The organism is Micromonospora sp. NPDC048842 (assembly GCF_040649935.1).
Classification (GTDB): Bacteria; Actinomycetota; Actinomycetes; order Mycobacteriales; family Micromonosporaceae; genus Micromonospora; species Micromonospora hortensis.
In genome coordinates this window covers 56,743-101,585 of record NZ_JBEZGK010000024.1, presented here as the reverse complement: position 1 = coordinate 101,585, position 44,843 = coordinate 56,743, and the positions used below count along the sequence as shown (strand labels likewise).

At 71.6% G+C, this 44,843-nt stretch carries 41 protein-coding genes; 38 read left to right on the top strand and 3 right to left on the bottom strand.

Translation table 11 applies throughout. The annotated features are described in order from the left end of the window. Positions 1-1,499 precede the first annotated feature (1,499 nt). The 6 genes from AB0C19_RS27065 to mltG all read left to right on the top strand — a co-directional run bounded on the left by AB0C19_RS27065 (position 1,500) and on the right by mltG (position 7,550). A complete protein-coding gene (locus AB0C19_RS27065) occupies positions 1,500-2,195 on the top strand; it encodes a hypothetical protein (protein ID WP_357189808.1) in 696 nt (231 codons plus the stop codon). A gap of 149 nt (positions 2,196-2,344) precedes the next feature. Further along, the gene (locus tag AB0C19_RS27060) at positions 2,345-2,809 is read left to right on the top strand and encodes a DUF948 domain-containing protein (RefSeq protein WP_091401858.1); all 465 of its coding nucleotides are present in this window, start codon (positions 2,345-2,347) and stop codon (positions 2,807-2,809) included. Positions 2,810-2,839: 30 nt separating this feature from the next. Then, a complete protein-coding gene (locus AB0C19_RS27055) occupies positions 2,840-3,145 on the top strand; it encodes a hypothetical protein (RefSeq protein WP_091401860.1) in 306 nt (101 codons plus the stop codon). Then, positions 3,142-5,820 carry an alanine--tRNA ligase gene (alaS, locus tag AB0C19_RS27050; protein ID WP_357189793.1) on the top strand — a complete coding sequence of 893 codons (2,679 nt, stop codon included), beginning with the start codon at positions 3,142-3,144 and terminating at the stop codon, positions 5,818-5,820. The genes AB0C19_RS27055 and alaS overlap by 4 nt, the downstream gene beginning before the upstream one ends. A 72-nt stretch (positions 5,821-5,892) precedes the next feature. Next, the gene (gene ruvX / locus AB0C19_RS27045; protein WP_112677948.1) at positions 5,893-6,351 is read left to right on the top strand and encodes a Holliday junction resolvase RuvX; all 459 of its coding nucleotides are present in this window, start codon (positions 5,893-5,895) and stop codon (positions 6,349-6,351) included. Continuing rightward, a complete protein-coding gene (gene mltG / locus AB0C19_RS27040) occupies positions 6,351-7,550 on the top strand; it encodes an endolytic transglycosylase MltG (protein WP_357189790.1) in 1,200 nt (399 codons plus the stop codon). Before ruvX ends, mltG begins: the two co-directional genes overlap by 1 nt. Before the next feature lie 112 nt (positions 7,551-7,662). On the opposite strand, the gene AB0C19_RS27035 is transcribed toward mltG, so the two are convergent. Beyond that, complete coding sequence (locus AB0C19_RS27035) at positions 7,663-8,094, bottom strand: hypothetical protein (RefSeq protein ID WP_357189788.1); 432 nt, start codon at positions 8,092-8,094, stop codon at positions 7,663-7,665. Positions 8,095-8,365: 271 nt separating this feature from the next. Here AB0C19_RS27035 and AB0C19_RS27030 point away from each other — a divergent pair, with 271 nt between their 5' ends. The 14 genes from AB0C19_RS27030 (at position 8,366) to AB0C19_RS26965 (ending at position 24,774) form a co-directional block, all read left to right on the top strand. Beyond that, positions 8,366-9,193, top strand: coding sequence for a shikimate dehydrogenase (locus AB0C19_RS27030; RefSeq protein ID WP_357189806.1), 828 nt, complete (start codon positions 8,366-8,368; stop codon positions 9,191-9,193). 248 nt (positions 9,194-9,441) lie between these two features. After that, entirely contained in the window at positions 9,442-11,148 is a 1,707-nt protein-coding gene (locus AB0C19_RS27025; protein WP_357189786.1) for a glycosyl hydrolase, read from the top strand. Positions 11,149-11,370: 222 nt separating this feature from the next. Continuing rightward, complete coding sequence (locus AB0C19_RS27020; protein WP_357189784.1) at positions 11,371-13,308, top strand: hypothetical protein; 1,938 nt, start codon at positions 11,371-11,373, stop codon at positions 13,306-13,308. A gap of 128 nt (positions 13,309-13,436) precedes the next feature. Continuing rightward, on the top strand, positions 13,437-13,955 hold the full coding sequence (locus AB0C19_RS27015; RefSeq protein ID WP_181518689.1) for a DapH/DapD/GlmU-related protein: 519 nt from the start codon (positions 13,437-13,439) through the stop codon (positions 13,953-13,955). Then, positions 13,948-15,546: a lipopolysaccharide biosynthesis protein gene (locus tag AB0C19_RS27010; protein WP_357189782.1), complete on the top strand. Its 1,599-nt coding sequence runs from the start codon at positions 13,948-13,950 to the stop codon at positions 15,544-15,546. The genes AB0C19_RS27015 and AB0C19_RS27010 overlap by 8 nt, the downstream gene beginning before the upstream one ends. A 68-nt stretch (positions 15,547-15,614) precedes the next feature. Further along, entirely contained in the window at positions 15,615-16,910 is a 1,296-nt protein-coding gene (locus tag AB0C19_RS27005; protein ID WP_357189804.1) for an O-antigen ligase family protein, read from the top strand. Continuing rightward, positions 16,907-18,544 (top strand): lipopolysaccharide biosynthesis protein, encoded by a 1,638-nt coding sequence (locus AB0C19_RS27000; RefSeq protein ID WP_357189780.1) that lies wholly within the window; start codon positions 16,907-16,909, stop codon positions 18,542-18,544. Before AB0C19_RS27005 ends, AB0C19_RS27000 begins: the two co-directional genes overlap by 4 nt. An 8-nt stretch (positions 18,545-18,552) precedes the next feature. Next, on the top strand, positions 18,553-19,455 hold the full coding sequence (locus AB0C19_RS26995; RefSeq protein WP_357189803.1) for a sulfotransferase domain-containing protein: 903 nt from the start codon (positions 18,553-18,555) through the stop codon (positions 19,453-19,455). Then, the gene (locus tag AB0C19_RS26990; RefSeq protein ID WP_357189778.1) at positions 19,452-20,714 is read left to right on the top strand and encodes a hypothetical protein; all 1,263 of its coding nucleotides are present in this window, start codon (positions 19,452-19,454) and stop codon (positions 20,712-20,714) included. Before AB0C19_RS26995 ends, AB0C19_RS26990 begins: the two co-directional genes overlap by 4 nt. Before the next feature lie 214 nt (positions 20,715-20,928). Beyond that, positions 20,929-21,408 (top strand): UDP-N-acetylglucosamine--LPS N-acetylglucosamine transferase, encoded by a 480-nt coding sequence (locus AB0C19_RS26985; protein WP_357189776.1) that lies wholly within the window; start codon positions 20,929-20,931, stop codon positions 21,406-21,408. Further along, positions 21,405-22,079, top strand: coding sequence for a glycosyltransferase (locus AB0C19_RS26980; RefSeq protein ID WP_357189774.1), 675 nt, complete (start codon positions 21,405-21,407; stop codon positions 22,077-22,079). Before AB0C19_RS26985 ends, AB0C19_RS26980 begins: the two co-directional genes overlap by 4 nt. Continuing rightward, positions 22,076-22,999 (top strand): glycosyltransferase family A protein, encoded by a 924-nt coding sequence (locus AB0C19_RS26975; protein WP_357189772.1) that lies wholly within the window; start codon positions 22,076-22,078, stop codon positions 22,997-22,999. The genes AB0C19_RS26980 and AB0C19_RS26975 overlap by 4 nt, the downstream gene beginning before the upstream one ends. Positions 23,000-23,092: 93 nt before the next feature. Then, complete coding sequence (gene aroC / locus AB0C19_RS26970; protein WP_091401884.1) at positions 23,093-24,271, top strand: chorismate synthase; 1,179 nt, start codon at positions 23,093-23,095, stop codon at positions 24,269-24,271. Next, complete coding sequence (locus AB0C19_RS26965) at positions 24,271-24,774, top strand: shikimate kinase (RefSeq protein WP_238686217.1); 504 nt, start codon at positions 24,271-24,273, stop codon at positions 24,772-24,774. Before aroC ends, AB0C19_RS26965 begins: the two co-directional genes overlap by 1 nt. A 105-nt stretch (positions 24,775-24,879) precedes the next feature. Here AB0C19_RS26965 and AB0C19_RS26960 read toward each other — a convergent pair whose 3' ends face one another. Further along, positions 24,880-25,608, bottom strand: coding sequence for an alpha/beta hydrolase (locus AB0C19_RS26960; protein ID WP_357189769.1), 729 nt, complete (start codon positions 25,606-25,608; stop codon positions 24,880-24,882). A 79-nt stretch (positions 25,609-25,687) separates the two neighbouring features. Here AB0C19_RS26960 and AB0C19_RS26955 point away from each other — a divergent pair, with 79 nt between their 5' ends. The 5 genes from AB0C19_RS26955 to nusB all read left to right on the top strand — a co-directional run bounded on the left by AB0C19_RS26955 (position 25,688) and on the right by nusB (position 29,288). Next, on the top strand, positions 25,688-26,686 hold the full coding sequence (locus AB0C19_RS26955) for a YafY family protein (protein ID WP_357189767.1): 999 nt from the start codon (positions 25,688-25,690) through the stop codon (positions 26,684-26,686). A 10-nt stretch (positions 26,687-26,696) separates the two neighbouring features. After that, entirely contained in the window at positions 26,697-27,776 is a 1,080-nt protein-coding gene (gene aroB / locus AB0C19_RS26950) for a 3-dehydroquinate synthase (protein ID WP_357189765.1), read from the top strand. Next, the gene (gene aroQ / locus AB0C19_RS26945; RefSeq protein ID WP_357189763.1) at positions 27,773-28,198 is read left to right on the top strand and encodes a type II 3-dehydroquinate dehydratase; all 426 of its coding nucleotides are present in this window, start codon (positions 27,773-27,775) and stop codon (positions 28,196-28,198) included. Before aroB ends, aroQ begins: the two co-directional genes overlap by 4 nt. Before the next feature lie 98 nt (positions 28,199-28,296). Next, entirely contained in the window at positions 28,297-28,854 is a 558-nt protein-coding gene (gene efp / locus AB0C19_RS26940) for an elongation factor P (protein WP_007458344.1), read from the top strand. A gap of 23 nt (positions 28,855-28,877) precedes the next feature. Next, positions 28,878-29,288, top strand: a complete 411-nt coding sequence (gene nusB / locus AB0C19_RS26935; protein ID WP_184188983.1) for a transcription antitermination factor NusB — start codon at positions 28,878-28,880, stop codon at positions 29,286-29,288. Between the two features lie 90 nt (positions 29,289-29,378). Here nusB and AB0C19_RS26930 read toward each other — a convergent pair whose 3' ends face one another. Further along, on the bottom strand, positions 29,379-29,867 hold the full coding sequence (locus tag AB0C19_RS26930; RefSeq protein WP_007458348.1) for a transcriptional regulator: 489 nt from the start codon (positions 29,865-29,867) through the stop codon (positions 29,379-29,381). 288 nt (positions 29,868-30,155) lie between these two features. On the opposite strand from AB0C19_RS26930, the gene pyrR reads away from it, so the two are divergent. The 13 genes from pyrR to metK all read left to right on the top strand — a co-directional run bounded on the left by pyrR (position 30,156) and on the right by metK (position 44,802). Continuing rightward, positions 30,156-30,740, top strand: coding sequence for a bifunctional pyr operon transcriptional regulator/uracil phosphoribosyltransferase PyrR (gene pyrR, locus AB0C19_RS26925; protein WP_357189761.1), 585 nt, complete (start codon positions 30,156-30,158; stop codon positions 30,738-30,740). Beyond that, on the top strand, positions 30,737-31,663 hold the full coding sequence (locus AB0C19_RS26920) for an aspartate carbamoyltransferase catalytic subunit (RefSeq protein ID WP_091401900.1): 927 nt from the start codon (positions 30,737-30,739) through the stop codon (positions 31,661-31,663). Before pyrR ends, AB0C19_RS26920 begins: the two co-directional genes overlap by 4 nt. Then, entirely contained in the window at positions 31,660-32,937 is a 1,278-nt protein-coding gene (locus AB0C19_RS26915) for a dihydroorotase (RefSeq protein ID WP_357189758.1), read from the top strand. The genes AB0C19_RS26920 and AB0C19_RS26915 overlap by 4 nt, the downstream gene beginning before the upstream one ends. Continuing rightward, on the top strand, positions 32,937-34,100 hold the full coding sequence (gene carA, locus AB0C19_RS26910; RefSeq protein WP_357189756.1) for a glutamine-hydrolyzing carbamoyl-phosphate synthase small subunit: 1,164 nt from the start codon (positions 32,937-32,939) through the stop codon (positions 34,098-34,100). The genes AB0C19_RS26915 and carA overlap by 1 nt, the downstream gene beginning before the upstream one ends. Next, positions 34,093-37,440, top strand: a complete 3,348-nt coding sequence (gene carB, locus AB0C19_RS26905) for a carbamoyl-phosphate synthase large subunit (protein WP_238686208.1) — start codon at positions 34,093-34,095, stop codon at positions 37,438-37,440. The genes carA and carB overlap by 8 nt, the downstream gene beginning before the upstream one ends. Then, positions 37,437-38,483, top strand: a complete 1,047-nt coding sequence (locus AB0C19_RS26900; protein WP_357189754.1) for a quinone-dependent dihydroorotate dehydrogenase — start codon at positions 37,437-37,439, stop codon at positions 38,481-38,483. The genes carB and AB0C19_RS26900 overlap by 4 nt, the downstream gene beginning before the upstream one ends. Positions 38,484-38,730: 247 nt before the next feature. Next, on the top strand, positions 38,731-40,005 hold the full coding sequence (locus AB0C19_RS26895) for an adenosylmethionine--8-amino-7-oxononanoate transaminase (protein ID WP_357189752.1): 1,275 nt from the start codon (positions 38,731-38,733) through the stop codon (positions 40,003-40,005). 73 nt (positions 40,006-40,078) lie between these two features. Further along, complete coding sequence (pyrF, locus tag AB0C19_RS26890) at positions 40,079-40,915, top strand: orotidine-5'-phosphate decarboxylase (protein ID WP_357189750.1); 837 nt, start codon at positions 40,079-40,081, stop codon at positions 40,913-40,915. A gap of 178 nt (positions 40,916-41,093) precedes the next feature. Beyond that, positions 41,094-41,411 carry an integration host factor, actinobacterial type gene (gene mihF / locus AB0C19_RS26885; RefSeq protein ID WP_030335662.1) on the top strand — a complete coding sequence of 106 codons (318 nt, stop codon included), beginning with the start codon at positions 41,094-41,096 and terminating at the stop codon, positions 41,409-41,411. A gap of 25 nt (positions 41,412-41,436) precedes the next feature. Next, the gene (locus tag AB0C19_RS26880; RefSeq protein ID WP_357189748.1) at positions 41,437-41,970 is read left to right on the top strand and encodes a guanylate kinase; all 534 of its coding nucleotides are present in this window, start codon (positions 41,437-41,439) and stop codon (positions 41,968-41,970) included. Positions 41,971-42,034: 64 nt separating this feature from the next. Continuing rightward, positions 42,035-42,298 carry a DNA-directed RNA polymerase subunit omega gene (gene rpoZ / locus AB0C19_RS26875; RefSeq protein WP_030335666.1) on the top strand — a complete coding sequence of 88 codons (264 nt, stop codon included), beginning with the start codon at positions 42,035-42,037 and terminating at the stop codon, positions 42,296-42,298. Positions 42,299-42,312: 14 nt separating this feature from the next. Further along, positions 42,313-43,521 (top strand): bifunctional phosphopantothenoylcysteine decarboxylase/phosphopantothenate--cysteine ligase CoaBC, encoded by a 1,209-nt coding sequence (coaBC, locus tag AB0C19_RS26870; RefSeq protein WP_112641759.1) that lies wholly within the window; start codon positions 42,313-42,315, stop codon positions 43,519-43,521. A gap of 87 nt (positions 43,522-43,608) precedes the next feature. After that, on the top strand, positions 43,609-44,802 hold the full coding sequence (gene metK, locus AB0C19_RS26865) for a methionine adenosyltransferase (RefSeq protein WP_091401916.1): 1,194 nt from the start codon (positions 43,609-43,611) through the stop codon (positions 44,800-44,802). Positions 44,803-44,843: the final 41 nt, after the last annotated feature.

Sequence of the window (44,843 nt, the reverse complement as noted above, 5' to 3'; positions counted from 1 at the left end):
GGTCAACCTCTCCGCCGCGCCGGTGCCGATGCCAGCTCAGGGGGAGTTGCTGCTGGCCAGCGGGCCGCTCGACGACGGGTTGCTGCCGTCCGACAACCGGCGGGCGTCGCCGCGCCGCGGAACCCGACGAGCCGGTGGTGCCCCGCTCGGGCAACGCGCCACCGGTGCCCCGCTCGGGCAACGCACCACCGGTGCCCCGCTCGGGCAACGCGCCACCAGTGCCCCGCTCGGGCAACGCGTCGTCGGTGCCCGAGGCGACCGGAGCGCACAGCGGCGCCCTGCCCACCACCGGCCCCGCCGACGGCACCGTTCGCCGCCGGGTCGTCTCCGACGAACAGGAACGCCGAACCCCGCCCGGCGGCGAACCCCGCCCGGAGCGGCCGGACCGCCCGGAGCGGCCCGCGGACTGGCTCCGCCAGGCCGGCCGCCTGCCACACACCGACCCCGGCCTGCCGGTGGTCAACCGCCGAGACGGCGGTCCGCCGGCCGGGGGTCGTCGTCCGGGCCCGCCCACCGGGTCGGGAGACCTCACCGACCAGGCGTCCGGTCGGCTCGCCGTGCCCGACCCGGTCGCGGAACGCACCGCCGCCCGCCGGCCCGCCGGCCCGCCGGTCGACCCGGGCGCGGACGCACCGACCGGTCGTCGTGGCGTCCGGCCCGACGCGTCGGGATCCACCGGAGAGCAGGCCCTGACCTACCCCCCGCCGCCCGGTGACCGGCCCGCCCGTGGGCGCGGCGCTGCGGCGGTGCCCACTCCGGACCCCACCGGCCAGCGCGGCCGTGCCGTGGCGGGGCACGGCCCGGACGCACCGCCCGCCACGGATCCGACCGCCCGGCGACGGCGCGGACCGGCCGAGCCCGGCCCCGGCGGTCCGGCTGCCCCCGGTCGACAGGGGCCCGCGAGCGACCACGGCGACGACCCCTATGCCGGTGGTCGACCCGGCGCCGGTCCCGCTGCTCGGGGCGCGGCCCGCTCCGTCCCACCCGGCCGGGCCCGCCCCATCCCGGGCGACGCGCCGGCACCCGGCACCGGGCGTCGTGGCGCTGACGGCCCACTGCGTCCCGGCCCGGGTGGCGAGGCGGCACCCCGGGACGCGACCCGTCCGGACGGCCCGGCCCGCGCGGCGGTGCCGCCTGGTGTGGATGGTCCGCCGCGTTCTGGCGTGGATGGTCCGCCGCGTTCGCGTCCGGACGGTCCGGCTCGTGCCGCCGTCCGCCCACCCGGCGGGCAGCCGCCAACCGACGACCGGACGACCGGTGAGCCAGGGCCGACCCGTGGTGCCGTACCGGCCGGGCGACCCGCGCCGGCCGACCGTGCCGCCGGACGTGCCCTGCCTCCGAATCGGGAGCCCGGTCGTGCCGAGCCGAGCGGTGTCGCGCCCGTGCCGCCGCCCGGACGCGCCGGCGAACCCGTCGGCGTGGCCCGCGCCGCCGCCGTGGTTCCCGCGGTGTCCGGCCCGGTGGACCGGCCGGAACCGGAGCCCTCCGACGGGCCGGCGCTGCGCTCGGCCGGCCAGGACGCGCCGGACGACGACGCCGCACCGGGTGCCCGTTCCGAGGAACGCCGGCAGACCCGTGAACGACGTCGCCTGCGCGCGGCGGTGTTGGTGCTGGTCAGCGTCGTGCTGCTCGGCGCGGTGCCGCTCTTCTTCGGGATCCGGACGCTGAGCCGTGACCCGGTCTTCGACAACCTGGACCAGCTCGGCGTGCCCGCCTGGGCGGCCGCGAAGACTGTCGACGACGTCAGCGGCAGTCGCTGGTGCCTGCTCGACTGCCGGCTGCGTGAGCGCACCGTGACCTCGGAGAAGGCGCCCAAGGAGACGGCGCAGGTCTACGAGGACGCGCTGCGCCGGGACGGGTGGCAGCCGTGGAAGGTGAGCCGCTGCCCGGAACAGCAGACGAAGGGCACCTACACCTGCTGGCGTCGCGACGAGTTGACCCTCGACCTGTGGGTACGCGAGCCGACCTGTGTGCCCCCGCCGGTGGACGGCGAGCCGGCTGTCGTGCCGTCCGGCGACCCGTCGGCCGCTGCGACCGACTGCACCGGCTCGTTGGTGTCGGTGAAGGTGCGCAATGCGATCGACGACGAGCGGACCAGGCCGCAGCCGACCACCGACCCGTCACTGACCGGTGAGGATCCGTTCCCAACTGTCAGTGCGGATCCGCTGGGTGAGCCGACACCCTCACCGTCCTGAGCCGGTCTCCATCACGGACGGTAGGGTCTGGGGCTGGCGGGCGCGCCCGCTGCCGGTGACCGCCGACGGCTCGGCGGCCGGTACGGGTGGCATGGTTGTGCGTTCCGGGGACGTCGGGTCCTGCGGAACTCTGCTTGAGGAGGACAGGCGTGGGCGACTTTGGAGCGATCGCGGCGCTGATCGCGGCATCCGCGTTCGCGGTGCTGGTGCTCATCCTGACGCTGCCCATCCTGCGGCTGCGGCACACGGTTGACGCCACCACCCGCATGATCAACGACCTGAACGATCGGACCGCGCCGCTGCTCGGTGACGTGAACACCACTGTGAAGAACGTCAACACCGCGCTGGAGCAGGTGCAGACCTCGCTCGACGGTGTGAACCTCCAGCTGGCGAAGGTCGACACCATGACCAGCCACGCGCAGAACGTCACCGCCAACGTCGCCAACCTGGCCACCGTCGTCTCCGCCGCGGCCGCGAACCCCCTGGTCAAGGTGGCCGCGTTCGGCTACGGCGTGCGTAAGGCCGCCGCCGGCCGCCGGCACGCCGAGACCGAGCGCGAGGTACGCGACACCATCAAGCAGCAGCGACGGGCCGCGCGACGCGGCAACAGCTGATCGACCCGGCGCACCAGGAGGTAGCGGGACATGAGGCGCTTGTTCTGGCTCGGCATCGGGGTGGCCGTCGGTGTGATCGTGGTCCGCAAGGCGACCCGGACCGCGCAGGCGTACACGCCGGCGGGGATCGCCAGCTCGCTGACGGAATCCGCTGGCGGGCTCGTCGAGTCGCTGCGTAGTTTCGTGGAGGACGTCCGGGTCGGGATGGCCGAACGCGAGCAGGAGATCCACCACGCGTTCGCCCAGGGCGAGGCGTTCGACGACAAGTTCGCCGACCTGCGGGAAGACCCGCGAATCGGCGATCGAGAAATCTTTCCGGAGGAACACCAGCGATGAAGACGGCGGAGATCAAGCGGCGGTACCTCGCGCACTTCGAGGCGAATGGCCACACCGTGGTGCCGTCCGCTCCGCTGCCCGCCATCAGCGACCCGAACCTGCTGTTCGTCAACGCCGGCATGGTGCAGTTCGTCCCGTACTTCCTGGGCCAGCAGACGCCCGCGTACCAGCGGGCGGTCAGCGTGCAGAAGTGCATCCGTACCCCGGACATCGACGAGGTCGGTAAGACCAGCCGGCACGGCACGTTCTTCCAGATGAACGGCAACTTCTCCTTCGGTGACTACTTCAAGGCCGGCGCGATTCCGCTGGCCTGGGAGTTGTCCACGAAGCCGATCGCCGAGGGTGGTTACGGGCTGGATCCGGAGCGGATCTGGCCGACTGTCTACCTCGACGACGACGAGGCGTACGAGATCTGGCGGTCGGTGGGGGTGCCGGCCGAGCGGATCGTGCGCCGGGGCAAGGCGGACAACTTCTGGTCGATGGGCATTCCCGGGCCGTGCGGTCCGTCGTCGGAGCTGTTCTACGACCGGGGCCCGGAGTACGGCCGTGAGGGCGGCCCGGCGGTCGACGAGGACCGGTACATGGAGTACTGGAACCTCGTCTTCATGCAGTTCGAGCGGGGTCCGGGCACTACCAAGGAGGACTACCCGATCCTGGGTGACCTGCCGGCGAAGAACATCGACACCGGCATGGGCCTGGAGCGGATGGCCTCGATCCTGCAGGGTGTCGACAACCTGTACGAGATCGACGAGGTCCGGCCGATCCTCGCCCGGGCGGCCGAGCTGACCGGTAAGCGGTACGGCGCCCACTCCGGGCATGTGGCCAGCGAGTCGCACCCGGACGACGTCCGGCTGCGGGTGATCGCGGATCACGTGCGGACCGCGCTGATGCTGATCGGCGACGGGGTGACCCCGTCCAACGAGGGTCGCGGGTACGTGCTGCGCCGGATCATGCGCCGGGCGATCCGGTCGATCCGGCTGCTGGGCTGGCAGGACCGGGCGCTGCCCGAGCTGCTGCCGGTGGCCCGGGACTGCATGGCGCCGTCGTACCCGGAGCTGGCGACCGACTTCGACCGGATCGCGGATTACGCGTACGCGGAGGAGGAGGCGTTCCTGTCCACCCTTCGGGCCGGCACCACGATCCTGGACACCGCGATCGCGGAGACCCGCACGGCGGGCGGCTCGGCGCTGTCCGGGGCGAAGGCGTTCCAGCTGCACGACACCTACGGCTTCCCGATCGATCTGACCCTGGAGATCGCCGCGGAGCAGGGCCTCACTGTCGACGACGAGGGGTTCCGGCGGCTGATGGCCGACCAGCGGACCCGGGCGAAGGCGGACGCGCAGGCCCGCAAGACGGGGCACGTCGACCTGTCGGCGTACCGGTCGGTGCTCGACGCGGGTGGTCCGGTGACGTTCACCGGGTACAGCGAGGTGTCCCGCGAGTCGACGGTGCGGGCGCTGCTCGGCGCCGACGGCCCGCGTCAGGCGGCGACCGAGGGCGACACCATCGAGCTGGTGCTGGACACCACCCCGTTCTACGCCGAGGGCGGTGGGCAGCAGCCCGACCAGGGCATGATCACGGTTGGTGGCGGGCAGGTCGAGGTCCTCGACGTGCAGCAGCCGGTGCCCGGTCTGATCGTGCACCGCGCCCGGGTGATCCGGGGTGAGGTACGCGCCGGTGAGGCCGGCTTCGCCGAGATCGACACGACGCGACGTCGGGCCATCTCCCGGTCGCACACCGCCACGCACCTGGTGCACCAGACCATGCGCAACTTCCTCGGTGAGTCGGCCACGCAGGCGGGGTCGCTGAACGCCCCCGGTCGGCTCCGGTTCGACTTCAACACCCCGACCGGGGTGTCGCCGAGCGTCCTGCGCGACGTGGAGCAGCAGGTGAACGAGGTGCTCCTGGCCGACCTGGAGGTGCACGCCTTCATCACCTCGTTGGAGGAGGCGCGGCGCATCGGCGCGATGGCGCTCTTCGGCGAGAAGTACGGCGAGGAGGTGCGGGTCGTCGAGGTGGGGGACTACGCCCGGGAGTTGTGCGGCGGCACGCACGTTGCCCGCTCGGCCCAGCTCGGCCTCGTGAAGATCCTCTCCGAGTCGTCGATCGGCTCCGGTGTCCGCCGGGTCGAGGCGCTGGTCGGCATGGACGCCTTCGGCTTCCTGGCCAAGGAGCACCTGTTGGTCTCCCGGCTGGCCGAGCTGTACCGGGTGCCAAACGATCAGGTCGCCGATCGGGTGGAGCAGACGGTCACCCAGCTTCGCGACGCCGAGAAGGAGCTGGAGAAGCTGCGGGCCCAGCTGGTGCTGGGTGGTGCGGCGGCGCTCGCGGCGCAGGCCAAGGACGTGCGCGGGGTGGCGTACGTGGGCACCGAGGCGCCGGAGGGCGCGGCCGGCAACGATGTGCGGACTCTGGCTCAGGAGATCCGCGGCAAGATCGACCCGGCGCGGCCGGCGGTCGTGGCGGTGGCGGCGCGGTCGAACGGCAAGGCGTCACTGGTGGTGGCGGTCAACGCTGCGGCGCGCAGCCGGGGCCTGGCCGCGTCGGATCTGGTGAAGGCGGCGTTCTCCGGGCGCGGGGGAGGCAGCCCCGACCTGGCCCAGGGCGGCGGACTGCCTGCGGCCGAGGCGCCGAACCTGCTGCTCACCGTCGAGAAGGCGATCACTGAGGCGTGATAGATCATCACTGTGAGTCAGGGCGGGCCGATTGGTCCGCCCTGGTTCGTACCCGGCCGGTGGTGACCGTCGGTGGCTGAGCTGACGCGCGGTGTGCGGATCGGCGTGGATGTCGGTCAGGTGCGGGTGGGCGTCTCCCGCTCGGATCCGGACGGGATCTTGGCAACGCCGCTGGTCACCCTGGCCCGCGATCTCACGGCGGCGCCGGACGCGGTGCCGAGCGACCTCGCCGAGCTGGCCGCGTTGGTGGCCGAGCACGAGGCCGTCGGGGTTGTCGTCGGTCTTCCGGTCAATCTCGCCGGCAAGCACGGTCCTGCGGCCGTCCATGTGAAGGCGTACGCTGACCGACTGGTCGATGTGATAGCGCCTGTCCCGGTAACGCTCACTGACGAGAGGATGTCGACGGTGGTCGCTTCTCGTAGGCTTGCCGAGCGTGGCGTCCGAGGTAAACGTCAACGTGCGGTTGTCGATCAGGCAGCCGCGGTGGAGATCCTGCAGAGCTGGCTGGACGCGCAGCGGAGGCGGACGTAATGATCGACGATCTGGATCTTGGGTTCGACGAGCCGGAGCGGGGGGAGAAGGGTCGGCACCGGCGCGGCTTCCGCAAGGGCAAGGGCAAGGGCGGGTCCGGCGGCGGCCGGGGCAAGACGTTCCTGGCTCTGCTGATGGCCCTGCTCCTGTTGGGCACCATCGGCGGCGGTGCGTTCTACGGCTTCGACCGTATCCAGAACTACTTCGTCACCCCCGACTACGACGGCAGCGGGACCGGTGAGATCACCGTCGAGATCAAGAACGGCGCGCTGCTCGCCGACATGGCCGACGCCCTGGTGGCGGCCGACGTGGTGAAGAGCCAGAAGGCGTTCATCGAGGCGGCCGACGCCAACTCGCGCAGCAAGAACATCCAGCCGGGCACGTACAAGCTGCGCAAGCAGATGAGCGGCGCGAACGCCGTGACAGCGATGCTCGACCTGAAGAACAAGATCGTCAACGGGCTGACCATCCCCGAGGGCCGCACGAGCTTCAACATCTACAAGCTGCTCTCCGAGAAGACCAAGATCCCGGTCAAGGACTTCCAGGCCGCCGCGAAGGACCCGGAGGGGCTCGGCGTCCCGGACTGGTGGTTCAAGCGCGGCGACGGCAAGAAGAGCGTCAAGTCCATCGAGGGCTTCCTCTTCCCGGACACCTACGAGATCCCGCCGAAGTCCACCGCCGAGAGCGTCCTCAAGCTGATGGTGAACCGCTTCCTCTCGGTGACGGGGGAGATGAAGTTCGCCGACCGGGTGCAGGAGGAACGCAAGGTCAGCCCGTACGAGGCGCTGATCGTCGCGTCGCTGGCCCAGGCCGAGGCGGGCAACAAGGACGACCTGGGCAAGGTCGCCAGGGTGGCCTACAACCGCGCGTACGGCGAGTTCGACTGCAACTGCCTGGAGATGGACGTCACTGTCAACTACTACCTGGAGTCGATCGGTAAGCCGACCAAGTCGTCCAAGCAGATGACGGCGGCCGAGCTGGACGACCAGAAGAACCCGTACAACCGCAAGCTGCGGGGCATGATCCCCACCCCGATCAACAACCCGGGTAAGCAGGCCCTGGAAGGGGCGATGGACACGCCGACCGGCAAGTGGCTCTACTTCGTGGCCATCGACGACAAGGGTCACTCCGCGTTCGCCGATACGTACGAGCAGCACCAGCGCAACGAGGCCAAGGCTCGGGAGGCCGGCATCATCTGACCGGCCGGGTCACGCCATAAAGGCTCCCTTCCCATTGCGACCGCATTTATGGTCGCTGTCGGGAAGGGAGCCTTTTACGGTTCAGCCGTGACGCGCAATTAATGCGCCATTGTCAGTGGCTCGTTCCGGTCCACGTGCCGGTGCGCGGGTTGAGGAACGTCCACACGCCGTTGCTGTTCTGCTTGCGCAGACCGAACGTGCGGTTGTAGCCGTAGTAGAAGTACCCGGTCTGGGTGCTCGTGTCGAACCCGGTGTTGCGGTTGACAGCGCCGTACGCCTCACCCCAGGTCTCCGGCCCGACCGAGCCGTCGATGCCGACGTTCATCACGTCCTGCCAGGTCCTGGTCTTGGCGGCGGTGTTGGAGCCGAACTCCCCGTCGATGAAGCTGGTGCCGACGTTGCCGCTCAGGTCGTCGGCCCAGACGATGGCCTGCCAGAGCCGCACGATGTTGCCGCTCCGGACGCAGGAGCTGGACTGGCACAGCTGGTGGTTGTCGGACCAGCTGCCCGCAGCGGCGTCCGCCCGCGCGGGTGCGGCGGTCATCAGCGAAAGGCTGAAAACCGCGGCAATCGCGATAAGGGCACGGAGAATGCTTTTGTTCAAGGTTTCCCCTTTTTCGATCGGCGCTTCCGTCCCCGGAATGCTTTCACCAACGTCGATGTGGGTCAAGCGATAACCCGGTCGCGCAGGGTGGCTGCGGAGCCGGTTCCCTGGTGCCCGGGACGGGGTGCTGGGTACTGTCGATTCCGACGTGTGCGGGAGAGCGGGGAAATGATGTCGACTGTGACCGGGCCACCGGCGGCGACCGGCGGTGATCGTGTCGACCCGTAGGGCCGCGGTGCTGGGCAAGCCGATCGCGCACTCCCTCTCGCCGGTGATCCACACCGCGGGTTATGTCGCAGCAGGGCTGACCGGGTGGTCGTACACCCGGATCGAGTGCGCGGCGGCGGAGCTGCCGGATCTGGTCGCCGGGCTGGGCCCGGAGTGGGCCGGGTTGTCGGTGACCATGCCGGGCAAGGAGGCGGCGCTCGCCGTGGCCGACGCCGCGTCGCCGGTCGCCGCCGCCGTCGGCGCGGCCAACACGTTGGTACGCCGCACGGACGGCTCCTGGTACGCGGACAACACCGACGTCGCCGGCATGGTGCGGGTGCTCACCGACGCCGGTGTGACCGCCGGTGCCGCAGTGACGGTGCTCGGCGCCGGCGGAACGGCCCGCGCCGCGCTCGCCGCCGCGGCGCAGCTCGCGTGCTCGTCGGTGACCGTGGTGGCCCGCCGACCCGAGGCGGTCGACGAGTTGCGCCCGGTGGCGGAGGCGCTGGGTGTCGCGCTGACGCCCGCGCCATGGGGCGACGCACCCCGGCGGATCGCCGGCGCCGACGTGGTCGTCTCCACGGTGCCGAAGGGGGTCGCCGACCCGCTGGCCGGCGCGGTGGCCTGGCGGCCGGGTGCGGTGTTCTTCGACGCGCTCTACGACCCGTGGCCGACCCCGTTGGCGACGGCCGCGAACGTGGCCGGTCGCCGGATCGTCTCCGGGCTGGATCTGCTGCTGGCCCAGGCCATCGGGCAGTTCGAGCAGTTCACCGGCGTGACCGCGCCGAGGGCGGCGATGGCCGCCGCGCTGACTGCCGCTCGCGCCGGCTGACGGACCGAACAGGCGGTCCGGCCGGGGTCGCCGATGGTCGCCACCCGTTCCGGAAGCGCTGGCGACGCGCCCGTTGACTCCGCGCGTGATCCCCGGGCAAGGTGTGTGGCGGGCTTCGGCGGCCAGAGCCCCGAGGCGGTTTCTTAGCTGACGGTTAAGACGCGCTTACGGGAAACTGTCCTACCTGCCACATGTCCTGGTCATCGATACGCTGCTCACCGTTACGGACGCAGACACAGGGAGTTTCCTTGACCAGGCACGGACTGCACCGCATCACCCGGTTCCGTTCTGGACCCCGGCGTAAGGCGATTGCCATCGGCGTGGTCGGCGGTTCGGTGGTGGCCGGCATCGTGGCGACCATGATGCCGCTGCTGGCCAGCGACGACCTGTCGATCCGGGCGGCGGCCGACACCACCGCCACCGCGGTGTCGCAGGACGGTGACAACGCGGCCAAGTCGACGCTGGCCACCTGCGCGACGCGCTGCGACGGCAACCCGCGCGGTGGCCGCGAGGCGGTCATCGAGTTCGCGGTGACCACGGTGCCGTCCACCGCTGTCAACATCCGGGCGACGCTGCGGGTGCACGCCTGGCAGCAGTTCGCCGCCACGGTGACGGCGCACGCCTCGCCGCTGAGTGCCCGCGAGTCGCGGCCGCCGCTGACGTCGGCCGGTGCCGCACTGGACAGCGTGACCAGCGTGTCCAAGGGCTTCAACGAGTGGGACGTCTCCAAGTTGGTCACCGGCAACGGCACCTGGACGGTCTCGTTGGCGCAGAGCGGCCTGGAGAGCCGGATCTACTGGGCGTCGGTCGAGAACCGCAACCCGGATCTGCGACCCAGCCTGCTGATCAGCTACGACCTCGGGTCCCGGCCGTCGCCGGGGACGCCCACCCGGCCGGCGCCGCCGCCGTCGCCGAGCGCGTCGCCGACCACCGCCGCGCCGAAGCCGTCGCCGACAATCGCCCCGACCCGGACGGCGACCCCGAGCGCCAGCGGCACCCTCCCGTCCGGCAAGTGTGGGTCCGTCTCGGACAAGCTCGTCCCGTCCTGTGGCGCCTGGTGGGGCATGTACTCGCCCGCCGGAGCGGCCGGCGGCTGGGATCACGGCAAGGCCGTCACCGACGTGGAGACGCAGGTCGGGCGCAAGTTCGACATCGTGCACCGATACCACGACTTCTCCAACGCCGGCAGCAACGGCGCCTTCCCCGACATGTACGAGTCGCAGCAGATGCGCGAAGGCCGGTTGATGTTCTTCGCCTGGGAGTCGCGTGACTTCTCCGCCGGCACCACCCTCAAGTGGTCGGATGTCTACGGCGGTAAGCAGGACGACACCATCGACGCGGTCGCGGGCCGGATCCGTGCCGCGGGTGTGCCGGTCTTCATCGGCTTCGACCACGAGCCGGAGGACGAGCCGAACAAGGGCAGCGACGCCGACTTCGTCCGGGCCTGGCGCTACGTCCACGAGCGGTTCGCCAACGCCGGTGCGACAAACGCGGTCTGGGTCTGGACGATGATGGGTTGGTCCGGGCACTACTCCCGGTACGCCGGCCTGTACCCCGGTGACCAGTACGTCGACTGGGTGGCCTACGACCCGTACAACTTCCACGTCTGCAACGGCAGCACCGTGTGGAAGAGCCCGAGCACGACTGTCGGTGGCTTCTACCGGTGGTTGGACGACAACGGAATCGGTGCGGGCAAGCCCCGGATGCTCGCCGAGTTCGGCACCAACTTCAACTCCGCCGACCTGGGTGCCAAGCAACGCTGGTTCCAGGAGTTCCCGGCGGCGCTGAAGGCGCACCCGAAGATCAAGGCGGCGATCTACTTCAACTCGGCCGGTATGACCAGCCGCACGTCGACCTGCGACATGACGATGAATCACGACGCCTCGGCGGTGGCCGGCTTCGCGCAGGCCGGACAGGACCCCTACCTGCGGCAACCCACCGGAGGTAAGCGCTGACGTTCGAAACGGGCTGACCGGACGGCGTTCGTCGGGGGGTCGGACATCCGATCCTCCGGCGTTCTGTCGGCTTGCGGATTCATGCACCGCCCAATCGGCGGATTTTGTTAACCAGGCTGGACGAGGCACGCTACCTCGGGTTCTCATCCAATCTGGAGGCGCAGCGTGCCCAAACTCTCGCACTTGTGGCGTTTTGCAGGACGACGTCGTACTCGGGCGGGGATGGTCGCGTTGGCGATCATCGCCGCAGCTCTGGGCGTGCCCACTACCGCGTCGGCCGCTGTGGTGCCGGTCCCGGCCACGGCGACCCTGGTGTCGGCGAACCCCGCCGACGCGACCCCGCACGCCCGAGACGGTGAGACCCGTGCCTTCGCGCAGGTGGGCAACACGGTCTTCGTCGGCGGCAGCTTCACCCAGCTCCGGCAGACCGCCAGTTCCGCGTGGGTCACGCAGCGCTATCTCTTCGCGTACGACCGGACCACCGGCACCATGTCGACCACCTTCCTGCCGGTGCTCGACGGCGCGGTCAACACGCTCCTCGCCGGCCCCGGCGGCACGCTGATCGTCGGCGGCACCTTCAAGAACGTCAACGGCGTCTCCCGGAAGAACCTGGTGGCGCTCAACCCGTCGACCGGCGCGATCATCGACAGCTGGGTCGGGCGTTCCGACGGCGGCACGGTCCGTGACCTGGCGCTGCACGGCAACTGGCTGTACGTGGCCGGCGCGTTCAACTGGCTCAACGGCACCGCGCACGCGGGTCTGGGCCGGCTCAACGCGACCACCGGCGCGATCGACCCGAGCTTCAGCATCGACGCCACAGTGGGACGGCACGGCACCACGTCGTACGTCTGGACCATCGACGTCGCGCCGGACGGCGACACCCTTGTCGTCGGCGGCAACTTCACGCTCGTCAACGACCTGCCGCGCAACCAGATGGCGTTGGTGGACGTCTCCGGGACTCCCACGCTGCTCGACTGGAGCACCGACAAGTTCGTTGCGCCGTGCGCCTCGCCGACGACCTTCGTGCACTACGTGCAGGACGTGAAGTTCGGTGGCGACGGCAGCTGGTTCGTGGTCGGCACCAACGGCGGCGCCGGCTGGCCGGCCGCGTACTGCGACGCCCTGGTCCGCTTCGAGACCGCCGCGCGGGGCACTGGCCTGCTCGCCACCTGGGTCGACTACACCGGTAACGACACCATCACCTCGGTCGAGGTGGCGGACAACGTCATCTACCTGGGCGGGCACTTCCGCTGGGTCAACAACCCGAACGCCAGCGACAACGCCGGTCCGGGTGCTGTCGACCGGCTCGGCATCGCCGCCGTCACTCCGGCGACCGGCATGCCGGTGAACTGGAACCCGCGCCGTAGCGGCAGCGCCTCGATGCCGTCGGGCACCAGCAACTGGGGTTCGTCGGTGCCGGTGCTCTGGCGCGGCTCGGACGGCCTCTACTTCGGGCACAACTCCGATGGCATGGGCGAGGAGTACCACGGCCGGCTCGGCATGTTCCCGCTCGCCGGCGGACGCACCTTCACCCCGAAGAACCCGCCGTCGGCCACCACCGGCAACCTCTACCTCGGCACCGCCTCGGGCACCGTGGCGAAGGTGCCGTTCAACGGCACCGCGCTGGGCACCGCGACCACTGTCAGCCAGCCCGCCTACACGGCGGCCGGCGCGACCTGGCGGGTGGACGACCGGATCTACTGGTCGCACGCGGTGGCCGGCACGCCCACCGGCAGTCGGATCGACATCTCGCTCTTCAACGGAGGCGCGATCGGCTCGCCGTGGGAGGCGTCCGGCTACAACGACTGGTACAACCCGGCGTTGCTGACCGGCGCCTTCTTCCTCGACGGCCGGCTCTACTACACCCGCACCGGGGCGAACAGCCTCTACTACCGCTACTTCGAGATCGACGGCAACTACCTGGGCGCCACCGAGTTCGCCCTGCCGACGACTGGCGTGACCTGGTCCGCGGTGCGGGGCATGGCCTGGGTGGGCGGTCGGATCGTCTACGGCTCCACCGACGGCGCGCTGCGGAGCGTGCCGTTCGACCCGACGGCCGCGCCGAGCGCCGCTGTCGACGGCACGACGGCGACAGTCGTCAGCAGCGCGACGCCCGAGTTGTCCTGGTCTACTCCATCGACATTCTTCTCCGTACAGTAAGGGTCAACCGTTCGTAACGGAGCATCGGTAGATTGTTCACGTTGGGCCGGTGGCGGTACCCACCGCCGCCGGCCCGCGACGGTGGGGGAGGGTCGTTGCTCGGCGCCGCTGGCATCCGAACGAGACGCGTGGTGCGTCTGGTCTTCGCGGTCAAACGCGGCTGGTATCAGCTCCGTTACCGACGGTTGACACTCGGTCGGGACGTGGAGATCCGTGGCCGGATCCGGTTGCGACGCGGTGTGCGGGTGACCATCGGCGACCGCACCCGCTTGAACAAACTCGTCCGCTTCGCCGGTCCCGGCGAGGTGCGCGTCGGCGCGGACTGTCTGCTCAACGCCACCTGGATCGGCACCTGGACGTCGGTCACCGTGGGGGACCGGTGCCTCCTGTCGGACTGCGAGTTGCTCGACAACGACTTCCACAACCTGCCCCCCGAGCAGCGGCACGCGCCGCCCGGCCCGCTCACCCGTGCCCCGATCGTTCTCGAGGACAACGTCTGGGTCGGTGCGCACGCCCTGGTCCTGAAGGGCGTGCGGGTCGGTCGGGACAGCGTCGTCGGCGCGGCGACGGTGGTCCGCACTGACGTACCACCCGGCGTCGTGGTCGTCGGTAATCCTCAACAGACGGTGAAGAAGTTCCATGACTGATGCAGCGCCCGCCCCCTGGCCCACGGACGGCCCGTCCTCCGGCACCTCGCGTGCCGTGACACTGACCGACCTGCTGCGGGTGCCGATGCACCGGTTGCGGTTGGTGGCGGCGGTCGCCATGGTCGGTCTGCTCGCCGCGCTCGGCTACGTGCTGCTGGTGCCGGCGGCGCTGTCGGCGAGCGCCGTGGTCGCGGTCCGGCCGGTGGTGACCGACGCCTTCACCCCCAGCGGCGCGGGCGCCGACCGCGCCGTCAACATGAACGTGGAGAGCGGCATCGCCACCGGCACCGAGGTGGTGCAGCGCCTCGCCGACTCGGCCGGCGGCGACCCGCGCGACATCCGCGACGCGCTCGAGGTCGAGGTGCCCACCGGTGGGCAGATCCTGCGCTTCACCTACCAGGCGCGCGAGGCGCACCGGGCCGTGCAGAGCGCCAACATGGCCGCCGAGGCCTACCTGAGCGTGCGCCGGGGCATGTACGAGCAGCAGCGCGCCGAGATGCTGCGCTCCTACGACGCCAGCATCACCAAGGTCGCCGCCCAGCAGACCGCGTTGCAGAAGCGGGCGAACACCGCCAAGGACACCGCCGCCGGTGACGCGCTGGTGGCCGAGCTGGCCGGGATCAACAACCAGCTCACCCAGCTCAACGCCGCCCGTACCGAGATCGCGGCTGTGGACGTCAACCCCGGCTGGGTCACCCAGACCGCCGAGAAGGCGCTGGTCACCTCCGCCGGGCACCGGCCGCTCTACCTGGTCGCCGGTCTGCTCGGTGGCGCGCTGATCGGCATCGTGCTGGCGTACCTCTGGGAGTCGACCGACCGGCGGGTCCGCTCGGTCGCCGACGGCCGGGAGGCCTCCGGCCTTCCACTGCTCGGCACCGTACGCCGGCCGGCGTTCCGGGGCAGCCCCAGGGCGGTCGACGCCGACGTCCGGTACGTGGCGATGGCTGTCGCCGAGCGGGTCCGGCAGCCGGCCCGGGTCGCGCTGGTCACCGCCCGGGAGGACGCCACAGTGCTCACCGCCGGGCTCGCCGTGGCGCTCGCCGTGGACGGCCGGGAGGTCTTCGTCGCCGACGACAGCGGACGGATCGAGCGGCTACGGACCATCGTTCTCGCCGACCGGGGGCGGCTGCCCATCGACCCGTCCCGGCCGCTGGTGCCCAAGCCCCGGCCGGCCGGCAGCACACCGGCCGCCGCTGCCGCCACGGAGAGCACGCCCGCCCGTCGGCCCTCCCCGCACCCGCCCGGTGCCCGGCCGTCGACCGACCCCGATGCCACCCTGACACTGCCGAGGGTGTCGTCCGCCCGCCCGGAGAACAGTCGCGTCGTCACCCCCGACGAGGTTGTCGTGGGTGTGGGCAGTGTCCGGTTCGGCACCTGGCGGCAGGGCGCCGACCACGGCCTGGTCCTGTTCAACGCCCCGCCGGCCGAATCCGACGAGCGTGGCGTGGCCGTGGCCCGGCAGGGCAGCGCTGTGGTGGTCGTGGAGCGCGACCGCACCCGGCAGAGTGATCTGCGACGCCTGGTGGAGCGGCTGCGCGCCGCCGGGGTCACCCCACTGGGCTTCGTGCTCACCCGAAACGGTCGGGCCTGAGCGTGTCGGTGACCCGCGCCCCGGCGACCGAACCACCACCCGGAGGCGCTCCGCAGGAGGCCGCGCCGGTGCTGCCGCCGTCCGCGCCGCCGCAACTGCCGCTCTGGCCGCTGTCGATGATGTTCGGCCTGGTGCCGCTCTGGTGGCTGTTCGGTGCGTTCTACCTCGGCTGGCCGCTGCTGGGTGCGCTGCTGTTCGCGTTGCTGCTCACCCGGGGGCGCGTGCCGCTGCCGCCGGCTGCCGGCATCTGGCTGCTCTTCCTCGCCATCGTGGTGGTCAGCGCCACCCAGTTGTCGTCGCCCGCCTCGCTGCTCACGTTCGCCCTGCGGCTGGCCTTCTACCTGACCGCGCTGGTGGTCGGTGTCTACGTCTACGCGGCCGCCCGGGAGCGCGCCAGCCTGGTGGCGGTGCTCACCCCGCTCTGCGCGTTCTGGTTCGGGCTGGTGGCGCTGGGTTGGCTCGGCGTGCTGGTGCCCCGGCTGGCCATGACGACGCCGATGGAGATGCTGCTGCCCGGCGGGGTGGCCGGCACCCCGTTCATCCAGGACATGGTGCACCTCACCACCGCTGAGTACAGCGCCCGTTCGCTCAACCCGATCTATCGACCGGCCGCGCCGTTCGCGTACACAAACAACTACGGCAGCGCGTACGCGATGACCCTGCCCTGCGTGGTGGCCTTCGCGATGCTGCGCCGGCAGGGGCTGCTGCGCTGGGCGCTTCTGGCGTCGCTGCCGCTGTCGCTGGCGCCGGCGTTCCTCACCCTCAACCGGGCGATGTTCCTCAGCCTCGGCGCCGGGCTGGCGGTGCTCGGGGTGCGGGCCAGCCTGCGCGGCAACGTCCGGGTGGCCGCGTCCATCGTCGGGGTGGTGGTGATCGGCGGGTTGGCCACGCTGTTCATCCCGATCACCGAGCTGATCAGCAGGCGGGTCGACTCCAGTGACACCAACACCGACCGGCTCTCGCTCTACACCGAGGTGATCCGCCGGGTGCAGGAGTCGCCCTGGTTGGGCTACGGCGCTCCGGTGAACGTCGACACGGTGTCGGCGGCCGCGCCGATCGGCACCCAGGGGCAGCTGTGGATGGTGCTGTTCAGCCATGGCGTACCCGCGCTCATCTGTTTTCTGGCGTGGTTCGTCGCCGCTGCGGTGATCTGCGCGCGGGCGACCTCGGCGGCCGGGCAGTGGCTGGCGGTGGTGCCGGTGGTCTGCCTCGTGCAGGTCCCGTTCTACGGCATGGCCAACCAGAATCTCGCTGTCGCGTTCTTCGCTGTCGCCTTCGCGATGGCGCTGACCGAACGTGAACGGTCGACCCGGTTGGCCGGGGCGTCGCCGACGCCCGCGCGGACCGCGCCGGTGCCCGCGTGACCGCCGCGACCCGACCGTCGGCCGGTGCCGACGAGGGCCGGCCGACGTCCACCCCCGCCGAGGATCAGGCCAGGCCGTCGCCCGCCGAGGACGGCGGCTCGGCCGAGACGCGCCGCAGCGCGCGCAGCGGCGTGGCCGGGCTGCTCGGCGCGGCCACCAGCGGCCTGTTCGGGTTCGTGCTGGCGGTCGTGATCACCCGGGGCTACGGCCCGGCCGGCGCCGGCGCGTTCTTCGCCGCGATCGGGGTCGTCACTGTGGCCACCGCGATCTGCACGCTCGGCGCGGAGACCGGTCTGATGTGGGCGCTGCCCCGCCGCAGCGCCGGCGTGCGCGGTGACGCCGCCCGGGTGCTCCCGGTGGCGCTGATCCCGCCGCTGTTGACCGGTCTGCTGGTCGCCGGCGTGGGCGTGTTGGCCGCCGACGCCCTTGCGCCCCGGCTGCTGCGCGGCTCCGGCGCGAGCGGCGACGCTCTGCTCACCGTCACGTTCGCCGCGGTGCCGGTGGTGGTCGCGATGACCCTGCTGCTGGCCACGCTGCGCTGCGTACGGCCCATCCGGGCGTACGTCGGGGTGCAGTTCCTGCTGCTGCCGGTCGCCCGCCCGGTGCTGGTCGGCGCGGCCGCCCTGGCGGGTGGTGGTCTGCTCGCCGGCATGACCGGGTGGTTGGTGCCGGCGGCCTTGGCGCTGCTGGCCTGCCTCACACTCGTCGCCGGCCCGCTCGGGCTGGGCCGGGGCGCGGCGCTGCGTCCGCACCGCGCCGACTGGTCCACGTTCTGGCGATTCGCGTTGCCCCGGGCCGCCTCGGCGGCCATCGACGCCGGCAGCATGTGGGTGGGTGTGCTGCTCACCTCGGTGCTGGCCGGGCCGGCGGACGCCGGTGTGTTCGGCGCCGTCGGCCGGTACGTGCTGGCCGGTCAGTTGGCCATGCAGGGGCTGCGGGTGGCGGTGTCGCCGCAGCTGTCCCGGCTGCTCGGGCGGGGCGAGCGGGCCGCGGCGGCGGCCGTGCACAGGCAGTTGACCACCTGGGGGCTGGTGCTGTCCTGGCCGGTGTACCTGCTGCTGGCGGTCTTCGCGCTGGCCTTCCTCCAGCTGTTCGGGCCGGAGTTCACCGCCGGTGTGCCGGCGATGACGGTGCTCGCGCTGGCGATGCTGGTCAACACCGGAGTGGGCAACGTGCAGAGCCTACTCCTGATGGGCGGGCGCAGCGGGCTGCACCTGGTCGCCACAGTGGCCGGGTTGACGGTGACCGTCTCGCTGGGTCTCTGGCTGATCCCGCGCTATGGCGCGACGGGCGCGGCGGTGGCCTGGGCGGCCGGCATCGCCACCGAGAACCTCACCGCCGCCGGGTTCGCCCGGTCGGTGGTTCGGGAGCCGCTGTTCGACGCCGCGATGGTGCGTGCCGCGGCGGCCACGATCGCCGGCGTGGGCCTGGCCGCCGGGGCCGGCGTGCTGGTGGGCGGTCGCGGCCTGCCCGGCCTCGCTGTGGCGTTGGCGGTGCTGCTGACCGGCTGCGTCGGCATGTTGACGTTGCCCCGGGTGCGCGCCGGCATCCGGGGGACCATGAGGCAGATCCGTGGAGGGGACGACGCGGCCACGGCCGCCGAGCCCACCTCGGCATCGACGAGAGGCAGGTGAGGTTCGTCGTGGTGTCCATCCGTGACCGGGTCAAGCAGTTGGTTCCGACCCAGGTGACCACCCGGGTGAGGGAGTCGCTCGTCGACTACGGCGTTCGCACCAGCGACCGCCGGCCGTTGCCGGACTTCCTGATCATCGGGACCAAACGGGGTGGCACCACCTCCCTGTGGAACTACCTCATCCAGCACCCGTTGGTGCCCCGGCTCTTTCCCGCGTGGAACACCAAGTCGGCGCACTACTTCGAGGAGCACTGGGGCCGCGGCGAAGCCTGGTACCGCTCGCATTTCCCGACCGATCGGCAGCGCGAGGCCCTGGCCAAGCGGCACGGTGGGCCGGTCAGGGTCGGTGAGGCCGCCCCGCTGTACATGTTCCACCCGCTCGCCGCGGAGCGGGTCGCCGCGCTGATGCCGTCGGTGAAGCTCATCGTGCTGCTACGGGACCCGGTGGAGCGGGCGTACTCGCACTGGAAGGAACGCCGCACCCACGGCATCGAACCACTGGACTTCGCCGCCGCGCTGGCGGCCGAGCCGGAACGCACGGCGGGGGAGCGGGAGCGGTTGATCGCCGAGCCGGAGTCGTTCAGCGAGCCGTACGACTGGTACACGTACCGGGCCCGGGGGCGTTACCTGGAGCACCTGGAGCCGTGGCTGGAGCGCTTCGCCCGGGAGCAGATCCTCTTCCTGCCCAGCGAGGACCTGTACCGCGACTCGCGGGCGACCTACCGACGGACCCTGGACTTCCTCGGTCTGCCGGCGTACGACCTGCCCAACTTCAAGGTCTACAACGATCGGCGCTCGGCACCGCTGGAGCCGAGCGTGCGCGCTGAGCTGACCGACTACTACCGGCCGTACAACGACGCGTTGCGTCAACGGCTCGGGCTGGACCTCGACTGGGCGGACCGGGCGGCGTGACGACCCGGGTGGGCCCGGCGACCGACCCGCGTTCACGGGTGGACGGCCTGGGGTGGGTGAGCCGCGCGGTCTTCCCGGACGACCGGGTCGGTCTGACAGTGGCCGGCGCCCCGCCGGCCGGTCACCAGACGGTGGCCCGGTACGCGGTGGTGCCGTCGGTCGCCCGGGCCCGGTTCCTGGTGCCGTTGGGCGCGCCCCGGGCCGGGGCGGCGTCCCTGTTGGCGTACAACGCCCTGCGGCCACCGAAGGTGCGCGCGCTGCGGGCGGTGCTCGGTGGGCTGGCCCGGTTCGGTCGGGTGGGGCTCGCGCCCTTTCCGACGTTGACAGTCTCGGTGCCGGCCGGGGTGCCGGCCGCGGAGCTGCTGCTGAGCGAGCGGCTCTCCGCCGACCTGGGTGACACGCCGCTGCTGGCCGCGTTCGGGGTCCGTCCACCCGACCCGAACGGCAAGCCCACACTGCAACTCTTCAGTGCCGACGGGCGTCCGCGTGGCTATGCGAAGATCGGCTGGAACGACGCGACCCGCGCGCTGGTCAGCGCGGAGGCGGCGGCGTTGCGCGCGTTGCGCGAGGTGGTCGGCGTCGCCGACCATCCGACGCCGCCTCGGCTGCTCACCGAGACGTCGTGGGCGGGCCAGGTGGTCGCGGTGATCGAGCCGTTGCCCCCGGCGGTACGCGGTGTGCCGGTGGACGACCCGCCCCGGATCGCGGCGCTGCTCGCTGTCGCCCGGCGGGGCGGCCCGGCGGGCACACCCCGACCGCTGGTCGACTCGGCCTTCCTGCGCCGGCTGGCCGATCAGGCCGGCCGGGCCGCCGCGACCGAGCCGGCCGGTGCGCGGGCGGTCGCCGCGGTTTCGGCGTTGGCCCGCCGGCATGGCGACACCAGCGTCGAGTTCGGTCACTGGCATGGTGACTGGGTGCCGTGGAACCTGGGCTGGCACGCCGGCCGGTTGGTCGCCTGGGACTGGGAGCACAGCGGGCCGGATGTGCCGGTCGGCTTCGACCTGGCGCACGACGCGTTCCAGCGGGCCCTCGTACTGCGCGGGGAGCCAGCCGACGCCGCCGCGTCGGCAGTGGACGGATATCTGAGTCGGCACGGCGAGCGGCTCGGCCTCGACGCCGCGCAGCGCCGGCTCGTCGCCGACGCGTACCTGGTGGAGATGTGGTTGCGGACGTGGCGGCTGGCCGACGCCGGCGCGGGCTGGAACGCCGCCCTGCATCCCGCACTCTTGGACGTCATCGAGAAAAGACATAGCGGCTGATCTGGAGGAATCGCGGCGACGACGGTGCGCCGCAGAGTGACGACATAATCGCAGGTGGTGATGACGATCGATGGACCTCGGACGTTCGGTGCACCGCACCGCCCGCCGTGGAGATCGTCATCTCGGCCGGTCGCGCTATTCAACGACCGGGCATCGTGTGATCTGCTCTTGCCTGGCGTGAACTGAAATTCCAAGCGAACTTGTGGGGAGTCGCGTGGACACGAACAACGACGACAGTGGGGCGCCGGTGCTGCTGCTGGTCGGCTCCAGCGGCGGGCATCTGGCCCAACTACTGGCCTTGCGGCCCTGGTACGAACAGTGGCGGCGCTGCTGGGTCACCTTCGACACTCCGGAGGCGGTGTCGCTGCTGGCCGGCGAGGACCTGGTGCCGGCGCACCACCCGACCACTCGCAACGTGCCGAACCTGCTGCGCAACGCGCTGCTGGCCTGGCGTGTGCTGCGGGTCCGGCGGGTGGCCGCCGTGGTCACCACCGGCGCAGGGGTGGCGGTGCCGTTCGTGGTGCTGGCCCGGCTGCGGCGCATCCCGACCGTCTACATCGAGGTGTACGACCGGATCGACACCCCGACGTTGACCGCTCGGCTCTGCCGGCCGTTCCTGTCCGCGATGCTCGTGCAGTGGGACGAGCAGCGCCGGCAGTATCCCGAGGCGACAGTCGTCGGGACGCTGCTGTGACGGGGGAGACGGGCACCGCCCGGCGTCCGCAACCCCGGCCGGCCACCGAGGCGGCCCGCCTGCCGCGCCAGCGCGACAGCTCGGCTGTCGCCCAGCTCCGGCTGCTGGTCGCGGTGGGCACCGACAAGCACCCCTTCGACCGGCTCGTCGACTGGTTGGCGCAGTGGCACGCGCACGCCTCCGGCCCGATCGGGCTGACCGTGCAACACGGGCACACCGCAGCGCCCCAGCTGAGCGGCGCGGTGCCGTTCCTCGGCCACGACGCGTTGCAACAGGCGATGATCGATGCGGACCTGGTGGTCTGCCACGGTGGCCCGGCGACCATCCTGGAGGCCCGCCGGCACGGCCACCTGCCCATCGTGGTGCCCCGCGATCCGGCTCGCGGTGAGCACGTCGACAACCACCAGCTCCTCTTCGCCCGCCGGCTCGGCGCCGCCGGGCTGGTGGCGCTCTGCGAGACCCGGGAGGCCCTGTACGACGCGTTGGCCGCCGGGGTGGCCGACCCGTCCCGGTACGCGGTGGCCGCCGACCCGGAGGCACACGAGGCACGACGGGCGGCGGTGGCCCGGGTCGGGCAGATCGTCGACGACCTGGTGGCCCGTTCGACAGCGCGCCCACCCCGGTGGCGGGCCTGGTCCCGGCCTCGTCCGGGTACGGAGGAGATCCGATGACCCAGCAGTCGACAGTCAGCGTCGTGGTGCCCACCCGGGACCGCCCCGAGCTGCTGCGGGCCGCGGTGCGCGCGATCCTGGCACAGGACTACCCGGCCCTGATCGAGGTCGTCGTGGTGTTCGACCAGTCCGCGCCGGACGAGTCGCTGACCGAGCTGGGGAGCGGCCAGGCCCGCGTGGTGCGGGTGGTCCGCAACTCTCGTACCCCCGGGTTGGCCGGTGCGCGCAACAGCGGCACCCTCGCGGCCGAGGGTGAGCTGGTCGCGTTCTGCGACGACGACGACGAGTGGCTGCCCGGCAAGCTGGCCGCCCAGGTCGACGCGCTGGCCGGCGACCCGGCCGCCGAGTTCGTCTGCTGCGGCATCCGGGTCAACTACGACGGGCACACCGTCGACCGGGTGCTCGACAAGGACCGGATCACCCTGGACGACCTGCTGCGCGACCGGATGACGGAGCTGCACCCGTCGACCTTCCTGATCCGCGCCACCGCGCTGCGCAACGGGTTCGGGCTGGTCGACGAGGAGATCCCGGGCAGCTACGCGGAGGACTACGAGTTCCTGCTGCGGGCCGCGCGCAGCGCGCCGCTGATCAACCTGCGGACGCCGTCGGTGCTGGTCCGCTGGCACAAGCGCTCGTACTTCGCGCAGCGCTGGGACACCATCTCGGAGGCGTTGCAGTGGTTGCTGCAGCGCTACCCGGAGTTCGCCAGTCAACCGGCCGGCGAGGCCCGGGTGGCCGGGCAGATCGCGTTCGCCCAGGCCGCCTCCGGCGACCGCCGGGGCGCGCTGCGCTGGGCCCGGCGCACCCTGCGGAGCAACCCCCGCGAGCCGCGCGCCTACCTGGCCCTCGCCGTCGCCGGTCGGGTGGTCCGGGCGGACGCGGTGCTGCGCACCCTGCACAAGCGCGGTCGGGGGATCTGAGCCGCCGCCCGCGTGAGCGGGCGGCGGCGTCCGCTGGGCGGGACGCGACGGGGAGCGCGCCGCGTCGGTGGCCCGCCGTGACAGACTGACCGCGTGTTGCGCTGGCTGACTGCAGGTGAATCGCACGGTCCCGCCCTCGTCGCGATGTTGGAGGGGGTGCCGGCCGGCATCGAGGTGACCACCACCGAGATCGCCGACGAGCTGGCCCGTCGACGGCTGGGCTACGGGCGGGGTGCCCGGATGTCGTTCGAGCGGGACGAGGTCGAGTTGCTCGGCGGCCTGCGGCACGGCGTGACCCTGGGCAGCCCGGTGGCGATCCGGGTTGGCAACTCCGAGTGGCCGAAGTGGCAGACCGTGATGGCGGCCGACCCGGTCGACCCCGACGAGCTGGCCCGGCAGGCCCGCAACGCCCCGCTGACCCGTCCCCGGCCCGGTCACGCCGACCTGGCCGGCATGCAGAAGTACGGGCACACCGACGCCCGGCCGATCCTGGAGCGCGCCAGCGCCCGGGAGACCGCCGCCCGGGTAGCCGTCGGCACTGTCGCGAAGGCGCTGATCCGTCAGGCGCTCGGCATCGAGATCGTCTCGCACGTCGTCGAGCTGGGCCCGGTGGCCGCGAAGCCCGGCCTGCGTCCCACTCCGTCCGACACGGCCCGGATCGACGCCGACCCGCTGCGCTGCCTCGACCCGGAGGCCAGCGCCCTGATGGTCGCCGAGGTCGATGCCGCGAAGAAGGCCGCCGACACCCTCGGTGGCGTGGTCGAGGTGCTGGCGTACGGGGTGCCACCGGGTCTGGGCAGCCACGTGCAGTGGGACCGCAAGCTCGACGCGCGACTGGCCACCGCGCTGATGTCCATTCAGGCGATCAAGGGCGTGGAGATCGGCGACGGCTGGCAGCAGGCCCGCTCCCGCGGCTCCGAGGCGCACGACGAGATCATCCCGTCGGCCACCGGCGTCCGCCGGGTCACCGACCGGGCCGGCGGCCTGGAGGGTGGCATCACCACCGGTGAGCCGCTGCGGGTCCGCGCCGCCATGAAGCCGATCTCCTCGCTGAACCGGGCGCTGGCCACCGTGGACGTCACCACCGGCGAGCCGGCCACCGCTATCAACCAGCGCTCCGACGTCTGCGCGGTGCCCGCCGCGGCGGTGGTCGCCGAGGCGATGGTGGCGCTGGTGCTGGCCGAGGCGGCCACCGAGAAGTTCGGCGGAGACTCGATCGCCGAGATCCGCCGCAACCTGGCCGGGTACCTCGACGCGCTGGTCATCCGCTGATGGCACCTGTCGTCGTGCTGGTCGGCGCGCCCGGCTGCGGCAAGACCACAGTCGGGCGGGCGCTCGCCGCCACCCTCGGCGTGGAGTTCCGCGACACCGACACCGACATCGAGCAGATGGCCGGGAAGCCGATCCCGGAGATCTTCATCGACGAGGGTGAGGCGCACTTCCGTACCCTGGAACGGGCCGCCGTGGCCGCGGCGCTGGCCGGCGGCACGGGTGTGCTCGCCCTCGGCGGCGGCGCGGTGCTGGCCGAGGAGACCCGGGCGGCCCTGATCGGGCACCGGGTGGTGCACCTCTCGGTCGAGTTGCCCGACGCGGTGCGGCGGGTCGGGCTCGGCGCCGGCCGGCCGCTGCTGGCGATCAACCCACGGGCCACCCTCAAGCACCTGCTGGACCAGCGCAAGCCGCTCTACGCCGAGGTCGCCACCGAGACGGTGGTCACCGATGGTCGGGCCCCGGCGCAGGTCGTCGCCGACGTCGCCGCCCTGCTGCCCCGCTGACGCCGCGCCCGCCACGCCGATCTTGCATTTGCTGTCCCGGCCCAAGGGGCATTTCATCGCATCTCGGCAACCGGAAGTGCAAGATCGGCGGGGTGGGGGTGTTCCTCAGCCGCGGGCGATCAGGTCGAGGACGTCGGCCAGAGCCTTCGGCTCGCTGAGCATCGGCCAGTGCCCGGTGGGCAGCTCATGCAGCTGGCCGTCGGCCAGGCCGGTGAAGAACGGATGCTCCTGTTGGATCATCTGCCGCACCACGTCAAGCGGAAACGTGCTGGCGACCAGCGCGGTCGGCACCGGGCGCCCACCGGTGCGTCGGACCGGGTCGGTGGCGGCCCGCAGCGGCTGCGGGGTGGCCCGGGTACGCAGCAGCGCGAGCGCCGGCTCGTCCAGGCCGGCCAGGTTGGTCGGGTCGGCGGCCGGATCCCAGGCCGGCGGCGGCAGCAGGTGCCCGGTGCCGATCGCGGCCCGCAGCCGCTGCTGCTCCTCCGGCGGCAGTGTGTCGAACTGCGCCGTGCCGTCCGGCAACGGCCCGCTCTCCACGTAGACGATCCGGGCGATCCGGTCCGGGATGCGGTCCACCGCCTGGGCGGCCGGCATCCCCCCGCCGGAGTGCCCGACCAGCAGTACGTCGCGCAGGTCCTCGACCTCGATCAGTCGGACGATGTCGGTGGTGTGCGTGTCCAGGCTGACCTCCGGCCCGGCCAGGTGGTCGCGTTCGGCCACCCCGGTCAGTGTCATCGGATAGACCTCGTGCCCCTGCGACCGCAGCGCGACGGTCACGTCCCGCCACGCCCAGGCACCCAGCCAGAATCCCGGCACCAGCACGAATGTCGACATCTGTGGCTCCTTCTCTCGGCTACCGACAGACCGTACGATCTATTCCGGACAGGATCCGCCCGCTTTGAAGGAGCGGCCCGTGTCACATCCCGCGGGACGGGTGCTGGCTCTGCTCGAACTGCTGCAGACCCGGCACCGGTCGACGGCCGCCGACCTCGCCGGCCGCCTCGGTGTGGACGAGCGGACCGTGCGCCGGTACGCCACCACGCTTGTCGAACTGGGCATCCCCGTCACCGCCGACCGGGGCCGATACGGCGGCTACCGGCTGCACTCCGGTTACAAGCTGCCCCCGCTGATGCTCACCGACGACGAGGCGGTGGCCGTGCTGCTCGGCCTCGTCGTCGCCGAACGGGTCGGGCTCGCCACCGAACAGCCCGCCACCGCCACCGCCCTGGCGAAGATCCGCCGGGTGCTGCCGGCGGCGCTCGCCGACCGGCTCGCCGCCGTCCAGGAGCACCTGGGCTTCACCCTGCGCCGTCCGGAGCCGGAACGCGGACCGGCGTCGGGCACCCTGCTCGCGCTGGCCTCGGCCACCCGGCACCGACAGCGGGTGGCGCTGGACTACCGCTCCTGGCGCGGCGAGCAGTCGCACCGCGAGCTCGACCCGTACGGGCTGGTCTTCCACTCCGGTCGTTGGTATGTCACCGGCCATGACCACCGACGCGGGGAGATCCGCACCTTCCGACTGGACCGGATCGGCGCGGTGACGCCCGGCGCGGCGAGGTTCACCGTGCCGGACGGCTTCGAGGCGGTGGCCTGGGTGACCCGGTCGCTGGCCGGCGTGCCATACACGCACGAGGTGGAGGTCGTGCTGGAGACCGACCTGGTCGCCGCCCGCCGCCGCATCCCGCCCAGCGTCGCCGAGTTGACCGCCACCACCGACGGGGTGCTGCTGCGGGCCCGAGCGGAGAGCCTGCCCGGGATGGCGGCGCTGCTCGCCGGACTGGGGTGTCCGTTCACAGTGCGGCATCCGGACGCGCTGCGCGCCGCGGTGGCCGAACACGCCCGCCGGTTGGCGGACTGGGCCGCCCGGCCAGCAGGTGGACAGCCGCCCTCCCCGCGCCGCCCGCTGGACTAGGCTGCCGGCGATGGACGAGGTGACCCGAATTCCGGTCGGCGGCGAGCGGCCGTACGACGTCTTGGTGGGACGCGACCTGCTGGGTGCGCTGCCTGGCCTGCTGCCCGGCGCGACCCGGGTCGCGGTGCTGCACGCGCCTCCGCTCAAGTCCCTCGCGGACGCGCTCGGCGAACGCCTGCGCGCCGCCGGCGTCGAGCCACTGCCGATCGAGGTGCCCGACGCCGAGTCGGGAAAGCACATCGAGGTGGCCGCGTCCTGCTGGGACCGGCTCGGAGCGGCCGGCTTCACCCGTACCGACGCGGTGGTCGGGGTGGGCGGCGGCGCGGTGACCGACCTGGCCGGCTTCGTCGCGGCCTGCTGGTTGCGGGGTGTGCGCTGGGTGCCGGTGGCGACCTCGCTGCTGGGCATGGTCGACGCCGCGGTGGGCGGAAAGACGGGCATCAACACGGCCGCCGGCAAGAACCTGGTGGGGGCGTTCCACCCGCCGGTCGGGGTGTTGGCCGACCTGGCCACTCTGGACAGCCTTCCCGCTGTCGACCTGGCGGCCGGGCTGGCCGAGGTCGTCAAGTGCGGTTTCATCGCCGACCCGACGATCCTGGATCTCATCGAGAACGACCCGGAGGCCGCCACCGACCCCCGTGGGCCGGTGAGCCGGGAGCTGATCGAGCGGGCCATCCGGGTCAAGGCCGACGTGGTCGCCGGCGACCTGCGCGAGTCGGGCCTTCGGGAGGTGCTCAACTACGGTCACACCCTGGCCCACGCCATCGAGCAGAACGAAGGCTACCGCTGGCGGCACGGCCACGCCGTCGCCGTCGGTCTGGTGTACGCGGCCACCCTCGCCCGGCTCGCCGGGCGGCTGGACGCGCCGACCGCCGACCGACACCGGGTCATACTGAGCGCGCTGGGCCTGCCGGTGAGCTACCCGGCCGACGCCTGGCCGCAGCTGTTGGCAGCGATGCGGGTGGACAAGAAGACCCGGGGCAGTCGGCTGCGCTTCGTGGTGCTCGACGGGCTGGCCCGCCCGGCGATGTTGGAGGGCCCCGACGACGCGTTGCTGGAGGCCGCCTACCGCGAGGTGGCAACCGCGTGAAGGTCTACGTGTTGAACGGGCCGAACCTGGGCCGGCTGGGCACCCGCGAGCCCGACGTGTACGGCGCGACCAGCTACGCGGACCTGGTGGCGCTCTGCGAGAGCACCGGTCGGGAGCTGGGGCTGGCGGTGACGGTCCGGCAGACCGACGCGGAGCACGAGCTGCTCGGCTGGCTGCACACGGCCGCCGATGAGGGCGCTGCTGTGGTGCTCAACCCGGCGGCCTGGTCGCACTACTCGTACGCGGTGCGGGACGCCTGCGCCATGCTGCGGGGGCCGCTGCTGGAGGTGCACATCTCCAACATCCACACCCGTGAGGAATTCCGGCACCACTCGGTGGTCTCAGCGGTGGCGACCGGGGTGATCTGCGGTCTCGGTATCGACGGCTATCGTCTCGCTCTGCACTATTTGGCCACCCGCTGAGAGCCTGACAACTGGGCGCTCCGAGCGCGGGGCCGTCCGATTCGACGCAGCTTGTAGACTTGCCAGGTCTGTCCGCCAATTGATGATCAAGGCAGGAAATGGCCTCCACCAACGACCTCAAAAACGGCCTGGTACTCAACCTGGACGGCGAGCTCTGGGCCGTCGTCGAGTTCCAGCACGTCAAGCCCGGTAAGGGTGGTGCCTTCGTGCGCACCACGCTGAAGAACGTGCTGTCCGGGAAGGTGGTCGACAAGACCTTCAACGCGGGCACCAAGGTCGAAACCGCGACCGTTGACAAGCGCACGATGCAGTACCTGTACGCCGACGGTGAGGACTTCGTCTTCATGGATCTGGAGACCTTCGACCAGATCACCGTGCCCGGTGGCACCGTCGGCGAGGCAGCCAACTACCTGCTGCCGGAGGCGGAGGCGACAGTCGCCCAGCACGAGGGTGTGCCGCTCTACATCGAGCTGCCCACCAGCGTCGTGCTGGAGGTCACCTACACCGAGCCGGGCCTGCAGGGCGACCGTTCGACCGGCGGCACCAAGCCGGCGACAGTGGAGACCGGCGCCACAGTGCCGGTCCCGCTGTTCATCACCACCGGTGAGAAGATCAAGGTCGACACCCGCGACGGCCGTTACCTCGGCCGCGCCTGATGGCTGAGGGTTCCAAGCAGCAGATGCCGGCGCGCCGCAAGGCGCGCAAGCGGGCGCTGGATGTCCTCTACGAGGCCGACCTGCGGGACAAGCCTCCGGTGGAGGTGCTCGCCGGCTACGTGCAGCGGATCGAGCAGCCCCGGCCGGAGCATCTGGGCTACGCGGTGGGCCTGGTCGAGGGGGTTGCCGAGCATCTCAACCGGATCGACGAGCTGATCGCCAGCTACGCCGAGGGTTGGACGCTGGAGCGGATGCCGGTCGTCGACCGTAATCTGGCCCGGATCGCCGTCTACGAGTTGCTCTACGTCGACGAGATCGACGACGCGGTGGCGATCAGCGAGGCAGTGGAGTTGGCTCGGCAGATGTCGACAGATGATTCGCCGCGCTTCCTCAACGGGGTGCTCGGCCGGATCGCCGAGTACGCCACCCGCTGAGCGTCCGCACCGAACACGCACATCCGAAAGGGCCCGTGCCAGCTGGCACGGGCCCTTTCGGTGGAGCGGCAGATCAGGTGGAGCGGCAGATCAGGAGGCGAAGAACGCCCGGGGGTCGGCCACCAGCACGCCGTGCTCGGTGAGCCGCTCGATCAGGCCCGACGGTGAGGCGTCGTAGACGATCGCGAGCGCCCGCAGGTCGTCGGCGCGGATGGAGAGCACCCGGCCGTTGTAGTCGCCGCGCTGCTGCTGGATGGCGCGGGCGTAGCGGGCAACGTAGGCGAGGTCCTCGGAGGCCTCGTCGTAGAGCCGCTCCAGGTCCAGGACAATCTTGCTGGTGGGCTCGTGACGGACGCCACTGCCGTCAGGCAGCAGTTCCGAGACGGGTACGCGGTAGAACTCGGCCAACTCGGCCAGACGGGACACCGTCACGGCCCGGTCGCCACGCTCGTACGAGCCGACCACCACGGCCTTCCACCGCCCGTTCGACTTCTCCTCCACACCCTGCAGGGAGAGACCCTGCTGCTGGCGGATGGAGCGCAGGCGGGCGCCCAGAGACTTGGCGTATTCAGAGGGCATTCGGACACTCCCAGTGCTGCTCGGGGTTCTCCCGTCGATCGCTACGGAGCGTGACGGTACGGGGAATGCGACACGTGGTCAAGTGGTCGTGCCCCTCCCGTTGCGGAGCGTCCGGGGAGTTTTCCCCTTTTCCGGTACCTGACCCGGTGGTCAGCGGCCGCCGTCCATCACCCCGGTGACCACTGGTAACGTGGCGGAAGCCCCGGCCCAGGTCTGCTGAGCGGTCCGGCCGGAGGTGCCCGACATCCTTTAACGACCCGTCCCGTGAGGCGGGGAAGGAGGTCCGCCGTGGCGTACCCACCGGCTGCCCGTTCGTCACCACCGCAACAACCCTCGGTGAAGGTGATCCTCGCCAGCGCCGACGTGCAACGCGTGATCGACCGCATCGCCCACCAGATCCTGGAGAAGACCCAGGGCGCCGCCAACGCGGTGCTGCTGGGGATTCCCACCCGGGGCACCCCCCTCGCCCGGCGGCTCGCCGACCGGATCAGCACCTTCGAGGACGTCGCCGTTCCGGTCGGTGTGCTCGACATCACCCTGTACCGCGACGACCTCCGTCGGCACGCCACCCGCGCGGTGGGCCCGACCGAGCTGCCCCCCGGCGGGATCGACGGCAAACGGGTCATCCTGGTCGACGACGTGCTCTTCTCCGGCCGCACCGTCCGGGCCGCGCTCGACGCGCTCAACGACGTGGGCCGCCCGGCCTCGGTGCAGCTCGCCGTCCTGGTCGACAGGGGCCACCGGGAGTTGCCGATCCGCGCCGACTACGTCGGCAAGAACATCCCGACCTCGCTCGCCGAGAGCGTCAAGGTGACGCTCGCCGAGATCGACGGGACGGACGAGGTCAAGCTCTACGGGGGAACTGCCTCATGATCAAACACTTGCTCTCCGGCGGGGACCTGGACGCCGACACCGCCACCGAGATCCTGGACACCGCCGCCGAGATGGCCACCGTCGCCGGCCGGGAGATCAAGAAGCTTCCCGCGCTGCGCGGACGGACAGTGGTGAACCTTTTCTACGAGGACTCCACGCGTACCCGGATCTCCTTCGAGGCGGCGGCGAAGCGGCTCAGCGCCGACGTGATCAACTTTTCCGCGAAGGGGTCCAGCGTCACCAAGGGTGAGAGCCTGAAGGACACCGCGTTGACCCTGCAGGCCATGGGCGCGGACGCCGTCGTCATCCGACACCCCGCCTCCGGCGCGCCGCACCGCCTGGCCAACTGGGTGGACGGGTCGGTCGTCAACGCCGGCGACGGCACCCACGAGCACCCCACCCAGGCGCTGCTCGACGCGTACACCATGCGGGCCCGGCTGGGCCGGCTGGCCGGCCTGTCGGTAGCGGTGGTCGGGGACGTGCTGCACTCCCGGGTGGCCCGCTCCAACGTGCTGCTGCTCTCCACCCTCGGCGCCAAGGTCACCCTGGTCGGCCCGCCGACCCTCATCCCGGTCGACATCGCGGGCGCCCTCGCGCCCGGCACTGACGTCTCCTACGACCTCGACTCCGTCCTGCCGAACGTGGACGTGGTGATGATGCTGCGGGTGCAGCGGGAGCGGATGAACGACTCCTACTTCCCCTCCGCGCGTGAGTACGCCCGCCGCTACGGCCTGGACGGGCCGCGGATGCGCCGGCTGCCCGAGCACGCGATCGTCATGCACCCCGGCCCGATGAACCGGGGGATGGAGATCACCCCCGAGGTCGCCGACTCACCCCGCTCCACAATCGTCGAACAGGTCACCAACGGGGTCTCCGTGCGGATGGCTGTCCTTTACCTGCTGCTCGGAGGGAACAACCGGTGACCGCGTACCTGATCACCAGCGTGAGTGTCGTCGGCGCCGCGCCGACCGACCTGCTGATCCGCGACGACGTGATCGCCGAGGTCGGTTCCGGCCTGACCGCGCCGGACGCCACAGTCGTCGACGGCACCGGCCTGGTCGCCCTGCCCGGCCTCGTCGACCTGCACACCCACCTGCGCGAGCCCGGTCGAGAGGACGCCGAGACCGTCGAGTCCGGTTCCCGGGCGGCGGCGCTGGGCGGCTACACGGCGGTCTGCGCGATGGCCAACACCTCCCCGGTGGCGGACACCGCCGGCGTTGTCGAGCAGGTCTGGCGGCTCGGCCGGGAGGCCGGCCTGGTCGACGTGCAACCGATCGGCGCTGTCACAGTCGGGCTGGCCGGCGAGCGGCTGGCCGAACTGGGCGCGATGGCCGACTCGGCGGCCCGGGTGCGGATCTTCTCCGACGACGGGCACTGCGTCGCCGACCCGAAGTTGATGCGCCGAGCCCTGGAGTACGTCAAGGCGTTCGACGGGATCATCGCCCAGCACGCCGAGGAGCCCCGGCTCACCGAGGGCGCCCAGATGCACGAGGGCGAGGTCTCCACCCGGCTCGGCCTGATCGGCTGGCCGGCGGTCGCCGAGGAGGCGATCATCGCCCGGGACGTGCTGCTCGCCGAGCACGTGGGCGGCCGACTGCACGTCTGCCACGTCTCCACCGCGGGCAGCGTCGAGGTGCTGCGCCAGGCAAAGGCACGCGGGGTACGCGTGACCGCCGAGGTGACCCCGCACCACCTGCTGCTCACCGACGAACGGGCGGAGACCTACGACCCGGTCTACAAGGTGAACCCGCCGCTGCGTACCGCCGCGGACATCGCCGCGCTGCGTGCCGCCCTCGCCGACGGGGTGATCGACGTGATCGCCACCGACCACGCCCCGCACGCGGTGGAGGACAAGGAGTGCGAGTGGGCGTACGCCCGACCGGGGATGCTCGGTCTGGAGACGGCCCTCTCCATCGCGCTGGACGTGCTCGGCCCCGAGTGGGACCTGATCGCCGAGCGGATGTCGCGCACCCCCGCACGGATCGCCGGCCTCACCGGACACGGCGTCGACCCCGCGCCGGGTGTCCCGGCGAACCTGACCCTGATCGACCCGGCCGTCCGTCGCACCATCGAGCCGACGGAACTGGCCAGTCGCAGTCGCAACACCCCGTACGCCCGCATGACGCTGCCGGGTCGCATCGTGGCGACCTTCCTGCGCGGCGAGCCGACGGTCCTGGACGGAAAGGCTGTCAAGTAATGGTCAAGCGCAGACCCGCAATCCTAGTGCTGGAGGATGGGCGCACGTTCCCCGGCGAGGCGTACGGCAGCGTCGGAGAGACCTTCGGCGAGGCGGTCTTCAACACCGGCATGACCGGCTACCAGGAGACCCTCACCGACCCGTCGTACCACCGTCAGGTGGTGGTGCAGACCGCGCCGCACATCGGCAACACCGGCGTCAACGGCGAGGACGACGAGTCCGGTCGGATCTGGGTGGCCGGCTACGTCGTGCGCGACCCGGCCCGGATCGGCTCGAACTGGCGGGCCACCGGTGGTCTGGAGGACCGCCTCGCCACCGAGGGTGTGGTGGGCATCAGCGGGGTGGACACCCGGGCGCTGACCCGGCACCTGCGCGAGCGGGGCGCCATGCGGGTGGGCATCTCCAGCATCGACAACGACCCGCAGAGCCTGCTGGCCCGGGTCCGCCAGACGCCGCAGATGGTCGGCGCGGACCTGTCCGCCGAGGTGAGCACCGCCGAGCCGTACGTCGTCGAGGCCCTGGGCGAGCACCGCTTCACGGTGGCCGCGCTGGACCTGGGCATCAAGCGCAACGTGCCGCGTCGGCTGGCCACCCGTGGGGTGACCACCCACGTGCTGCCGGCGTCGTCGAGCATCGACCAGATGCTCGCCACCGGCGCCGACGCGATCTTCCTGTCACCCGGCCCGGGCGACCCGGCCACCGCCGACGCCCCGGTGGAGCTGGCCCGCGAGGCGCTGCGGCGGGAGGTGCCGCTGTTCGGCATCTGCTTCGGCAGCCAGATCCTCGGCCGGGCGCTCGGCTTCGGCACCTACAAGCTGGGCTACGGCCACCGGGGGATCAACCAGCCGGTGCTCGACCGGGTCACCGGCAAGGTCGAGGTGACCAGCCACAACCACGGCTTCGCCGTGCAGGTCCCCGGCTCGGGCAACGGCGCTGTCGTCCCCGACCAGGTGATCGACACCGACTTCGGTGGCGTACGGGTGTCGCACGTCTGCCTCAATGACAACGTGGTCGAGGGGTTGCGGGCCGTGGACCTGCCCGCGTTCACCGTCCAGTACCACCCGGAGGCGGCGGCCGGTCCGCACGACGCGGACTACCTCTTCGACCGATTCGCCGACTTGATCGAAGGCCGGACCCACAGCAAGGGGCGCAGCAATGCCTAAGCGGACCGATCTCAAGCACATCCTCGTGATCGGCTCCGGGCCGATCGTCATCGGGCAGGCCTGCGAGTTCGACTACTCCGGCACCCAGGCGTGCCGGGTGCTGCGCAGCGAGGGGATCCGGGTCAGCCTGGTCAACTCCAACCCGGCGACGATCATGACGGACCCGGAGTTCGCCGACGCGACCTACGTCGAGCCGATCACCCCGGAGTTCGTGGAGCTGGTCATCGCCAAGGAGCGCCCGGACGCGATCCTGGCGACCCTCGGCGGGCAGACCGCGCTGAACACTGCCGTCGCCCTGCACGAGGCCGGCGTGCTGGAGAAGTACGGCGTGGAGCTGATCGGCGCGAACATCGACGCCATCAACCGCGGCGAGGACCGGCAGCTGTTCAAGGAGATCGTGGCGAAGGCCGGCGTACGCCTCGGTGTCGACGACCCGACCGGGCTGGTGCCCCGCTCGCGGGTCTGCCACTCGATGGACGAGGTCGAGGCGACAGTCGCCGAGCTGGGCCTGCCGGTGGTGATCCGGCCGTCGTTCACGATGGGTGGTCTGGGTTCCGGCATGGCGCACACCCCCGAGGACCTGGCCCGTATCGCCGGCGACGGCCTGTCGGCCAGCCCGGTGCACGAGGTGCTCATCGAGGAGAGCGTGCTCGGCTGGAAGGAGTACGAGCTCGAGCTGATGCGCGACCGGCACGACAACGTGGTGGTGGTCTGCTCGATCGAGAACATCGACCCGATGGGTGTGCACACCGGCGACAGCGTCACTGTGGCCCCGGCCATGACGCTCACCGACCGGGAGTACCAGCGCCTGCGTGACCTGGGCATCGCCGTGCTGCGCGAGGTCGGGGTGGACACCGGCGGCTGCAACATCCAGTTCGCGGTCAACCCGGTCGACGGCCGGATCGTCGTGATCGAGATGAACCCCCGGGTGTCGCGGTCCTCGGCGCTGGCGTCCAAGGCGACCGGCTTCCCGATCGCGAAGATCGCCGCGAAGCTGGCCATCGGCTACACCCTCGACGAGATCCCCAACGACATCACCCTGAAGACCCCGGCGGCGTTCGAGCCGACCCTCGACTACGTGGTGGTGAAGATCCCCCGGTTCGCGTTCGAGAAGTTCCCCGGCGCGGACCCGGAGCTGACCACCACTATGAAGTCGGTGGGTGAGGCGATGAGCCTCGGGCGCAACTTCACCGAGGCGCTGAACAAGGCGATGCGCTCGATGGAAACCAAGTCGGCCGGTTTCTGGAGTGTGCCGGACCCGGCGGGCGTCACCCTGGCCGACACTCTCGCGGCGCTGCGGATCCCGCACGACGGTCGGCTGTACACGGTGGAGCGGGCGCTGCGGCTCGGGGCGTCGATCGCCGAGGTGGCCGAGGCGTCCGGCGGGATCGACCCGTGGTTCCTGGACCAGATCGCCGCGCTGATCGAGCTACGCGCCGAGATCGTCGACGCGCCGGTGCTCGACGCCGACCTGCTGCGTCGTGCCAAGCGGGCCGGTCTGTCCGACCGACAGCTCGCCGCGCTGCGTCCGGAGTTGGCCGCCGAGGACGGCGTACGGACCCTGCGCCACCGCCTGGACGTGCGCCCGGTCTACAAGACAGTGGACACCTGCGCGGCCGAGTTCGAGGCGACCACGCCGTACCACTACTCGACGTACGACCTGGAGACCGAGGTCGTGCCGTCGGACCGGCCGAAGGTGCTGATCCTGGGCTCCGGCCCGAACCGGATCGGGCAGGGCATCGAGTTCGACTACTCCTGCGTGCACGCCGTGCAGGCGTTGCGGTCGGCCGGTTACGAGACCGTGATGGTCAACTGCAACCCGGAGACGGTCTCCACCGACTACGACACCGCCGACCGGCTCTACTTCGAGCCGTTGACCTTCGAGGACGTCCTGGAGGTCTGGCACGCCGAGGACTCGTCCGGTCGGGCGGCCGGCGGTCCGGGTGTGGTCGGCGTGGTCGTCCAGCTCGGCGGGCAGACCCCGCTGGGGCTGGCGCAGCGGCTGAAGAACGCCGGTGTGCCGATCGTCGGCACCTCCCCGGAGTCGATCCACCTGGCCGAGGAGCGCGGCGCGTTCGGCGCGGTGCTGGCCCGCGCCGGACTGCGCGCGCCGGCGCACGGCATGGCCACCTCGTACGACGAGGCCAAGACGATCGCCGACGAGATCGGCTACCCGGTGCTGGTCCGGCCGTCGTACGTGCTGGGCGGGCGGGGCATGGAGATCGTCTACGACGACCCGACGCTGCGCGACTACATCGGCCGGGCCACCGACATCTCCGGCGACCACCCGGTGCTGGTGGACCGGTTCCTCGACGACGCCATCGAGATCGACGTGGACGCGCTGTGCGACGCCGACGGCGAGGTCTACATCGGCGGCGTGATGGAGCACATCGAGGAGGCGGGCATCCACTCCGGCGACTCGTCCTGCGCGCTCCCGCCGATCACCCTGGCGGGCTCGCACCTGGTCGAGGTCCGCCGCTACACCGAGGCCATCGCGCGCGGCGTCGGGGTCCGTGGCCTGCTCAACGTGCAGTACGCCCTCAAGGACGACGTGCTCTACGTGCTGGAGGCCAACCCGCGCGCGTCGCGGACCGTCCCGTTCGTCTCCAAGGCCACGGCGGTGCCGCTGGCCAAGGCGGCGGCCCGGATCGCGCTCGGAGCGAGCATCGCCGAGCTGCGCGCCGAGGGCCTGCTTCCGGCGACGGGGGACGGGGGCACGATGCCCGCCGACGCGCCGGTCGCGGTCAAGGAGGCGGTGTTGCCGTTCAAGCGTTTCCGGACCCGCGCGGGCAAGGGGATCGACTCGCTGCTCGGGCCGGAGATGAAGTCGACAGGCGAGGTGATGGGCATCGACACCAACTTCGGGCACGCCTTCGCCAAGAGCCAGTCGGCCGCGTACGGGTCGCTGCCGACCGCCGGGAAGATCTTCGTCTCGGTGGCCAACCGGGACAAGCGCGGCATGATCTTCCCGATCAAGCGGCTGGCCGATCTGGGCTTCGAGATCGTCGCCACCGCCGGCACGGCCGAGGTGCTGCGCCGGCACGGCATCGCCTGTGAGCAGATCCGTAAGCACTACCAGGCCGGTGCGGGCGACGACGCGGTGTCGCTGATCGGCGGCGGCCACGTGGCGCTGGTGATCAACACGCCGCAGGGCTCGGGTGCCAGCGCCCGCTCCGACGGCTACGAGATCCGCAGCGCCGCCGTCACCGCGGACATCCCCTGCATCACCACGGTCCCCGGCGCCGCCGCGGCGGTGATGGGCATCGAGGCGCGCATCCGCGGCGACATGCAGGTACGCCCCCTGCAGGACCTGCACGCCATCCTGCGGGCGGCCCAGTGACAGTGTTCGAGCAGGCGGTACGGCCGTTGCTGTTCCGGCTCGGGGGTGGGGACGCCGAGGCGGCGCACGAGTGGACGCTGCGGCGGTTGGCGGCCCTGTCGCGGCGGCCGGCCGCGCTCGCCGCGCTGCGGGCCCGCTACGCGGTCGACGCGCCGCGCACCGTGTTCGGGGTGCGGTTCCCCAACCCGGTCGGGTTGGCCGCCGGGATGGACAAGGACGGCGCGGCGCTGCCGGCCTGGCCGGCGCTCGGCTTCGGTTTCGTGGAAGTCGGCACCGTCACCGCGCACGCCCAGCCGGGCAACCCCCGGCCGCGGCTGTTCCGGCTGCCGGCCAGCGAGGCGGTGGTCAACCGGATGGGCTTCAACAACGCCGGCGCCGCGGCGTTGGCCGCCCGGTTGGCGGCGCTGCCGCGCCCGCTCGGGGTGCCGCTGGGCATCTCGCTGGGCAAGTCCAAGGTGACCCCGCTGGACGAGGCGGTCGAGGACTACCTCGCCTCGTACCGGGCGTTGCGCGGGCACGGCGACTACTTCGCCGTGAACGTGTCCTCACCGAACACGCCGGGTCTGCGGTCGTTGCAGGACCGTGCCCACCTGGACGCGCTGCTCGGCGCGCTGGTGGGGGAGAAGCCGGTGCTGGTCAAGATCGCACCAGACCTGACCGAGGCGGCGATCGCCGAGCTGCTGGAGGTCTGCCTGGCCCGGGGCGCCGCCGGGGTGATCGCCACCAACACCACCCTGTCCCGGGACGGCCTCGCGGGCGTCGACGTCGAGCGTGGCGAGCAGGCCGGTGGCCTCTCCGGTCGGCCGCTCACCGGACGGGCCCGCGACGTGGTCGCCTTCGTCCACTCCGAGACCGGCGGGCGGCTGCCGATCGTCGGCGTCGGCGGGGTGCTGGACCCGGACGACGCGGCGCGGATGTTCGATGCCGGCGCCGCCCTGGTGCAGCTCTACACCGGCTTCATCTACCGAGGACCGGCACTGGTCCGCGCCGCCGCCCGCGCGGTGGCCACAACGGCGGCACCGGACGCGGTCGCCGGCCGGTGACCGCTCCCGGGCGGGGCCGGTGCGGTGGGCCGACCCGCGTCGGTTCGCCGCCGCATCGGCTCCGAGCCCGGGACGCCACCCTCACCTGGCGCCCTTTGCTCTGCTTCAACCCACGCACCGGCCGGCGTCCGATATCCGGACCCCGGGTGTTGCGTCCGGTGAAGCAGAGCAAAGGGCGCGAACGCATGACCCGACTCGGCCGCGCGACGCCCACCGCCCGGCCCGTCCGTGTCTGGAAGGAGTACCCGTGACACCCGAGGAGATCCTGGCCGCCGACCGGGCGCACGTCTGGCATCCGTATGCCGCGCTGCCGCCGGCCAACCCGCCGTACGTGGTGCGCGGCGCCGAGGGGGTACGGCTGACCCTGGCCGACGGCCGGGAGCTGGTGGACGGGATGTCGTCCTGGTGGGCGGCCATCCACGGGTACCGGCACCCGGTGCTGGACGCGGCGGTGACCAACCAGCTCGGCCGGATGAGCCACGTGATGTTCGGCGGGCTCACCCACGAGCCGGCGGTGCAGCTCGCCCGGACCCTGGTCGAGCTGACCCCGGACGGCCTGGAGCACGTGTTCCTGGCCGACTCCGGCTCGGTCAGCGTCGAGGTGGCGGTGAAGATGTGCCTGCAGTACCAGCGGGCCGTCGGGCGGCCCCAGCGGCGTCGGCTGGCGACCTGGCGGGGTGGCTACCACGGCGACACGTTCCATCCGATGAGCGTCTGCGACCCGGAGGGCGGGATGCACCACCTGTGGGGCGACGTGCTGCCCCGGCAGGTGTTCGCCCCGGTGCCGCCGGGCGGTTTCACCGATCCGCCCGACGACGCGTACGTGGCGGCGCTTGTGGAGACGGTCGAGCGGCACGCCGACGAGTTGGCCGCCGTGATCGTCGAGCCCGTCGTCCAGGGCGCCGGCGGGATGCGCTTCCACCACCCGGGTTACCTGCGGGTGCTGCGCGAGGTGACCCGCGCCCACGGAATTCTGCTGATCTTCGACGAGATCGCCACCGGGTTCGGCCGTACCGGCGAGATGTTCGCCGCCGAGCACGCCGCTGTGACGCCGGACGTGCTCTGTGTGGGCAAGGCGTTGACCGGCGGGTACCTGACCCTCGCGGCGACAGTGTGCACCGCCGAGGTCGCCCGGGGCATCTCGGCGACCGGCGTGCTGGCGCACGGGCCCACGTTCATGGGCAACCCGTTGGCCTGCGCGGTGGCCAACGCCTCCATCGGGCTGCTGCGGGCCGGAGACTGGGCCGGCCAGGTCGCCAGGGTCGGCGCCGGCCTGCGCGCCGGTCTGGAGCCCCTGCGCGGTACGCCGGGCGTGGCCGACGTACGGGTCCTCGGCGCGATCGGCGTGGTCCAGCTCGATCACGAGGTCGACCTCGGCGCGGCGACCGCGGCCGCTGTCGCCCAGGGGGTGTGGCTGCGTCCGTTCCGCGACCTGATCTACACGATGCCGCCGTACGTCACCGACGACGTCGACCTGGCCCGGATCGCGACCGGGGTGGCGGCGGCGGTGGCGGCCGGCTGAGTCGGCCCGGCCACCGGGTCGACGGGTTACCCGGGCGGGTCAGCCGCCCGGACGAGAAGAGGGGAACACTCCGATGGAGAGCTTCGGTACCCGGCTGCACCGGGCGATCACCGAGCGGGGCCCACTCTGTGTGGGCATCGACCCGCATCCCGGTCTGCTGGCCCAGTGGGGCCTCCCGGACGACGTTCAGGGGCTCGACCGCTTCAGCCGGACCGTTGTGGACGCCCTCGGTGACCGGGTTGCGGTAGTCAAGCCTCAGTCGGCCTTTTTCGAGCGGTTCGGGTCCCGAGGTGTGGCGATTCTTGAGTCAACTATCCGACAGTTACGAGATGCCGGCTCGCTCGTTCTGCTCGACGTCAAGCGCGGCGACATCGGCTCGACGGTGAGCGCGTACGCCGCCGCGTACCTTGATCCATCCAGCCCCGTGTATGTCGACGCGGTCACCGCGAGCCCCTACCTCGGAGTCGGTTCGCTGGCGCCGATGTTCGAACTGGCCGCCGAGCACGGCGGCGGGGTGTTCGTCCTGGCCCTCACCTCCAACCCCGAGGGCGCGGCCGTCCAGCGGGCCGTCACGGCCGACGGACGCACCGTGGCGCAAACCGTTATCGACGAGATTTCCCAGCTCAACAGGGGTGCGTCGCCGCTCGGGAGCTTCGGTCTGGTGGTCGGCGCGACCATCGGTGACACCGGTCACGACCTCTCCGGTGTGGGCGGCCCACTGCTCGCTCCGGGGCTCGGCGCGCAGGGTGGCGGCGCGGCCGATCTGCGTACCGTCTTCGGTTCGAGCCTTGCCTCGGTGCTCCCGTCGTACTCCCGGGAAGTGCTCTCGGCAGGCCCTGATGTGGCCGCGCTGCGGGCCGCCGCGGACCGCGTGTTGGTCGACTGTCGGGCCGTCCTGCCTGCCCGGTGACTGACTGACGGGTCGGTCACTCTACGGTGATCATGCGGCCCCCACGTTGCCGAAAGCTCCGTTGGCCGCTAGTTTTCCCCGCGCTGGGAACCATGGACCCCTTGGTTCACAGCGACACCACGTTTCACAGATGCGGCGGTGCGCCCCGCCCGCCGCGATAGGGACCTGAGGAGAACTGGTGCCGCTCCCGTCACTGACCCCCGAACAACGCGCTGCCGCGCTCGAGAAGGCCGCGGAGATCCGCAAGGCCCGTGCTCAGCTGAAGGAGCAGCTCAAGCAGGGCAAGACCACCCTCGGTGCCGTCCTCGAGCGGGCCGAGAGCGACGACGTCGTTGGCAAGCTCAAGGTGTCGGCCGTCCTGCAGGCCATGCCGGGCATCGGCAAGATCCGGGCTACCCAGATCATGGAGAAGCTCAAGATCGCCGACAGCCGTCGCCTGCGTGGCCTCGGCGAGCAGCAGCGCAAGGCACTGCTTGGAGAGTTCGCCGCCAACTGAACCTGGCAGCGTGTAGAAACAAGCAGTGAGCACGGATGACGAGGCGCGCCCGGCGGCTCGGCTCACTGTCCTGGCTGGACCTTCGGGTTCCGGCAGGGAGAGTGTCGTCGAGCTCGTCCGGGCGCGTTCTCCGTCCGTGTGGATCCCGGTCGCGGCAACCACCAGGCCGCGCCGGGAGTCGGAGATCGACGGGGTGGACCGCGTCTTCCTCGCCCCCGCCGAGTTCGATCGACGGATCGTCGACGGCGAGCTGCTGGAGTGGTCCCGGATCGGTTCGCACCGCCGGGGCACCCCGTACCCACCGTTGCGCGCCCGGCTCGACGCCGGGCAGCCGGTGCTGCTCCCGCTCGACCTGCGCGGCGTCCCACTGGTCCGGGCGCGCCTGCCCGATGCCCGGCTGGTGTTGCTGAGCCCACCCGGGTACGCGCCCGACGCCACGGTGGCCGCCACCGTCGAGCACACGCTGACCCACGACCTCACCGAACGGGTGGTCGAGGAGCTGGTAGGCTTACTCGGTTCTTCTTATCCGGATCCGGCCTGGTCGCGCGTGCGTGGCTGACGGCCGGCCGCCGTTGAGACTCAGCACCGCGTCCGCGCGGCTCGAAAGACGCAGAGGTTAATTCGTGGGATCCATCGCCAACCCCGAAGGCATCACCAACCCGCCGATCGACGAGCTCCTCGAGAAGACGACGTCGAAGTACGCGCTGGTCATCTTCGCCGCCAAGCGCGCGCGCCAGGTCAACGCCTACTACAGCCAGCTCGGTGAGGGTCTGCTGGAGTACGTCGGCCCGCTCGTCGAGACCACCCCGCAGGAGAAGCCCCTCTCCATCGCCATGCGCGAGATCAACTCGGGCCTGCTCACCGCCGAGCCGACCGACCAGCCGTAAGCCCCCGCTGGCCGATGTCCGCCTCGATCGTCCTCGGGGTCGGTGGCGGCATCGCCGCCTACAAGGCGTGCGAGCTGCTGCGACTCTTCACCGAATCGGGTCACCGGGTTCGGGTCGTGCCAACCGCGTCGGCGCTCCGCTTCGTTGGAGCGCCGACCTGGGCCGCGCTCTCCGGTCAACCGGTCGCCGACGACGTCTGGACCGACGTCCACGAGGTGCCGCACGTCCGGCTCGGTAAGCAGGCCGACCTGGTGGTGGTCGCGCCGACCACCACCGACCTGCTCGCCAAGGCCGCCCACGGCCTCGCCGACGACCTGCTGACCAACACCCTGCTGACCGCCCGCTGCCCGGTCCTGCTGGCCCCGGCCATGCACACCGAGATGTGGGAGCACCCCGCCACTGTGGCCAACGTGGCCACGTTGCGCTCCCGGGGGGTCCGGGTCATCGAGCCCGCCGTCGGCCGGCTCACCGGCGCCGACACCGGCAAGGGTCGGCTGCCCGACCCGGCGGAGATCTTCGCCGTCGCCGGTCGGCTCCTGGCCCGCGGCGACTCCGCCCCCGCCGACCTGGCCGGTCGCCGGGTGGTGGTCACCGCCGGTGGCACCCGCGAGCCCCTCGACCCGGTGCGTTTCCTGGGCAACCGCTCGTCGGGCAAGCAGGGGTACGCGTTCGCCCGCGCGGCGGTCGCCAGGGGTGCCCGGGTCACGGTCATCTCGGCCAACGTCGGCCTCGCCGACCCGGCCGGGGTCGACCTGATCCGGGTGGGCACCACCGCCGAGTTGCGGGAGGCGACAGTCAAGGCCGCCGTCGAGGCCGACGCGGTGGTGATGGCGGCGGCTCCGGCCGATTTCCGGCCCGCGACGTACGCGACTGGCAAAATCAAGAAGTCGGACGACGGTGTCGCACCCACCATCGAGCTCGTCACGAACCCGGACATCGCGGCGGAGCTCGGCCAGCGCAAACGACCAGGGCAGGTGCTGGTGGTGTTCGCCGCCGAGACCGGCGATGCCGAGGCCAACGGCCGGGCGAAACTCGCCCGGAAGCGGGCCGACCTGATCGTTGTCAACGAGGTCGGTCCGGACCTGGTCTTCGGCGCCGACACCAACACGGTGACGGTCATCGGCGCGGACGGCTCGGTCAGCCGGCTGCCCGAGCAGGCCAAGGAAGCCGTGGCCGACGCCGTCTGGGATCTCGTCGTGGCGCGGCTACCCGGCCGCTCCTGACGGGTGGAACAGGGCGCGACCGATCCCGACACCGGCCGCAGTGGTGATTAGACTGCCGCGGAACGACCTCATACGCTTAGGAGTGCCGTGACACGCCGTCTCTTCACGTCCGAATCGGTCACGGAAGGCCACCCGGACAAGATCGCTGACCAGATCAGCGATGGCATCCTCGACGCGCTGCTGACCGAGGATCCCCACAGCCGCGTGGCAGTGGAGACCATGATCACCACCGGTCAGGTGCACATCGCCGGTGAGGTGACCACCAAGGCGTACGCCGACATCCCGACGATCGTCCGCCGGACCATCCTCGACATCGGTTACGACTCGTCGAAGAAGGGCTTCGACGGCGCCTCCTGCGGGGTCAGCGTCTCCATCGGCGCGCAGTCCGAGGACATCGCGCAGGGTGTGGACAACGCCTTCGAGCTGCGCACCGGGGCATCGGAGAGCGCGCTGGACGCGCAGGGCGCCGGCGACCAGGGCATGATGTTCGGCTTCGCCTGCTCGGAGACGCCCGAGCTGATGCCGCTGCCGATCGCGCTCGCGCACCGGCTGGCCCGTCGCCTCTCGGCGGTGCGCAAGGACGGCACGATCCCGTACCTGCGGCCGGACGGCAAGACCCAGGTCACCATCGAGTACGAGGGGCTGCGCCCGGTCCGGCTGAACACCGTTGTGGTGTCGAGCCAGCACGCCGCCGACATCTCGCTGGACTCGCTGCTCACCCCGGACGTGCGCGACCACGTGATCGCCCCGGAGCTGGAGAGCCTCGGCCTGGACACCGACGGCTACCGGCTGCTGGTCAACCCGACCGGCCGGTTCGAGATCGGCGGCCCGATGGGCGACGCCGGACTGACCGGCCGCAAGATCATCGTCGACACCTACGGCGGGTACGCCCGCCACGGTGGCGGCGCGTTCTCCGGTAAGGACCCGTCGAAGGTCGACCGCTCGGCCGCGTACGCGATGCGCTGGGTGGCCAAGAACGTGGTCGCCGCCGGTCTGGCCGAGCGGTGCGAGGCGCAGGTCGCCTACGCGATCGGCAAGGCGCACCCGGTGAGCCTGTTCATCGAGACGTTCGGCACCGAGACCGTGCCCGTCTCCTCGATCGAGAAGGCCGTCACCGAGGTGTTCGACCTGCGTCCGGCCGCGATCATCCGGGACCTCAACCTGCTCCGCCCGATCTACCAGCAGACCGCCGCGTACGGCCACTTCGGCCGGGAGTTGCCGGACCTGACCTGGGAGAGCACCGACCGGGCCGCCGACCTCAAGTCGGCCGCGGGAGCCTGACCGCCACCAAGCGCAGCGACCGGCGACCCGCGGACGGGTCG

Bases quoted from the DNA above. Each gene is read 5' to 3' on its own strand.
- AB0C19_RS27010 (WP_357189782.1), top strand. From the start codon at position 13,948: ATGACTGATGCAGCGCCCGCCCCCTGGCCCACGGACGGCCCGTCCTCC.
- carB (WP_238686208.1), top strand. From the start codon at position 34,093: ATGCCTAAGCGGACCGATCTCAAGCACATCCTCGTGATCGGCTCCGGG.
- coaBC (WP_112641759.1), top strand. From the start codon at position 42,313: ATGTCCGCCTCGATCGTCCTCGGGGTCGGTGGCGGCATCGCCGCCTAC.
- carA (WP_357189756.1), top strand. From the start codon at position 32,937: ATGGTCAAGCGCAGACCCGCAATCCTAGTGCTGGAGGATGGGCGCACG.
- pyrF (WP_357189750.1), top strand. From the start codon at position 40,079: ATGGAGAGCTTCGGTACCCGGCTGCACCGGGCGATCACCGAGCGGGGC.
- AB0C19_RS26975 (WP_357189772.1), top strand. From the start codon at position 22,076: ATGACCCAGCAGTCGACAGTCAGCGTCGTGGTGCCCACCCGGGACCGC.
- AB0C19_RS26920 (WP_091401900.1), top strand. From the start codon at position 30,737: ATGATCAAACACTTGCTCTCCGGCGGGGACCTGGACGCCGACACCGCC.
- AB0C19_RS26965 (WP_238686217.1), top strand. From the start codon at position 24,271: ATGGCACCTGTCGTCGTGCTGGTCGGCGCGCCCGGCTGCGGCAAGACC.
- AB0C19_RS27020 (WP_357189784.1), top strand. From the start codon at position 11,371: ATGGTCGCGTTGGCGATCATCGCCGCAGCTCTGGGCGTGCCCACTACC.
- nusB (WP_184188983.1), top strand. From the start codon at position 28,878: ATGCCGGCGCGCCGCAAGGCGCGCAAGCGGGCGCTGGATGTCCTCTAC.
- efp (WP_007458344.1), top strand. From the start codon at position 28,297: ATGGCCTCCACCAACGACCTCAAAAACGGCCTGGTACTCAACCTGGAC.
- AB0C19_RS27035 (WP_357189788.1), bottom strand. From the start codon at position 8,094: ATGACCGCCGCACCCGCGCGGGCGGACGCCGCTGCGGGCAGCTGGTCC.
- AB0C19_RS26960 (WP_357189769.1), bottom strand. From the start codon at position 25,608: ATGTCGACATTCGTGCTGGTGCCGGGATTCTGGCTGGGTGCCTGGGCG.
- AB0C19_RS27055 (WP_091401860.1), top strand. From the start codon at position 2,840: ATGAGGCGCTTGTTCTGGCTCGGCATCGGGGTGGCCGTCGGTGTGATC.
- mltG (WP_357189790.1), top strand. From the start codon at position 6,351: ATGATCGACGATCTGGATCTTGGGTTCGACGAGCCGGAGCGGGGGGAG.
- alaS (WP_357189793.1), top strand. From the start codon at position 3,142: ATGAAGACGGCGGAGATCAAGCGGCGGTACCTCGCGCACTTCGAGGCG.
- AB0C19_RS26930 (WP_007458348.1), bottom strand. From the start codon at position 29,867: ATGCCCTCTGAATACGCCAAGTCTCTGGGCGCCCGCCTGCGCTCCATC.
- aroB (WP_357189765.1), top strand. From the start codon at position 26,697: ATGGACGAGGTGACCCGAATTCCGGTCGGCGGCGAGCGGCCGTACGAC.